Annotated in this window: 50 protein-coding genes, 2 tRNA genes and 1 other RNA gene (2 of these 53 cut by a window edge); 8 read left to right on the forward strand and 45 right to left on the reverse strand. The window is 38.3% G+C overall.

Annotated elements, in window-relative coordinates:
- From JW886_RS07730 to JW886_RS07740, 3 genes are all read left to right on the forward strand, one after another.
- Positions 1-1431, forward strand: partial view of a GIY-YIG nuclease family protein gene (locus tag JW886_RS07730; protein WP_205871777.1) — the 3' portion only. It extends 66 nt beyond the left edge of the window; only the last 1431 of its 1497 coding nucleotides appear in the window; its start codon lies off the left edge, out of view; it ends in the stop codon at positions 1429-1431.
- A gap of 107 nt (positions 1432-1538) precedes the next feature.
- Complete coding sequence (locus JW886_RS07735; RefSeq protein ID WP_205871778.1) at positions 1539-2120, forward strand: SUR7/PalI family protein; 582 nt, start codon at positions 1539-1541, stop codon at positions 2118-2120.
- A gap of 127 nt (positions 2121-2247) precedes the next feature.
- On the forward strand, positions 2248-3381 hold the full coding sequence (locus JW886_RS07740) for a tyrosine-type recombinase/integrase (RefSeq protein ID WP_205871779.1): 1134 nt from the start codon (positions 2248-2250) through the stop codon (positions 3379-3381).
- A 294-nt stretch (positions 3382-3675) separates the two neighbouring features.
- On the opposite strand, the gene purB is transcribed toward JW886_RS07740, so the two are convergent.
- The 9 genes from purB to ccpA form a co-directional block, all read right to left on the reverse strand.
- Complete coding sequence (gene purB, locus JW886_RS07745) at positions 3676-4971, reverse strand: adenylosuccinate lyase (RefSeq protein ID WP_205871780.1); 1296 nt, start codon at positions 4969-4971, stop codon at positions 3676-3678.
- Between the two features lie 151 nt (positions 4972-5122).
- Positions 5123-5815 carry a type I 3-dehydroquinate dehydratase gene (gene aroD / locus JW886_RS07750; protein WP_205871781.1) on the reverse strand — a complete coding sequence of 231 codons (693 nt, stop codon included), beginning with the start codon at positions 5813-5815 and terminating at the stop codon, positions 5123-5125.
- 116 nt (positions 5816-5931) lie between these two features.
- Positions 5932-6003, reverse strand: a tRNA-Gln gene (locus JW886_RS07755).
- Positions 6004-6117: 114 nt separating this feature from the next.
- Positions 6118-6321 (reverse strand): DUF2969 family protein, encoded by a 204-nt coding sequence (locus JW886_RS07760; protein WP_075525390.1) that lies wholly within the window; start codon positions 6319-6321, stop codon positions 6118-6120.
- A gap of 139 nt (positions 6322-6460) precedes the next feature.
- Positions 6461-6775 (reverse strand): thioredoxin, encoded by a 315-nt coding sequence (gene trxA, locus JW886_RS07765; RefSeq protein WP_075525389.1) that lies wholly within the window; start codon positions 6773-6775, stop codon positions 6461-6463.
- Positions 6776-7146: 371 nt separating this feature from the next.
- Positions 7147-9477 (reverse strand): endonuclease MutS2, encoded by a 2331-nt coding sequence (locus tag JW886_RS07770; protein WP_205871782.1) that lies wholly within the window; start codon positions 9475-9477, stop codon positions 7147-7149.
- Positions 9478-9514: 37 nt separating this feature from the next.
- Complete coding sequence (locus JW886_RS07775) at positions 9515-10075, reverse strand: CvpA family protein (RefSeq protein ID WP_205871783.1); 561 nt, start codon at positions 10073-10075, stop codon at positions 9515-9517.
- 210 nt (positions 10076-10285) lie between these two features.
- Positions 10286-11251, reverse strand: coding sequence for an NAD(P)/FAD-dependent oxidoreductase (locus tag JW886_RS07780; protein WP_075525386.1), 966 nt, complete (start codon positions 11249-11251; stop codon positions 10286-10288).
- Between the two features lie 141 nt (positions 11252-11392).
- Positions 11393-12391 carry a catabolite control protein A gene (gene ccpA, locus JW886_RS07785; protein ID WP_075525385.1) on the reverse strand — a complete coding sequence of 333 codons (999 nt, stop codon included), beginning with the start codon at positions 12389-12391 and terminating at the stop codon, positions 11393-11395.
- A 215-nt stretch (positions 12392-12606) separates the two neighbouring features.
- Between ccpA and JW886_RS07790 the strand changes: the two genes are divergently transcribed.
- Positions 12607-13695, forward strand: a complete 1089-nt coding sequence (locus JW886_RS07790; protein ID WP_205871784.1) for a M24 family metallopeptidase — start codon at positions 12607-12609, stop codon at positions 13693-13695.
- Positions 13696-13797: 102 nt separating this feature from the next.
- Here the strand turns inward: JW886_RS07790 and JW886_RS07795 are convergent, their stop codons facing one another.
- From JW886_RS07795 to JW886_RS07825, 7 genes are all read right to left on the reverse strand, one after another.
- Positions 13798-15636, reverse strand: coding sequence for a cell division site-positioning protein MapZ family protein (locus JW886_RS07795; protein WP_205871785.1), 1839 nt, complete (start codon positions 15634-15636; stop codon positions 13798-13800).
- A gap of 112 nt (positions 15637-15748) precedes the next feature.
- Positions 15749-16903, reverse strand: coding sequence for a THUMP domain-containing class I SAM-dependent RNA methyltransferase (locus tag JW886_RS07800; RefSeq protein ID WP_205871786.1), 1155 nt, complete (start codon positions 16901-16903; stop codon positions 15749-15751).
- A gap of 66 nt (positions 16904-16969) precedes the next feature.
- Positions 16970-17336: RNase P RNA component class B (gene rnpB / locus JW886_RS07805), an RNA gene on the reverse strand.
- A 79-nt stretch (positions 17337-17415) separates the two neighbouring features.
- Entirely contained in the window at positions 17416-17805 is a 390-nt protein-coding gene (gene gpsB / locus JW886_RS07810) for a cell division regulator GpsB (protein ID WP_075525381.1), read from the reverse strand.
- 53 nt (positions 17806-17858) lie between these two features.
- Complete coding sequence (holA, locus tag JW886_RS07815; protein ID WP_205871787.1) at positions 17859-18863, reverse strand: DNA polymerase III subunit delta; 1005 nt, start codon at positions 18861-18863, stop codon at positions 17859-17861.
- 6 nt (positions 18864-18869) lie between these two features.
- Complete coding sequence (locus tag JW886_RS07820; protein WP_205871788.1) at positions 18870-19445, reverse strand: hypothetical protein; 576 nt, start codon at positions 19443-19445, stop codon at positions 18870-18872.
- Positions 19442-21730: a DNA translocase FtsK gene (locus JW886_RS07825; RefSeq protein WP_205871789.1), complete on the reverse strand. Its 2289-nt coding sequence runs from the start codon at positions 21728-21730 to the stop codon at positions 19442-19444. Before JW886_RS07825 ends, JW886_RS07820 begins: the two co-directional genes overlap by 4 nt.
- A 166-nt stretch (positions 21731-21896) precedes the next feature.
- Between JW886_RS07825 and JW886_RS07830 the strand changes: the two genes are divergently transcribed.
- Entirely contained in the window at positions 21897-22682 is a 786-nt protein-coding gene (locus JW886_RS07830; protein ID WP_205871790.1) for a Cof-type HAD-IIB family hydrolase, read from the forward strand.
- 48 nt (positions 22683-22730) lie between these two features.
- On the opposite strand, the gene JW886_RS07835 is transcribed toward JW886_RS07830, so the two are convergent.
- The 3 genes from JW886_RS07835 to udk all read right to left on the reverse strand — a co-directional run bounded on the left by JW886_RS07835 (position 22731) and on the right by udk (position 25074).
- Positions 22731-23123 (reverse strand): hypothetical protein, encoded by a 393-nt coding sequence (locus JW886_RS07835; RefSeq protein WP_075525376.1) that lies wholly within the window; start codon positions 23121-23123, stop codon positions 22731-22733.
- A 130-nt stretch (positions 23124-23253) separates the two neighbouring features.
- On the reverse strand, positions 23254-24237 hold the full coding sequence (gene pta / locus JW886_RS07840; RefSeq protein ID WP_075525375.1) for a phosphate acetyltransferase: 984 nt from the start codon (positions 24235-24237) through the stop codon (positions 23254-23256).
- Between the two features lie 216 nt (positions 24238-24453).
- Positions 24454-25074, reverse strand: a complete 621-nt coding sequence (gene udk, locus JW886_RS07845) for a uridine kinase (RefSeq protein WP_075525374.1) — start codon at positions 25072-25074, stop codon at positions 24454-24456.
- A gap of 248 nt (positions 25075-25322) precedes the next feature.
- Between udk and JW886_RS07850 the strand changes: the two genes are divergently transcribed.
- Positions 25323-26303, forward strand: coding sequence for a Gfo/Idh/MocA family protein (locus JW886_RS07850; protein ID WP_205871791.1), 981 nt, complete (start codon positions 25323-25325; stop codon positions 26301-26303).
- 79 nt (positions 26304-26382) lie between these two features.
- Positions 26383-26455, forward strand: a tRNA-Arg gene (locus JW886_RS07855).
- Positions 26456-26498: 43 nt separating this feature from the next.
- Here JW886_RS07855 and JW886_RS07860 read toward each other — a convergent pair.
- The 10 genes from JW886_RS07860 to JW886_RS07905 form a co-directional block, all read right to left on the reverse strand.
- On the reverse strand, positions 26499-27599 hold the full coding sequence (locus tag JW886_RS07860) for a lactate oxidase (protein ID WP_205871792.1): 1101 nt from the start codon (positions 27597-27599) through the stop codon (positions 26499-26501).
- 23 nt (positions 27600-27622) lie between these two features.
- Positions 27623-29416: a pyruvate oxidase gene (spxB, locus tag JW886_RS07865; RefSeq protein ID WP_205871793.1), complete on the reverse strand. Its 1794-nt coding sequence runs from the start codon at positions 29414-29416 to the stop codon at positions 27623-27625.
- 186 nt (positions 29417-29602) lie between these two features.
- Positions 29603-30160 carry an Asp23/Gls24 family envelope stress response protein gene (locus JW886_RS07870; protein ID WP_205871794.1) on the reverse strand — a complete coding sequence of 186 codons (558 nt, stop codon included), beginning with the start codon at positions 30158-30160 and terminating at the stop codon, positions 29603-29605.
- Between the two features lie 21 nt (positions 30161-30181).
- Positions 30182-30370 (reverse strand): DUF2273 domain-containing protein, encoded by a 189-nt coding sequence (locus JW886_RS07875; protein WP_200407810.1) that lies wholly within the window; start codon positions 30368-30370, stop codon positions 30182-30184.
- Between the two features lie 12 nt (positions 30371-30382).
- The gene (gene amaP, locus JW886_RS07880) at positions 30383-30943 is read right to left on the reverse strand and encodes an alkaline shock response membrane anchor protein AmaP (protein ID WP_205871795.1); all 561 of its coding nucleotides are present in this window, start codon (positions 30941-30943) and stop codon (positions 30383-30385) included.
- A gap of 26 nt (positions 30944-30969) precedes the next feature.
- The gene (locus tag JW886_RS07885; RefSeq protein ID WP_200407808.1) at positions 30970-31212 is read right to left on the reverse strand and encodes a GlsB/YeaQ/YmgE family stress response membrane protein; all 243 of its coding nucleotides are present in this window, start codon (positions 31210-31212) and stop codon (positions 30970-30972) included.
- Positions 31213-31408: 196 nt separating this feature from the next.
- Positions 31409-31759 (reverse strand): potassium channel family protein, encoded by a 351-nt coding sequence (locus JW886_RS07890; RefSeq protein ID WP_205272136.1) that lies wholly within the window; start codon positions 31757-31759, stop codon positions 31409-31411.
- A gap of 240 nt (positions 31760-31999) precedes the next feature.
- Positions 32000-32266 carry a DUF1294 domain-containing protein gene (locus JW886_RS07895; RefSeq protein WP_205871796.1) on the reverse strand — a complete coding sequence of 89 codons (267 nt, stop codon included), beginning with the start codon at positions 32264-32266 and terminating at the stop codon, positions 32000-32002.
- Positions 32267-32457: 191 nt separating this feature from the next.
- Complete coding sequence (locus tag JW886_RS07900; RefSeq protein WP_205871797.1) at positions 32458-34338, reverse strand: acyltransferase family protein; 1881 nt, start codon at positions 34336-34338, stop codon at positions 32458-32460.
- A 340-nt stretch (positions 34339-34678) separates the two neighbouring features.
- On the reverse strand, positions 34679-35269 hold the full coding sequence (locus tag JW886_RS07905) for a transglycosylase (RefSeq protein WP_075526153.1): 591 nt from the start codon (positions 35267-35269) through the stop codon (positions 34679-34681).
- A gap of 764 nt (positions 35270-36033) precedes the next feature.
- Between JW886_RS07905 and menA the strand changes: the two genes are divergently transcribed.
- A complete protein-coding gene (gene menA, locus JW886_RS07910) occupies positions 36034-36993 on the forward strand; it encodes a 1,4-dihydroxy-2-naphthoate polyprenyltransferase (protein WP_205871798.1) in 960 nt (319 codons plus the stop codon).
- 22 nt (positions 36994-37015) lie between these two features.
- Here menA and JW886_RS07915 read toward each other — a convergent pair whose 3' ends face one another.
- The 16 genes from JW886_RS07915 to JW886_RS07990 all read right to left on the reverse strand — a co-directional run.
- Positions 37016-38554: a ClC family H(+)/Cl(-) exchange transporter gene (locus tag JW886_RS07915; protein ID WP_200407348.1), complete on the reverse strand. Its 1539-nt coding sequence runs from the start codon at positions 38552-38554 to the stop codon at positions 37016-37018.
- Positions 38554-39294 (reverse strand): demethylmenaquinone methyltransferase, encoded by a 741-nt coding sequence (locus JW886_RS07920; protein ID WP_205272133.1) that lies wholly within the window; start codon positions 39292-39294, stop codon positions 38554-38556. Before JW886_RS07920 ends, JW886_RS07915 begins: the two co-directional genes overlap by 1 nt.
- 239 nt (positions 39295-39533) lie before the next feature.
- Positions 39534-39794: a SemiSWEET family transporter gene (locus JW886_RS07925; RefSeq protein ID WP_200407350.1), complete on the reverse strand. Its 261-nt coding sequence runs from the start codon at positions 39792-39794 to the stop codon at positions 39534-39536.
- A gap of 262 nt (positions 39795-40056) precedes the next feature.
- Positions 40057-40779, reverse strand: coding sequence for an SDR family oxidoreductase (locus JW886_RS07930; RefSeq protein ID WP_205871799.1), 723 nt, complete (start codon positions 40777-40779; stop codon positions 40057-40059).
- A gap of 226 nt (positions 40780-41005) precedes the next feature.
- Positions 41006-41299, reverse strand: a complete 294-nt coding sequence (locus tag JW886_RS07935) for a bacteriocin immunity family protein (protein WP_205871800.1) — start codon at positions 41297-41299, stop codon at positions 41006-41008.
- A 161-nt stretch (positions 41300-41460) separates the two neighbouring features.
- Positions 41461-44166 (reverse strand): YhgE/Pip domain-containing protein, encoded by a 2706-nt coding sequence (locus JW886_RS07940; protein ID WP_205871801.1) that lies wholly within the window; start codon positions 44164-44166, stop codon positions 41461-41463.
- A gap of 276 nt (positions 44167-44442) precedes the next feature.
- Positions 44443-45876, reverse strand: a complete 1434-nt coding sequence (locus tag JW886_RS07945) for a 6-phospho-beta-glucosidase (protein WP_205871802.1) — start codon at positions 45874-45876, stop codon at positions 44443-44445.
- A 99-nt stretch (positions 45877-45975) separates the two neighbouring features.
- Entirely contained in the window at positions 45976-47907 is a 1932-nt protein-coding gene (locus JW886_RS07950) for a beta-glucoside-specific PTS transporter subunit IIABC (RefSeq protein WP_205871803.1), read from the reverse strand.
- Positions 47908-48045: 138 nt separating this feature from the next.
- Positions 48046-48312 carry a membrane protein insertion efficiency factor YidD gene (yidD, locus tag JW886_RS07955; protein ID WP_075526163.1) on the reverse strand — a complete coding sequence of 89 codons (267 nt, stop codon included), beginning with the start codon at positions 48310-48312 and terminating at the stop codon, positions 48046-48048.
- Between the two features lie 90 nt (positions 48313-48402).
- Complete coding sequence (locus tag JW886_RS07960; protein WP_205871804.1) at positions 48403-50145, reverse strand: 1-deoxy-D-xylulose-5-phosphate synthase; 1743 nt, start codon at positions 50143-50145, stop codon at positions 48403-48405.
- 88 nt (positions 50146-50233) lie between these two features.
- Positions 50234-51595 (reverse strand): sensor histidine kinase, encoded by a 1362-nt coding sequence (locus JW886_RS07965; protein ID WP_205871805.1) that lies wholly within the window; start codon positions 51593-51595, stop codon positions 50234-50236.
- An 83-nt stretch (positions 51596-51678) separates the two neighbouring features.
- The gene (locus JW886_RS07970) at positions 51679-52347 is read right to left on the reverse strand and encodes a response regulator transcription factor (RefSeq protein WP_231097899.1); all 669 of its coding nucleotides are present in this window, start codon (positions 52345-52347) and stop codon (positions 51679-51681) included.
- A 177-nt stretch (positions 52348-52524) separates the two neighbouring features.
- Positions 52525-53499 carry a LacI family DNA-binding transcriptional regulator gene (locus JW886_RS07975; RefSeq protein WP_075526167.1) on the reverse strand — a complete coding sequence of 325 codons (975 nt, stop codon included), beginning with the start codon at positions 53497-53499 and terminating at the stop codon, positions 52525-52527.
- Positions 53500-53644: 145 nt separating this feature from the next.
- Positions 53645-55906 carry a glycoside hydrolase family 65 protein gene (locus tag JW886_RS07980; RefSeq protein WP_205871806.1) on the reverse strand — a complete coding sequence of 754 codons (2262 nt, stop codon included), beginning with the start codon at positions 55904-55906 and terminating at the stop codon, positions 53645-53647.
- A gap of 15 nt (positions 55907-55921) precedes the next feature.
- The gene (locus JW886_RS07985; RefSeq protein WP_420844221.1) at positions 55922-57529 is read right to left on the reverse strand and encodes an alpha-glucosidase; all 1608 of its coding nucleotides are present in this window, start codon (positions 57527-57529) and stop codon (positions 55922-55924) included.
- Positions 57519-57671, reverse strand: the 3' end of a protein-coding gene (locus JW886_RS07990; RefSeq protein ID WP_205871807.1) for a sugar O-acetyltransferase. The gene runs 453 nt beyond the window's last position; the window shows 153 of its 606 coding nt (coding positions 454-606); its start codon lies beyond the right edge, outside the window; it ends in the stop codon at positions 57519-57521. The genes JW886_RS07985 and JW886_RS07990 overlap by 11 nt, the downstream gene beginning before the upstream one ends.

Consider the following 57671-nt stretch of genomic DNA (forward strand, 5'->3'; position numbering starts at 1 on the left):
GCCTTAGTTAAGCTGAAGTCCGAAATTCATTCTCTTGATTTAAAAATAGGGAAGAATAAAGAATTACTTGAGAACCAAGAATTACTAATTGACAAATTTTCTAAAGAATTTCAAGAAAAAAATAATGAAACTAGACTTAAAATTATTGAAGACGCGATGTCAGAAAGCGAAAAAATAAAAAAAGAATCTGATGAATATGCGGCAAATATTTCTAGTCAATTTCATGAAACTGTAAAAAATAATGAAGAACTTTCAATAAAAAATGAAGCCTTAAAAAAAGAAAATGCTAAGTTATTGCGCCAAGGTAGAAAATGGCGGGCTGATATTCAATTTATAAAAACGTTGAGTTCTTCTACAAAATTTACAATTGATGATGAGGAACTCTACAATAAAATAAAAGAAACTCTCTCTGAAGAACATTTATTAGACACAATTTCTAATCTTCATTTACATTCAGATGATTCTAAGGAGCTTAGAAAACTATCTACTGCAACTAAAAAAGAAATAACTACTATTCTCGCTAAATACGAGAAAAATTATACAACTAAAACAAATAGAACCATATATGCTCTGATGGTTATTGGCTTACAAGCAGAAATAAAGATTTTAATGTATAATTTAACATTTAATAAAATATCTGAATCAAAAGAAAAACTAGAAGAAATAATCCATAAATTTCTTATCATAGCAGGGGAAGGGAATCAAAGTATCCTTCCAACTATAACTAAGTTTTTATTAGAAATTCAACCTTTATATTCTGAACTTCTAGATATTGAATATAAATACTTCATCTATCGAGAACGTGAAAAAGAAGAACAACGTCTCTTGAAAGAACAAATGAAACAAGAAGCTGTGGAACGAAAAGCTATGGAGGCTGAACGTAAAAAGCTTGAAATCGAAGAAGGAAAATATAAAACAGAAATAGAAAAGAATTCATTGTTGTTAGAAAATGAGACTGACGATGAAAAAGTCAGACAACTTCAGCTTAGGATTCAGGAACTCCAAACACAACTATCATCAGTTGAAGATAAAAAAGAAGAAATTGCAAGTTTAGCCCTTGGTAAGGCAGGTTATGTTTATATCATCTCCAATATTGGATCATTCGGAAACGGTATATTTAAAATTGGTATGACAAGACGTCTTGAGCCACAACAGCGAATAGATGAGCTTGGAAGTGCATCTGTACCATTTAAATTTGATGTTCACGCCTTTATTTTTAGTGATGATGCCGTTGGCTTAGAATATAAATTGCATAAAATGTTAAATCAAAATAGAGTCAATAAAGTTAATCTTAGAAAAGAATTTTTCAAAGTTGATATAGAAAAAATTGAAAAAATTGTAGAAGATATTGATCCCACTGCTAGTTTTAATAAAACAATCCTAGCACAGGAATATCGACAGTCCATCGCAATTGCTGAAAATCAGCTTTAAATAACAAAAAATCCGCTCGAACTTTGAACAAATAAATTAAATTTTTAGTAACACACGAGCAAGCCTTGATCCTCGTTAAAAGCTAGGTGAGGAAATGTAATTTATTTATGGAAAACAAAAATGAGTCAAAAGTGTTAGCTATTGTAGCTTTGATCCTTGGGATACTTGCGCTAATATTATCCTGGGTACCGATTGTTAACAACTTCGCTGCCGTGTTAGCTGTTATTTCAGCTATTCTTGGCTTAATTGCAATTATTTTAAATAGAAAAAACAAAAAAACGTTGAGTGTTGTGTCTTTTGTTATCTCAATATTAGCGTTTATTATTGTGTTAGCAACACAATCTATGTACTCAAGTGCCATTGATAGTGTTGGTAAACAAGTAAGTAGTGATATTTCAAGCTCACAAAAGAAAGCTGATGAAAATTTCAAATGGTCAAAAGCGGACTATGATGCGTTAGTAGTCGGGGATACACTTACTGGTGCTGGCGGAACAGATTATAACGAACTTGAAACAAAATTCGGCAAACCTTCCAATTCCTCTGAATCATCTTCGGGTGATTACACAATAAAAAATGCTTCTTGGGATAATATGGGGTCTTCCAAGTTTAAATCTGTTTCATTGTCATTCACAAAACAGGCAGACGGATCTTGGCTACTTTCAAATAAATCTCAATCAGGTTTAGAATAAAATAAAAAACCCGCCCAAACTTTGGCGAGTACCGGGCGGATTTACTGAAAATGGTTTACAAAAAGAAATTCCAATCTTGGAAACTTTTTATTGTACCATTTTATCATGAAATGAGGTACAAAATCAAATGTGGATAGAAGATTTACCAAACGGCAAATATAAGTATTGTGAGCGTTATACAGACACTAAAGGCATGTTAAGGAAAGTTTCAGTAACACTAGATAAAAATAGCTCTAGGGCGCAAAATGAAGCTTCTAGGCTACTGTATAACAAAATAGATGCAAAGATTGAAAAAGAAAAGAAAAAAATTAATGATGAACAAACTAAATTAGCTTCCATCACATTTTGGGAGGTCCAGGACGAATATTTTTCGATTTATGAAGAAACTGTAAAAGCTAAAACAGCATCGCTAAGAGAAACAGCAAAGAAAAAAATTAGAAGTTTAATCAGCGAAAAAACTTTATTATCTGATGTTGACTCTGTTTTTATTTTAGAGATATTGGAAAAATTATACTATCAAGAAAATTATTCTTACTCTTATGTCAAGACAATCAAAGCATCATTTAATATGGTTTTAGATTATGCTATATCAAAAAAATATATAACAGTTAATCCTATTTCTAATGTGAGAATTAAAAAGAAAACTCAAACTTTAGAGCAACGAGAAAAGAAAAAAGAAAAATATCTTGAGCGTAGTGAATTAAAGCAAGTCATAAAAGATATGGCTGTAATAGATAAATCAACCTCACTACTTATCGAATTCATGTCATTGACGGGACTAAGGTTTGGTGAATGTGTAGCAATCCAAAAGAAAAATATCGAAAATAACATCTTACACGTAAACGGAACATGGGATAGCGTTTCTAATTCTAAAACAACAACTAAAAATATTTATTCAGACAGAAAAATAACCCTACCTAAAAGATGCGTCCAAATAATTGAAGAATATCCTCTGAAATATCCAAACGATAAAATAAGCAACGATAATTATATTTTTATTTATAAAAATCATAAACCATATAGCCTATCAGTTGTTAATAGTAGACTAAAAAAAATAAATTCATCTAAAAATTTAAGTACACATATTTTTAGGCATACTCATATTGCTTTATTAACTGAGCTGGGAATACCTCTAAAGTCTATTATGGAAAGAGTAGGGCATAATAACCCACAAACAACACTTTCCATATATTCTCATGTAACTGAAGAAATGAGCAAAAATATAATTGAAAAACTAAATGAAATAGACCTCTTAAATTAGAGGTCTATTTTAATTAAAAAGGGGCAGAAAAAGGGGCAAAAATTTGATAAAGTTTAATAATCTTCGATAACTTTAAAAAATAAAAGAATCCCCATCCCCCTTTATTTACCAAGTGTTTGATAACTTTTTATGATAAAAGTTAATCTAGTATAATCTATATAAAACTACCTTAGCGACAGAATTTTTATTTTTATCTCACCATTGATGTTCAGCGATATTATCTTTAGCCCCCGGATAAATTGGCAATTCATCATAGGGAACTTGCAAAGCCTTTTAAGGGGCTACAGCATCAGCTCAATCAAAGACACGATCAAAAATTTCATCGACTCTTGTTAAATGATAATTGTAATCAAAAGCTTTATCAATAGCTTCATCATCCAAATACTGACGAATTTGTTCATTTTCTTCAAGCAATGGTCTAAACATCACTTGTTCATCCCAAGATTTTGCAGTCAAAGGTTGAACTAAATCGTAAGCTGCTTCACGCGTCATTCCTTTTTCAATCAACATTAACATGACATGTTGGCTGTAAATCAAGCCAAAAGTCGCATCCATATTTCGTTTCATATTTTCTGGGAAAACAGTCAAGTTTTTAACGATATTCCCAAAGCGATTCAACATGTAATCCAATAATTCTGTTGTATCTGGTGCAATGATGCGTTCAGCAGAACTGTGTGAAATGTCACGTTCATGCCAAAGACTAACATCTTCAAGAGCTGTAATGGCATGTCCACGAATAACGCGGGCTAAACCGGTCATATTTTCAGAACCAATTGGGTTACGTTTGTGTGGCATTGCGGATGAGCCTTTTTGACCTTTAGCAAAGAATTCTTCAACTTCACGTTGTTCAGATTTTTGCAAGCCACGGATTTCTGTGGCCATGCGTTCAATTGAGGTCGCAATGAGTGCCAACGTTTGGAAGTATTCTGCATGTAAATCACGTGGTAAGACTTGCGTTGAAATCTCTTGTGGACGCGTCCCTAATTTTTCACAAACATAGGCTTCAACAAATGGAGGAATATTCGCAAATGTTCCAACAGCACCAGAAATTTTCCCAGCTTCAACAGCTTTCGCAGCATGTTCAAAACGTTCAATATTTCGTTTCATTTCGCTGTACCAAGTGGCTAATTTCAAGCCAAAAGTTGTTGGTTCAGCGTGAACGCCGTGAGTTCGACCCATCATGACGGTGTATTTATGCTCTAAAGCTTTATTTTTAACAATTTCTGCGAAGTTTTGTAGGTCCTTGCGCAAAATATCATTGGCTTGTTTATAAAGATAACCATAGGCTGTATCAACGACGTCTGTTGAGGTCAGACCATAATGCACCCATTTGCGTTCTTCACCTAAAGTTTCTGACACGGCACGTGTGAAGGCCACCACGTCGTGGCGTGTTTCTTTTTCAATTTCCAATATGCGCGCTACATCAAAGCTAGCATTTTGGCGAATCTTTTGAACATCTTCTGTTGGGATTTCCCCAAGCTCTGCCCAAGCTTCATCCGCAAGGATTTCAACTTCAAGCCATGCCTTATATTTATTTTCTTCTGACCAAATATTTGCCATTTCTGGGCGTGAATAACGACTGATAACCACTTTTTACTCCTTTTTTACTGACAGCTCTGTCAGTAATCTTTTTACTCTTTATTATAGCATTTTCACCCTAAAAGCATTCGGTATTTTCCCAATATCATGTAATAAGCAAAAAAAATATCCGCTATTATCGAACAATTAGGGGGGACATTGCTCACTCAGTTAAATCAGACTCTAGTAAATCTAGGATTTGGCGAGTGTGCTGGAGAGAAAGCTGTCCGGGCGCACTTTCCGCAGTCAAACTCGCAAAGGTCCAACATGATCCCGTCAAATAGCCCGAAATACGGGTAAGCCGCCCTAGCTCACCCATGGCCATAGTAATGAACTTTTCACCATATTCCAATGTCAAATCTCGGGTGATCTGCATTAAATCTAGCACATCACATTCGTGTCCTGGCATCACTGCAACTTTCACATAAGCTGTCTTTTCTTGATGCATTTTTAACAGACGCTTGGTTAAATCTGTCGGTACTTCCTCAAAATTATGGTAAGACAAGACGATTTTATCAGCGAAAGCCGCCAGTTGATGGAGGGCGCGCCCATGTGTAAAATACTCTATGTCAATGTAGGCAGGATTATAAGTTAAAATTTTTTGAAGTAAAGCTAAATATTTCTTCTCTGAAAGTTGAATATTCCCCCCCTCTCGCACTGTTCGTAAAGTAAATAAAACTTTAAAATCCTTAAATTTTTCAAAGAATTGCGGAGCAAGAATTAAAATATCTTCTTCTGATAAAAAATCAGCACGCCACTCAATCAAATCTACATCTTCATAATCATTGATATTAACCCGTTCAAGATCTGACGGCTCTGTCAGCATTACTGGAACAACAATTTTAGTTCTTCTCATAAATTTCTCCTTACTTTCCCATAACTTCTTTCTTTATTCTAGCATATTTTAGAAAAAGAAAAAAAGGGAAAACTGTTCCCTTTTCTCTTTTTATTTTCTCAATTTTCGAAGACTAACTGGGGTAGCTGGATTCGAACCAACGCATGAGGGAGTCAAAGTCCCTTGCCTTACCGCTTGGCTATACCCCACTGTTATTTTGTGACAACGAGAATATTTTATCAAACTTTAACATAAATTTCAAGTTTGAGCTCATAAAAAGTATTTATAATTTTTTTGAAACTTTCTCCTCACAAAATAAGAGATTAAACAGATAAATTATAAGCCTTAATGCCTTCTTCAAGTGCTTCTTCAAAAGTACGTACGACCGCTACTTCTTTACCTGATACCTTCACGACAAACGTTCCAAATTCTTCTTTAATTTCAGCAATGGTTTTTTTACCGCTTTTAATGACCGCACCGTCAGTAGTGTCAATAATCTCAAGTTCTGTATCTTTCTTCTTTGACATCGTCAACTCCTTTGTTTCGTTGTATTTTTGCTTTAACAATCATATCATTTTCCGCTCTTTTTGTCACGCCCACTTTAGAAGTCATAAACAGCTTGAACAGCAAATAAAAAAATACTGACAGAGCTGTCAGCATTTTTTATTATGATAATTCAGCAATAGCAGCTTTAAGTTGTGCTTTTGTTTGAACACCAACAATGCGTTTTACTTCTTCACCATCTTTTTTGAACATCAATGTTGGGATAGACATAATGCCAAATCCTTGAGCTGTTGCTGGGTTTTCATCAACATCCATTTTGCAAATCTTAAGTTCTGATTCGTCAAGTTCTTCGGAAAGTTGTTCCAAAATTGGCGCTTGCATGCGACATGGGCCACACCAAGTTGCCCAAAAGTCAATTAAAACAAGCCCTTCTTTTGTTTCTTCATCAAACGTTGCATCAGTAATATTATATTCCATATCTTTCTCCTTCGAAGTGGTCTTTTTACTTAGTAAGACTATTTTAGAGTAAATTCCAAGGAAATTCAAGGAAAGAGATTTTCAGCGCAAAAGCCCACCTACCAAAAGGTAGATGGACTGGATGACATCAACTCAGAGCGGTTGCTCAATACGACTTTTCAACGGAAAAACTTTAAATCCACCTCCCCGTCTTAAACAACCGGTCAATGATTAGCCATCATGAGGTTATTACGGCTACGTTTGCCCACGACGACTTGGAACAAGCGAAAGCGTATTGAGTTTCTCTGAGATGCAACCTCGTTTAACTATCTTTATTGTAGCAAATTATATAGAATTATACAAACAATTCGCTTTTTGGTTATTGCTCCTTCTTATTTAAGGATCGCAATAGTTGCCCCAGAACCCCCAGCATTGATAGGTGCATAGTCGTAAGACTTGATATGACGATGCTTTTGTAGTTTTTTCTGCACCATCTCGCGAATTACTCCGGTACCAATCCCATGAACAATCGTAATCTGGATAAGATTAGCTAAGAGGGCTTGATCGATATAGTTTTCTAACTCTAGCTCGGCTTCTTCATAACGCATCCCTCTTAGATCAAGTTGGGCCTTAACTTTACTCGTTACTTTTTTATTGACATTTTTTGTTTTTGTTTGTTTTTGCGCTTCAGTTTCTATTAGTTCAAACTGATCTTCTGACAGTCGCGTCGTAATAGCGCCCATCTGTACAGTCCAACGCCCATCTTTTTCAAGGCGAATTAATTTACCAGGTTGACCATAAGAGATGACATTGACCTGTGCCCCCTGCTTGAGTCCACGCTGTGCTTTTGCTTTTTTGAGGACTTTATTTTTACTGAAGTCAATGGTTGGTGCTAAGGCCTCAAGCTCAGCTCGAGCAGCAATGATTTCATGGGGCTTCAGTGCAGCCTTCTCATTAAGATTTTTCAAAATCTCTTGCGCTTCAAGACTTGCTTTCTTCACAACTTCTTGTGCTTCTTTATGCGCTTTTTCAAGTTCAGATTCTCTTTGACGATTGACTTGCTGATAAACTTTTGTTAAATCCTTGTGTAGGGTAAGATTCTCGCGCTCAATCTGTTTAATATGGCGCGTACGCTCGATTACCTCATGCGTTTTTTCCTCAAGTTTTTGAATCATCTCATTGACATCATGCTCGCTATCTGAGAGTTGATCACTTGCTTGATGAATAATATCCTCAGAGAGTCCCAAACGCCGAGATATTTCTAAGGCGTTAGAACGTCCAGGTACGCCCAATTGTAAATGATAAGTAGGCTGCATTTGATCAATATCAAATTCCATGCTGGCATTAATAACCTGATCAGTTTCTACCCCATAGGCCTTCAACTCAGGGTAATGGGTGCTCGCTATCGTTTTCACTTGACCAGCTCGCAATTTTTCAAGGATAGCTATTGCTAACGCTGCTCCCTCTTTAGGATCTGTCCCAGCACCCAACTCATCAAAGAGGACTAAACTCTTTTCATTCGCTTCACTCAAGATTCGGACGATATTGGTCATATGGCTTGAAAAAGTGGAAAGACTTTGCTCAATAGACTGTTCATCCCCAATATCAGCGAAGATTTCATCAAAAAGATGGATGCGACTCCCTTCACTTGCTAAGATAGGAAGTCCTGACTGAGCCAAGGCGGTCAATAATCCAACTGTTTTCAAGGTGATGGTTTTCCCACCCGTGTTAGGCCCCGTAATGACAATGGTATTTAATTGCGCATCAAATTTGATATCGTTAGCGACAACTACCTTTGGATCAATCAACGGATGGCGTGCCTCAAAAAGGATAATATCTTTTTGTGTCACCATTTCAGGCAAAGTCGCCTTATGGGCTACAAGATAAAGATATTTGGCCCGAATAAAATCAATATGCCCAATCAACCAAGCATTCTGACGAAGTTCTGGGGTAAACGGTTTAAGTTGAACCGAAAGTTCGCGATAAATTCGCGTCATTTCATTTTTTTCTTCCATCCGTTTCTGATTGAGTTTGTTGTTTAAACTCACTACTGCATTGGGCTCAATATAGAGCGTTTGACCTGAGGCAGACATATCATGCACCACGCCTGGAATCTTATTTTTATTCTCCGCCTTAACAGGTAAAACCTGTCGCTCATTACGGATGGTGATGACATTTTCCGATAAAGCAGGAAGATTCTTATTTAGCAGCTCTTGCATAATTTTGCGAATCTCTGCCTGGTGCGTTTTGATTGCACCGCGAATATGCATCAACTCTGGGCTAGCATTATCATATAAGCTCCCCGCGTTGTCAAAAATCTCGAGCATTTTCATCAGTGCTGACAGATCTGTCAGTTTGTCAAGGGTCACATCCAAAGCGGGAGTTTCAACGTTTTCAGCTTCCGCAAAAAAACGGGTGATATTCAAACCCACTTGAATTACTTTTTTTATCTCAACAAATTCTTTTCCATTAAGACTTGCTTCAAGTTCTAAGCGACGTAGAATCTCACTTAAATCAGTAGTTTTTGAGAGATTAAGCAGACCGTTTTCTTGAGTTAAGCTTTGAAAATCAGCGACTTCATCAAAAAGAAGTTGAATTTTAGAGGCATCGGTAAGAGGGACTAATTCTGCCAATTCTTTTTTCCCTTGGGCAGTGGTCAAGTTTTCCAAAAATTGGTCTTTGACCTTATCATATTCTAATATTTGGAGTATTTTTTTATTCATAATATTTTTTCAGCTTAAATAATTAAAGCTAACATTTCTATGCTAGCGGATTGATATGGACAATATTTTCGATAAATAAATTTTGTAAAAGATTCGAAGTTATCGGGGTATGTAAAACCATCAAGCGGGCAAGCCCACTCGCGTCGATATGACTTTGTACGGTTGCCAGTGGAACAAGACTCAGGGTAACAAGCAACATCTGTAAACCAAAATAAGTGGTAGCTATGCTTAAGACACCAGCAATAATTTTTCCTTGCTTTCCTAGTGGGCTTAGCGTAATTCTTATAAAAAGGCCTATCAAACGAACGACTACATAAGCTAGTGTAAAGATAATCAAGAAAGAGGCACCAGCATAGAAAGCTTCATCCAATTGGAATAAGAGGTTATCACTAAACAAAAGAAGGTGAGAGCCTTCAGTTGCACTTGAAAAAGGCACCCAAATACTAATCTGCTGTGCTAATTCTTGATAGTAACTTCCTGCGATGAGCGCTGCAATCACAGTCCCAACACAATAAATCAACTGGAGGAGCAAACCTCGAGAATAGCCCACCATAAAGGCCCAGACTAATGCAATAACAATAATTAAATTTAAAATCATCTGAATTTCCTAATATTTATATCTGTGCAATCTCACCTGAGATTAAAGATGAAGCGCGAGGTTATTCGCTTACTTCATTTATCGTCTTCTATTATAACATTATAACATAACTTATAAAAAGCCTCTGGGCTTGTTCGTTTTACTGACCCGTCCATCAGCAGACTTTTAAGGATAAAAAAACGTCTTCTTTAAGTCGACGTTTTATTTTTCTTAAAAAATCGAGGAAGAATGCCCTTTTCTTATGGCATGATCTAAAGTTAAAACTTGGGTCATCGCATTGATAGCTAACACCGCTTCCCCAAAACCAACTGACATCAGAGGGACTTTGCCTTCATAATCACTCGCATCACCCGCCACATAGAGCCCTTCGATGTTAGAGCGCATTTGGCGATTCGCCGTCACCCGACCATTACGGGTCACTTCTAGCCCCTCAATCAAATCCAGCTGATTCGTCAAAAAGCCATAATTGACAAGAATTTTATCCACTGACAGCTCGGTCAGTAAATCAGACTTAACTTTTTGAAGCTGGACACCTTTTTCTGTAAATTCTGAAAGGGTATAGGGAGTGTGGAGCTGAATAGAGGAATCTTCTAGACGCCTTACTGTATGCTCATGTGCCCGAAAAGAGGTCCGACGGTGAATTAAATGAACTTCTGAAGCTACTTTTTCAAGCATCAATGCCCAATCTAAGGCTGAATCTCCCCCGCCAAAAACAGCAACTTTTTCGCCTTTGAAAGCTTGTAAAGAAGTGATAAAGTAAGAAAGTTTACCAGAAACTTCCAGTGCTTCCTCACCCGTCACTCCCAACTTACGCGGTGTTAATAAGCCCGCACCAGTGGTTAGAAGGACCGCTTTTGCTTTTCTGACCGCCTGGTCAGTAGTAATCGTAAATCCAGTGCTCGTTTTTTCTAATTTTTGAACAGCTTCACCTAGAAAAAGACGGTGAGGAATTTGCGCCAGCTGCTCCAAAAGATTACGTGTCAAATCAGCTCCAGTAACTGCTGGTAAGCCCGCAATATCATAAATTAATTTTTCAGGATAAAGATTTTGCGGCTGGCCGCCCGCTACCTCTGCTGATTCGATGATTGCCACAGACAAGCCCCGCATTCCCGCGTAAAAAGCTGCATAAAGGCCAACAGGACCTGCACCAACAATGATTAAATCAATCTCTTGCATTTCAAACTCCTTGAGTAAATTCGGAGAGCACCCCAAACTAATTTTTATCGTCTTTCTATTATCACGACTTTTCCTCAAAATGTCAAATACTTTTGACTTTGGTTCATTATTAAAAAAACAACCCATTGCTGGGCTGTAATTTTATTTTGTAGAGTGGCGAGAAATGATCTCGTGATCCAAGACTAATTGATTCTCATCAACTTCTTCTTTAAGCATTAATTTGGTCAGCAAACGCATCGCAACAGCACCTAAGTCGTAAAGAGGTTGATTGACTGAAGTCATGCGTGGATAGGTATATTGTGTGATTGGAGAATTTGCCCCAGCGATAATTTCAAAGTCTTCTGGAACATTGATTCCTTTTTCCATCAAAGCTGACAACAGACCAACTGCTGTAGTATCTTGAGCGACAACTGCTGCCGTTACCCCTTTTTCAAGCAGACGTTCCGCCAAAGCTCTTCCTTGCTCATAGCTGTAGTTGCCTTCAAAAACAAGCCCTTCATCAAACTCAATCCCTGCTTCAATCAAAGCTTCTTGATAACCAACCATACGTTCAGTATTTTCAGCATCTTTCAGTGATCCCATGATATAAGCAATTTTTTTATTTCCACTATTGACCAATTTTGTTGTGGCTTGATAAGCTGATAAATGATAATCAATATTGACAGAAGCCAACTCTTTATCACCATCAATCGTTCCAACTAGGACAACAGGAGTACGTGCATTTTTAAGAGCCAAACGCACTTTTTCATCCAAGGTTGAACCCATATACACAATCCCATCAACCTGTTTTGATAAGAATGTTTCTAACACTTTTTCTTCTTTTTCAACATCATTATCACTGTTAGCTAATATCATGTTGTATTTGTACATGGAAGCGATATCATCTACCCCGCGTGCAATAGCTGCGAAGTAAGTTGAAGTAATGGTTGGCAAGATAACACCCACTGTTGTTGTGCGTTTGCTTGCCAGTCCGCGAGCGACTGCGTTGGGACGATAATCTAGTTCGGCGATTGCATCCAAAACCTTCTGCCGTGTCTTTTCTTTAACGTTTGCATTACCATTTACTACACGGCTGACTGTTGCCATTGAGACTCCGGCGACACGTGCCACGTCGTAAATTGTTGTTGTTGATTCTACCATATTTTTGGCTAACCTCTTTCTTATTTTTTGATTACAGTATTTATGAAAACCATTTTCATTTTTAAATTATATCATGAACTGTAAACCTTTTCAACCATAAAAGGTAGGATTTAACGTGATTTTTTGAGAAAAATAGCGTAAAATGGAAGTAAGATGCTTTTTAATTATGAAAATGATTGAAAAACTCATTTTTTACACTTTCAGGAGGACACTTTATGACTAAAATTGAACGCATAGCGACTTATCTCAACGAGAAACAAGTCGACATGACCTTCATCACTAACCCTACTACCTTAAACTACTTAACGGGGCTAGAGATTGATCCACACGAACGTATCGCAGGACTCATGATTTTCCCAAATCATGCCCCTATGCTTTTTACACCAGCTTTAGAAGTTGAAAAAGCTAAAACTCATACAACTGGTTTTGACATTTTTGGATACGAAGATGCTCAAAACCCTTGGGAAGTTGTTAAAAATCATGTAAAATCAGAAGTTAAATCAATTGCGGTTGAATTTTCAGATATTCCTTTAGCTAAAACTGAAGGGTTGAAAGCACAATTTGGTGATATTAATTTTGTGAATTTGACTCCTTTGATTGAACAAATGCGTTTGATTAAGTCAGCAGATGAAATTGAAAAAATGAAAGTTGCTGGTGATTTTGCTGACAAGTGTTTCGAAATTGGCTTTGCCACTGCTGCTGAACGTCATGGTGTGACTGAATCTGATATCGTTGCAAAAATTGAATATGAAATGAAACGGATGGGTGTGCCACAGATGTCATTTGACACGCTTGTTTTATCAGGAGCTCGCGCTGCTAATCCACATGGTGCACCTGAAAATGTTGAAATTCAAGAAAATAAACTTTTGCTCTTTGACTTGGGTGTGATGAGTGGCGGATATGCTTCTGATGCGACACGTACCATCGCAATTGGTCAACCTAATGACTTTGATGCTGAGATCCATAAAATCGTTAAGGAAGCTCAACAAGCAGCCATGGACTTCATTAAACCTGGTGTAACTGCACATGAAATTGATGCTGTTGCCCGTGATTTAATTACTAAAGCAGGATATGGTGAATATTTCAATCACCGCCTTGGACATGGTATCGGAATGGACGTTCACGAATATCCATCTATTGTTGCCGGAAATGACCTCGTAATTCAAGAAGGAATGTGCTTCTCTAACGAACCTGGAATTTATATTCCAGGTAAAGTAGGTGTGCGTATTGAAGACTGTCTTTACGTAACAGAAAATGGTTGTGAAAGTTTCACGCATACCAATCATGACCTCATGATTTTTTAAGCTTTTTCCTCTCCAAAGCTTACTTACACTTAAAATAAATACTGACCATCTGGTCAGTAAACAAAAAAAGCCTTATCCTGTATGGATAAGCTTTTTTTATCTTCAATAATCCAAATTATCAGAATGACCAGAGCCATTTCCAACAAAATAACCCGTTTTTGCATTAATCGAAACGAGATAAGTTCCATTTGGTGCGTAGAGGTTGTAGTAACCACTGACGATTCCAGCAGGAAAACCTTGTGTGCCATTTGTGGTATGAATAGCACTTGGTACTAGGATATAGTCATTCCCTGTGATATAGCCGCGATCACGCGCAATATTTAGTACCTTTTCTTTAATGCCTGCTCCCCAAGTGAAAGCAGGATCAGATGTATTCACGCCCGCTTGGGGTTGCACACGTGCCTTGGCCGTTTCAAGAGTTACCCCTGCCGAACTTACACCTTCTGAATTTGTTGTTGATGACTGACCACTGTTTTGATTGGCAGAACTTGTATCAGCTGCAGATGAAGAAGGAGTAGTCGTACTTCCTGTATCTGTGGCACTTTGAGCGGTTGATGAAGCGACAGCTTTATCTTGTGATGTGGAAGCTGCTGCGCTTGAAGCTTTTGCTGCGGCTTGAGAACTACTTGCTTTAGTTTTTTGTGCTTGAGCCAAATCAATCGCTTGTGCTAACAGTTTGTTGAGGGTAGCGTTAGCTGTCTTAGGAGTTTCAGGGATCTTAACATCCTTTACAATTTGGACTTGCTTATCCAATTTACCATCGGTGATGGCCGGTTTAGTGAATAGAGCATTTACTTTCTCAATAGCTGCGATTTGTGTTTTCAAGTCCTCAGTCTCAGAAACTGCGCTGGCCCAAGCCGTTGCTGTCTTGTGAGTATTTACTAATTTTTCAAGTTTTGGCAATGCGCTAAACTGGCTATTTTTCAAACCTTCGTGAGATTTATCTGTGAAAAAGGCCTCATATTGGCTTTTAAAATTATCCAAATCCGAGCGACTACTAGAACTTGTCTGCACTGTTTTTGGTTTTTGATGGGCATTATATTGCGCAAAACCAACAGCACCTGCTGCAATCAAGACCAGGGCGCATAGTCCAATAATAATAGGAACTTTCCGCTTATTACTTACGGGCGCGGCTTTTTCTTGGGACGTTTCACCTTCTGGTTCACTTTCTGCTTCATCAGAAGGTGTGACAGTTTGATAAGGCACTCCAGCTGGTTGGGATTCAGCTTGTGGGGGAACCAATGGAGCAACTGTTTTCCTAGTTTCTTGCTCACTGTCGTTAGCTGACATAATAACTGGCGAAACTGGGGAAGACTGATCCTCTACTGCTTTTTTGTCTTCCCTCGCTTCAGTTTCATCTGCAACAGCTGGCTTAGTCTCTTGAGGGGCTTTATCAGCAAGGCTTGAATCGCTGATGGCGCCATCAGCCATAATGACGGGATCTAAGACCACTTCTTGCTTTTCATCAGAGGAATCTAACTGATCTTCTGCAGAACTTTTTGAGTCTTCCCTATTTTCTTGTCTCTCTGGCTCAACTTTTGTTTCTTTAAGAGCTTCCTCTGCTTGTTCAGAAGTCGTCTCTGATAGCTCGACAGATTGCTTTTCTTCTTCTGACGACGAGGTCAGCGTACCCTTTAGCTCAGTGGTGTTATCAGTTCCTTCTGTGGAATGAACGTCTGGTGTTGAAATTTGCTCCCGCTCATTTTGAATAAAGTCATCCAAATTCTTATTTTTGGCTTCTTCTATTTCGCCGCGATGCTGGCGAATGTATTTATCCAAAACAGATTCATTATCTTGATTTTCTTGATCCACACGCTTTGATTGCTCGACAATCTCACCAACTGTAAAATCTTGCAAATCTTGCAGTTTCAGTGTTTTTTCACCAATTTGCTTTGTTCTATTTTTATTTTTGTTCTTGTTTTTATTTTTTTTGTTTGACATTTCTCCTCCGATCAGACCAACTTTTATTCTATAAGAGCTAAAGCATGGCCCAAATCCTTTGAAGTCTTCTTAAAATGAGCTTCTTGGCCACTGACAGACCTGTCAGTAAAATTTATTTAATCCGCTTGCCAAAGTACATATACAAGTCAGTACGCAAAGTCCCATTATAAAGCTTACGCTTCTTGGTTGCTTTTGCACCAAAATGTTTTTCAAAATCAACATCACTCGTCAAAATATACTTGCTCCAAGTTTCAAGAGGGGCAAAGGTTTTGCCCATCTCACCATAAAGCGTAGCGACCGCTTCTTCATCCTCGAGGCGCACACCATACGGTGGGTTCGAGACAAGCACACCGTCAAGTTTTTCAGTCTGAAAATCTTGCAGTCGCATTTGTTTATATTTTATCACATCTGAAAGGCCCGCCGCAAGCGCATTGCGTTTTGCAATTTCTACCATACGGCCGTCAATATCAAAACCTTGTATATCCAAGTCCAAATCTGTGCGCACTTGTTTTTGGGCCAACGCTTTTTCGTGCTTGAGAATTTCTGCATCAAACCAAGGCCAAGCCTCAAAAGCAAAGTCACGTTTCAGTCCTGGTGCCATATTTAATGCCAACATTGCTGCCTCAATCGTAAAGGTCCCAGAACCACACGTTGGATCGACAAAAGCACGGCGGGGATTAGCCAACCAATTGGTCAACATCACGATACTCGCTGCCATATTTTCTTTCAGTGGTGCTTCCCCTTTTTCCGAACGATAGCCACGTTTAAATAAAGAATCACCTGTTGTATCAATCATCACCGTTGCCACGTCTTTGTGCAGAGCAATTTCAATTGAAAATTTAGGGCCGTTTTCTGGAATAGGTACACCTTCAGGTCGATGGAAAGTCGTTTGCAACTTTTTAACAATCGCTTTTTTCGTGATTCCTTGCACTGAAGGTTCATTATGCAGCGTTGATTTGACCGATTTTGCCTTGCTGACTGGAAATTGGCAGCCAAAAGGAATCAATTCTTCCCACGGCAACGCATAAACCTGCTCAAACAATTCTTCAAAAGTACGTGCTTTAAACTCACCAACTACGATTTTCACCCGATCAGCAGTACGCAGCCAGAGGTTTGCTTTAGCAATAGTAGCTAAATCTCCCTCAAAAAATACCCGTGAGCGATCATCAATCGCCACATCAGTGATATCCAGATTGCGTAACTCACGTGCAACCAAGCTCTCAAGTCCAGCGGAAGCCGTAGCTAATAATTTAAATTTTTTTATCATTTCTTAGTATCCAAATTCTATTTAAAAAAAGCTGAGGCTAAAAGCCCCAGCCTGTGTCATACAGTTTTCTATAAGCCATGTTTTGTTCCGGTCTCTACGACCTTCGATAACCATCTGTCTGCTAAAATACAAGATTTTAGCCTCGACCACGCCTTCATTTCGGCTAGTCAAGTGCCCCGACCATAAGTTTGGGTTGCTCGCTTGAGGGGTTTACCACGTTCCATTCTTACGGTTTCCCGTAAGTCTCGTCTCTATGGCACTTTTACAGGCTTACTTACGCATATCAAAAGACTTAGCGCTTTGGCCAGCCGTTAGGCATGACGCTCCTACCCAGGTTTATTGTTTCACCTAGCACAAACACTACGGACATCTCAGTCCGTGCGAGCATGGACTTTCCTCACGACTCAAAAAAATCGCGCGATTATCCGAAAACTATTTTTATTATTCTTATTGAGGTCCTGACCTTATGCAGGACACTCAACTTATCCATTTGCAAGAGGATAAGTTACAAACTAATCATGCTCACTAGCAATGCCATTTGGCCCAAAGACAGCTTGTTCCAAACGATTAATCCGCTTCAACAAATCAAAGTTACTTGGATTACGTACTTCAACTTTTGGTTTATTAGAACGTGTTTGTTGTAATAACTGACTCGGATCAAAGCGTTGTGTATCATCAAGATTAGCTTGGTTGGGTTTAGAAACTTGCATTTCTAACTCAGCAATTTTTTTCTTTAAAAATTCATTTTCTTCTTGTAAACGTAAAACCTCTGTCTGATAAGCTTCATAGTCAGCAATCACGTCATCAAGGAGTTCGTCGACTTCTTCTTTATCGTAACCACGCATCTTTGTGGAGAAGTCTGCTTCATAAATATCTTTAGGCGTAAATTTAAATGTTGGCATTTTTACCTCTTCATCATCATTATAAAATGTCCGTTATTAATCATACCAAATTTTCAGATTTTTTTCAAGGTCAACCTGATTAAAGTAATATCAAAAAGATAAGCCTTATCTGCCAAACTGGTTTTAATCGCATAGTCCAATTCAATTAATTCAAGCAGGCCTTTTTTCAATTGAGACAGTGGCAACTTCCGGACTAACTGGTTAGCTAATTTTACTGGATAAGGGTGCATTTTCAAATAGGAAACCTGCTGATTTTCTTGCCAGCTTTTTTCTTGAAAGAGTTTGACCTGCAGATATAAACGGTAAGAATTTGTCAAAATCGCCAAAATTTTGATTAAATCCTCACCCTGTAAAGTCAAATCATGCACCAGTGCACGTGCCTCATTAATTTTCCCTTTGAAAATTAAGTCAGTTAAGGCAAAGATATTATCTTGTAGTGATTTGGGAACAACTTTTTCGACATCCTCCACCGTGACCTCGCGTCCAAGTGCATAAGTTTCGACCAAATCAATATTTTGCTTCATGACCGAAAAATTATCGTTTGACTTAGCTGCAATCAAACTTAATACCGCTTTTGATAAGCTACTTCCTTGACTGAAATAGTGAATTAATTCTTGACTTTTTAATTCACGCGCTTCAAGGAGAGTTGCCTTAGCTTTTAATTTTTTTACAACTTTCAGACGACTATCTAACTTCCCATACAGAATTACCACAAGTTGGGTTGTCTCTGCCGGATTGTCCAAAAAACTTTCAAAGCGCTTCATCTGCTTTTCATCGAGAACGCTCTTTTTAACCGTTGTTAAATTGACCAAATTGTCCAAGATTACCAACCGAGAATCTGAGAAAAAGGGTAACGATTCCAAATCTTCAAGTGCTAAATCACTGTTGTTAGGGGTTAAGTCATAATAAGCCTGACTCAAATCCGTTGGTTCAAAGTTCACCTCAGATAAGAGCTGCTTTTTCAATTCGCCCACTATTTCGGTTGGCTCGCCAAAGATAACTAAAATCTGCGGCAGGCCTTTTCTTTTGATTTCATTAAATTCATCAAATACTGTCATTTTTAACTACCTCGTTACCATTTTTAAAGCAAACCCCAAGAGAACTAGGAGCAGGATGAGCAAAGCAAAAACTAAACAACCAACTTGAAAGAGTTTAGCAAAACTTGATTTTGCATTTCTAACAATTTCATTATCAGATACAGCTATTCTCTCTTCCATTGATTTATATTTTTCATTAGAGTCAAAAGTGACATAGCCCCCACCGATAAAGCCATCGTCTTCCGTCATTTTATTTCCATACAAAGCATCATTCCATGTAATCGGTCGATAAGCTTCAACTCCTGGAATAAATTTTTGTGAAGAAGTGATATTTTTATCCGCCTTTAATGCTTCATAAAGTGTTCTGACTGGGGCCTTCATGCCACCTTTTAAAATCTCATCATCAGCAGGCCGATTCCAAAATTCTAAACGCATATAAAGCTGCCCTAAGATTTTTAAAACTGGTTCTTTGCGTTCATTTAAAATCAGGGCATCGGCTAGAACGGCTTTCTCCTGCTTGGACAATTTTTTATTTTGCTCATCTTCGCGTAAAATCTCATAAATTTGCAGAAAAAAGTGATGGTAATCTAGTTCTCCACTCATTCCTCTCCTCCAATGAACTCACCATCCGGACTAACAAGGACTTTACGAGGCGTCGTTCCTTTAGCAGGACCAACAATTCCTTGCGCTTCCAATTCATTCATCAAGTCAGAGGCACGATTGAATCCAACTTTTAAAGCCCGTTGCAATTGAGCCGTTGAAGCTTTTTGAGCCATAATAACCATATTTCGTGCTTCTTCAAATAAGGGGTCACCAGAGCCTGTATTTGAAGCGCCCGCACCAACTTGACTCTCATCTACCTCACCGGGGTCAAAGCTTTCGTCATACTGAGCTTCTGATTGGTCTTTAATAAAGGTCACAACAGATTCGACATCATCGTCAGATAAGAAAGCCCCTTGCAAACGAATCGGATGATTTTCATCAATTGGTTTAAAGAGCATATCCCCACGACCTAGTAATTTTTCAGCCCCATTAGTATCCAAAATTGTTCGTGAATCTGTTCCAGATGAAACAGCAAAGGCAATTCTTGAAGGAACATTTGCTTTAATTAGTCCAGAAATGACATCAACAGATGGTCGTTGCGTTGCAAGAATCATATGAATTCCTGCTGCTCGAGCCTTTTGTCCCAAACGAATAATGGCATCTTCCACTTCTTTACTGGCAACCATCATTAAATCGGCTAATTCATCAACAATGACTACAATCAAAGGAAGTTCAAGCATTTTTTCATCTGATTCTGCATTATATCTTTGGACTTTTTCATTATATCCCGCAATGTTACGAACGCCATAACGACTAAAGAGTTCATAGCGTTCTTCCATTTGGTCAACAACTTTTTGGAGGGCACGTGAAGCTTTACGTGGATTTGTTACGACTGGAATCAATAGATGAGGAATATCATTGTAAACAGAAAGTTCGACCATTTTAGGGTCAACCATCAGAAACTTCACTTGACTGGGCAAAGCCTTCATCAAAATTGAAGTAATAATCCCATTTACTGCTACTGATTTACCAGAACCAGTGGAACCTGCGATGAGTAGATGAGGCATTCTCGTTAAATCAAAAGTTCGAATACCACCGTCAAGCGATTTTCCAAGTGGAATTTCCAAAAGTTTAGCGGGATTCGTTTTTCCACCGTCCCACATTTCCCGAAAACCTACAGTCGCTACTTCAGCGTTCGGAATTTCCACCCCAATCAAAGATTTTCCAGGAATAGGGGCTTCGATTCGGATATCTTTGGCAGCCAATGCTAATGCCAAATCATCTGAGAGATTGACAACGCGTGACACTTTCGTTCCAGTGGCTAATTTGATTTCATATTTTGTAATTGATGGGCCGACAACGGCAGATTCCACATTGGCAGTGATTCCAAAAGAGCGGAAAGTTTCTTCTAAAATTCCAATGTTTTTACGAACATTTTCGCGTTCCCCAGCCTGATTTTTGACAGGTATCTCTGCAAGTAAACCAATTGTTGGAAGCTGATAGTTTCCTTCATAAGTCTGACTACTGTTAGTTTCAAAATGAACTTCATCATTTTCATCTTCTTTAGGATAATTTTGTTCAAAATCCATCATATTTTCTGTAACGGCAGTTGTTGAATCAGGAATGTTAATAGGAACCTCAGCGGGTGCGCTAGCAAATAAAGCATCTACTTGTTCTTCTCGAGGAGCTAGGAGTGCCTCCTCCTGCGCATTTTTTTCAGCCTCTAAGGCAGCGAGCGCTTTAGCCGCCTTTTTAGCTTCACGTTTTTCGTGGTGTTTTACTTTCCAATGAGCCAAACGCTCGTGAAGGCTTTGACGTACCTTCGGAAATAGTCCTGGCAAAAGGAGGTAAAGGGCAGCAAGCCAAAAAACAACCGCTAAAATGTAAACACCTGCCACAGAAAACAGAGCCTTCGCTGGTCCAAAAATGGCCGCTCCAATCACTCCTGAACCTACAAAATAAGTCACGCGACCAGCCGTTAAATCTGCTAAGATAAGGTGCAACGTCCGCCCAAAACTAAGCCCTAATTGAATTTGAAAGACGAGCATCAGCCCGATAAAAGCAATGCTAATAGCTGGGATAATGCGTTTATTATCTTTTAAAACGTTCTTCTTGAAAACCATGAGAAACATCATAAGGACCACTAACAATAAAAACAAAATCGCTAATGAGCCCACAAAGAGTCGGACAAGGTTATAAATTAGAACCCCTACAATCCCGAGACGAGCGAGGGCAAATAATATTAAGATAAGCGCAACAAAAAAAGCAATCATTTTTCGGGTAGCAGCTTTTTTTTGTAATTCTTTTTTTGTATTTCTTCGTGTATTTTTTTTCTTCGTAGCCATTTTTATATTTTACTTTCAGGTTCTTCTAATTTTAAAAAGGTCATCAGGTGCTGGTTCAAAATAGAATACTCTTTGCTTTGCTGACCAGCCTGTCAGAGAAGACTAGCTCTGGCATCTGTGGATAAATCTACTTACAATTATATCATAAATTTGATACAATAAAATTATGGAAAATATCAATGATTATAAGGCTTTAGCCTTCTTTGACCTCGATGGAACTTTGCTCAATGCCCAAAGTCAATTAGATCAAGAAGTAATTGACGGAGTACATCGGATTCGAGAAAACGGGATTTTACCTTTCATCGCAACTGGGCGAGGACATTTTGAGCTTGACGCAATCATGGAACAAACTGGCATTACCGGTGCGGTTGCCATGAATGGTCAGTATATTGTTTTAGATGGTAAAACCATTTACAAAGAGGAAATACCGACATCCAGTGTGAAAAAATTACTTCAAGCTTCAGAAACACAACGTGAGGCCCTCTCTTTTTATGACAGCCACGGTTACTGGGTCAACGCTCTGACTGATTTTGCAAAAAAAGCCTATGCTTACACGCATATGCCAATGCCTGAAGTCGATGCCACGCGCTATCTTTCTCAAGAAGTCAACATGCTCCTTGTCCTCACAAATCAACTCAGCCAGGTTGATTACTACAAAGAAGCCGTGCCCGAACTGAACTTTTTTATGAACTCACCAAGTTCAATCGATGTCACCAATCGTACAACAAATAAAGGAACTGGGCTGCTTCATGTTAAAGATGTCCTTGGTTTTGAAGGGGATACCTTTGCTTTTGGAGATGGACGTAATGATTTGGACCTTTTTAAAGCTGCGGATTATCGTACTGCAATGGGAAATTCTGTTTCAGAATTGAAAGAACTTGCTGATTTCATTTCTACAGAAAATACTAATCATGGCATTATCAATGCCTTTAAGCACTGGGATTTAATGTAAAATACTTTATTTTCATTTATAAAAAGCACCTGTTGAACGCGGTGCTTTTTATTTTTCTACTTTTATTTCTTGTTGCTTAAACACATAACTTAAAACCAAACAAATCGCAATGGGCAAGGTAATCAAAAGACCAGCTCCATTAAATAGCGACGCCAAGCCATAAAATATGCCAACAATCAGTAAATAAAGACGCCATCCCCTAGAATGATGGAAGCGAATAAAGGCTATCCAATTTAATATCACTAGTAAGATGAGAACACCCGCAGCGATGATCAGAGCTGAAACTAACATATTCATCTCTAAACCAGCATCTTGCACATCTTGAATTACCGCAGAAGAATTTCTCATGAGAAAAATAAACCAAAAACCTGCTAAGGCAATCAACACAAAAGCGGTGAAGATAAGATTAGCAATTAAGGCAAAAATTTTAGATTTTTTCATAGCTGCTCATTTCATATTTTGATTTTATCATTATAACATTTTTAAAAGAATTAAAAAATCCTCCAAGAATGAAGGATTTTATTAAAAACGGCGTGCATCATTTACTGACAGCACCGTCAGTAAGTCAGAATTAATCTTTTAAGGCTTGTGCCGCTGTAATGATGGCTAATTTATAGACATCTTCTTCATTACAGCCACGTGAAAGGTCGGATACCGGGGCGTTTAAGCCTTGTAAGATAGGACCGATAGCTTCAAAATTACCGAGACGCTGTGCGATCTTATAACCAATATTTCCAGATTGAATATCAGGGAAGATAAAGACATTGGCTTTCCCAGCTACAGAAGATTCAGGTGCTTTTTGACGAGCTACCGCAGGAACAAAAGCTGCGTCGAATTGGAGTTCGCCATCCAGTTCGATTTCAGGATGATTTTCTTTGACGAGCTTAGTTGCTTCTACCACTTTTTCAACATCTTCAGATTTACCAGAGCCCTTTGTTGAGAAAGAAAGCATCGCTACTTTAGGATCGATGTCAAAGAGGGCTGCTGTTTCAGCTGAAGCCACAGCAATATCTGCAAGCGTTGGCGCATCAGGTTTGATATTAATCGCACAATCGCCAAAAATATATTTTTCATTATCGTCACGCCCACGTACCATAATGAAAGCTCCAGAAACAGATTTAACACCTGGCTTTGTTTTAATAATTTGGAGTGCTGGGCGGACTGTATCCGCAGTGGAGTGAATTGCTCCAGACACCATACCATCTGCAATACCCATATAAACCAACATGGTACCAAAGTAATTAGGGTCTTTCAAAATTTCACGCGCTTGCGCTTCGGTCGCTTTTCCTTTACGACGTTCAATGAAAAGTTCTACCATTTGCTCAAAGCGATCACAATTCATTGGATCATAAATTTGAAAACCTTCAGGATTAATCCCCCGCGAAGTCAAAGTTGCTGTTACTTCCTTGATGTTTCCAATAAATACTGGTGTGACCAATTTGTCCGCATAAAGTCTGTTGGCCGCCCCCAAAATACGAGCATCTGTACCTTCTGGAAAGACGATTCTAAGTCCTTTTCCGCCGATTTTTTGTTTTAACGATTCAAAAAGTTCCATTTTGAAATTATCCCTCACTATGACCCTGTCATAGCACGCCGCTTTTTAAAGCGACTATCCTTTCTGCAAATGTTACGAAACAAGTATAACACACTTTCACAAAAAAAGTAAGCATTACCATTGTTGATTTATCAGGAAATAACTTCACTTCTCTTGAAGATTATTTCACAAAATAGATCTTAGCAAAGTTAAAAGAAAAACCTGTCTCAAACAGGCTTAATCATTCAAAATACTGGCAATCTTTGTTGTAATAATATCGACTCCTACCGTATTTGAAACTCCCTCAGGAATAATCACATCCGCATAACGCTTAGTAGGTTCAATAAACTGATGATACATTGGTTTGACAGCATCCAGATATTGAGTAATGACCGAATCCAAAGTACGTCCACGTTCTTCAATGTCCCGACGAATACGACGAATAATTCGCACATCATCATCTGTATCCACGAAAATCTTGATATCCATCAAATCACGTAAACGTTCATCTTCAAGGACTAAAATTCCTTCTACAATCAACACATCCACAGGTTCTTGACGATAAGTGTCCTCAGAACGCGTATGGCGAGCATAATCATAAATGGGAATATCAACAGCACGCCCTTCTTGGAGTTCCTTGAGTTGAGCAATCAGGTAATCTGTATCGAAAGCCAACGGATGGTCGTAATTTGTTTTCGTGCGTTCTTCAAAAGTGAGATGGGATTGGTCTTTATAGTAGCTATCATGTTCAATCATAGCGATTCTCTCATTAGAGAATGTCTCTAAAATCGCATGCGAAACACTTGTCTTACCACTAGCCGAACCACCAGTTACACCGATAATTAATGTTTTTTTCAAAATATGTGCCTTTCTGCAGAATAAATTCCACCGATTAATTGCACACTTGGGTCACAATTAATTCAAAAATTTTTCCTATATATTTTACCACATTTTATCAAATTTTGTCATTCACTTACCAAACCGTCAGTACACTGATAGTTCAGCAGAGGTACTTTAGTATAATTTTTGATATAATAGAGGTAGATTTTGACAGAAAATAGAAGTCCTTCTGATGAATTACTTCTGCCCCATAAAAGGAGATTAGGATGTTAAAACTTGGTGTTATCGGAACGAGTTGGATTGCTCGCTCTTTTATTGATGCAGCCCATCTGACTGAAAAATTTAAATTTTCAGCGGTCTATTCTCGCCGACTTGAATCCGCTGCGCGTTTTAGCGCTGATTTTGAAGAGATTGAGCAGTTTGATCAGTTAGAGCAATTTTTTGAGGCCCATTTAGATGTAATTTATATTGCAAGTCCCAATGCCTTACACTTTGAACAAGCAAAAGGCGCACTTCTTGCAGGGCATCATGTAATTGTTGAAAAACCAGCTTTTTCAAATCCTTCGGAACTTTTGGAAATTATGAAATTGGCTGAAGAAAAGGACTTACTTTTCTTTGAAGGCGCTCGTAACATTCACGAAACAGCTTTTACTACAATCAAAGACTTTCTTGCTGACAAGACTGTCAAGGGTGCGGACTTTACCTACTCCAAGTATTCTTCAAAAATGCCAGCACTTTTGCAAGGAGAACTCCCCAACAAGTTTAATGCGAAATTCTCAGGAGGGCTTCTTGCCGATCTTGGCGTTTATCTTTTATATGCAGCAATTTTTTGGTTTGGTAAACCTCAGAAAGCGACATATGACGCCGTTATTCTACCTTCCGGCGTTGACTTATCAGGTGTCGGTGTACTTGATTATAGTGAGTTCAAAGTCGCTATAAAATGTGCCGGAAATGTCAATAGCTACTTACCAAGCGAAATCTACACAGAAGATGGAACATTGATTTTAGATGGAGTGAATGCAATCACGTCAGCAACCTTTGTCAACTTAGCGGGCGAAAAAACAAGGCTAGATATTACAGCTCCTAAACATTCTCTTTATGATGAAGCAAACGAGTTTGCAAAACTCCTCGAATCTCATGATACGACAACCGCTAAACACCTTCAAAGCTATGCCAAAGCTGTTGCAGAAACTTCTTATGAAATGCGGCAGAGTGCTGGTATCGTCTTTACAGCAGATCATCAATAAACATTCTGTTTCACCCGTTACTGATTTAGAGGGCTTACCTTTACTCCTTTCTCTGACAGCTCTGTCAGTAACTTTTTACGGTCCCTTAGTTAAATTGGATATAACTACCGCCTCCTAAGCAGTGGTTGCCAGTTCGATCCTGGCAGGGGCCATATAAAAAAAGACACACTTGTTGTCTTTTTTATTTACTCAAATTTAATCCATTAAAGGAGTATGTTTAACTTCATCAATCGTTTTTGTACCTGCAAGTTGCATCGTAATGCTTAGCTCCTTATTAAGGTGTTCAAAAACCGCCTCAACTCCTTGTGCTCCACCAAGATTTAAACCATACAGAACTGGACGTCCAATAGCGACCACATCTGCTCCAAGTGCTAATGCCTTGAATACATGTGAACCACGTCTGATACCACTGTCAAAAACAATCGGAACCCGATGGTTTACTTGCTCGGCAATAAGAGGTAACACCTCTATTGATGCTGGTCCTCCGTCAAGCTGTCTTCCACCATGATTAGAAACCCAAATTCCATCAGCCCCTGCTTCAATGGCTTCAGCAGCATCGATAGGAGATTGGATACCTTTTACAATAACAGGGAGATGAGTGAACGCTTTAATTTTTTGGATATCTTCCATCACTAACCCTTGTTTAGCAGCTGCATAAATCTCACTTATCCCTCTACCTTTCCCGTCACTTTCAGAAAAAGCTGCAAGATTAGGCATTGGAAGCGGAAATTGAAAATGGTTCACAACATCTTCTTCACGGTACCCTCCCAACGTAGAATCAGCTGTTAAAATGATTGCTTTAACTCCTGCAGCCACCGCCTTCGCTAAGAGAAATTCATTAAAATGATCATCCTTACTCATATACAATTGGAAAAATTGTGGTGCTCCAGGGGCAGCCTGAGCAGCTTCTTCAACCGCAGTACTGCCGTAGGTACTAATAGAGAATATTGATCCTATCTTTGCTAGAGCCTTCGCCGTAGCAACTTCTCCCTCTTCATGAGCAAGTCCTTGAGCAGCCACAGGAGCTTGTATGATAGGTGTAGTCAGCGGTATTCCAAAAAGAGAAGTTGATAAATCTGCATGATCAATTCCTCTTAAGACACGTGGCATTATTTTCTTTTTATTGAATGCTAGGGTATTTTCTCGCATGGTCCACTCATCCTCAGCACCACCTCGAATATAACCAAAAGCCCCTCCATTTCCTGCAGCTTCCATACTTTTTTTCACTCTAGCTTCAAGTGATTGCAAGTTGATAATTTCAATTTTCTTATTTTCTTGACTTGTTTGATATTTCATTTTTTTCTCCCTAATCCTTAAATTCAAAAACCACCTTGTTCAATTGAATCATGTTTATTAAGCCCCTCTTCTTGTAAATATTTAGAGAAAGGTTCCAATAGCTGAGCGTGATAGCGTGCTTTAAACGCTTCAATTTCCTCATTAGAAAATTGTTCAGGTTCAAGTTTGAGTGCTTCTACAGGCAAAGGACTTTCATTAGTTATCTTGGCATCAATCAAGACCGTTTCCCCTGAGTCAGCAAGCTCTACCGCTTGTGCAAAAACTTGATGAAGTTCTTCTAACTTGGTGACGGTAAAACCATGCGCTCCCATCGCTTGAGCTACCTTAGCAAAATCAATCCCTGTAAAAGCTACACCTAAATATCCTCTATTCGTTGATTCTTGCTCATCCTTAATAAATCCATATTGCTGATTAGAGAAGACCACATTAATAATCCCTAATTTTTCTTGAACTTGTGTAGCCAGGTCTTGCATAACCATTGAAAAAGCACCATCTCCTGAAAGAGACCAAACTTGTTGTTCGGGAAAATCAAGTTTAGCAGCGATAGCTCCCGGTAACCCGATCCCCATAGTAGCAAACAGCCCTGAAGTTCGCCATTGTTGCCCTTCCTTGAGATGCAGATGACGTACCGAAGTCATCGTGACATCGCCTACATCTACTGAAAAGAGGGCTTGCGGTTTTGTCACTTCGTTAAGAGCATGGTAAACCTGATAAAGTGTCAGTGCACTATTATTGAGATCATTTTCTAAATGATCCGTATACGCTTTCCAATTGTTAATATTCTTCAGATTAGCACGATACCAGGAACTTTCTTGTTTTTGTGGCACTTCGTCCAACAAGCTAGCCACTACCTTTTGAGCATCTGCCAAAATAGTTAACTCAGTTTGTTGGCGTTTGCCCAAATGAGCGGGATTGATGTCCACTTGGATGACGTGTTTTACATTTTTGAACATATTGGTAACGTCAATAAAGGGTTGATTAGTTCCAAGCATTAAGATCGTATCAGCATTTGCCACCGCGTCATTAGCAGGTTTCCTTGCCACACGAACAGCAGAACCTAAAAAGCCTTCATATTTATGATCAATAACATCAATTGCCAAAGCAGAAACCATGATCGGAGCTTGGATCTTACGAGATAATTCAACAAGAGCTTTTCCTGCCCCACGTGCTCCAATCCCCGCAAAAATTAGCGGACGTTCCGCCTTGCTTAAAATTTCAACAGCTTTATTAATTTCCGCTGGTTCGGGTGCCGCAAACTTTAGGGGTCTGTAAACTTGACTAGCGTCAAACCACCCATCTGCTGGTATTTTTTCCCAACCAAGATTAACGGGGAGCTGAACCACTGCAACACCATGCTTACTATAAGCTTGTCGAATGGCCTCATCAATAATATGAGGAAGAGAAGCTGCTGTCATCACCACGCGGTGATATACCGCCACATCAGCATAAATTGGATCCTCATTCATCTCTTGAAAGGTATCCATATTCATACCCGTTGTCCCAAATTGACCGACAAGGGCTAACACTGGAACTCCATCCTCACGTGCATCATAGAGCCCATTTAACAAATGAGTCCCTCCAGGTCCTGCAGAACCAAAAGCTACACCAATCTCTCCAGTAAACTTGGCATGCATACTTGCTGCCATAGCACCAACTTCTTCATGCCGTACTTGAACATAACGAATTTTTTCCCTTTCCTTATCTAATGCGTCCATTAGAGAATTAATGGATCCACCAGGAATTCCATAAATATGGCTCACACCCCAATTTTCAAGAACTTTTACAGCTGCAACACCTGCTTCAATTTTATTTTCCATTGATAGCTCCCTTCTTGTGTTTACGTTTGTAAACTATAAATATAGTATACTCCTTCTTAAAGAAAAGTGCACATATTTTGTCATCTTCTTTTAGATTTCTTTAAACACAAAACAGTTAAATTTTTTAAATTAAAAAATTTATAACTAAAAAATCTCCCTTTTAAGGGAGGTTTTTTAATATCATTGTTAGTTGACCCGTCCTTTTTCAGGGGTCATATCATCAACTTTGTCTTTCACTTTATCTACTTGTTTAGAAGTGAATTTACCAGTGCTTTGTGCAGCACCTACCACACGGTCTTGCACTGTAACTTCATCCTCTTCTTGTTCAGCTTTAGTTTTGATATCCGTCACAGTCACATTGACTTCCACAACATCTAAATCTGTCATATTTGCCACTTCTTTAAGAATAACGGCTTTGATTTTTTCATAAATATCCGGTACGTTTTTGCCATACTCGGTGATGACTTTCAAGTCCACTGCGACTTGAGTTTTACCCACTTCCACATCAACGCCAGAAGTGACATTATCCGTATTGACTAACTTGCCCGTCAAATTAGAGAAGAACCCTCCTTCAACCGCAAGTAAGCCATCAACGTTTTCCAAAGCATACCCTACGATTTTTTGAACCACTTTATCTTCATAAGTCAGTTCGCCATTAATTTCATGAGCAGGTGTTGTCTTATCAGAAGGGTTAGTTTGTGTTTCAGCCATTGTGCCAAAAGGTTTCATATTTTCTTGTACCATATTATTTCTCCTCGTCTATCTTTATTTACGGTTTTTAAATTGTTCGATTAATCCTGTCCTTTGTAAATACAGAGCTACAAAGATGCCTATCACGATAAAAATAAGGAGCAGAATTGTTTTCCAAAATCCAAGGGTGAAGAAGGCAATAGCAACTACGCCACCAATTACCCCTCCGATGATTGGATAACGATATTTTTCCAGTTCTTCCATCGTTTCCTCCTTTTATACGACTCGCAAACTTTTTGAGCTCGTTTTTTTATGAATATTATTGACTGCCACATCAATTTTAACCTGTTGCTCTAAGCCAAAGAAGTTTTTAAGTGCTTCAACGATTTCCTGTTCCAAAAGTTGAGCTTTCTGGGCCACTTCGACCCGTGGGATAATCTCACCCTTCACCTCTACCTCTACTTTATGCTTGTGTAGGGTAACAATGATGTTGGGGGATTTGAGATAGTCGTTCTCAATAACTTTTTCTCTTACCAACCCTTCAATCGCAGAACGTTTCAAATTTAATGTTCCACCTTCATCAGAGAGGTTGATTTCGAGATAAGTTCTTGGATAGAACAAAATGATAAGTAAGCCTAAGATAAGAAGAAGACTTAAAGCCGTAAAGCCCCAAAAGAGATAGGTGGGCAGGTATTGCCCCACATAAGGGAGCTGGCTTGAATCATTGACCATCCACTGATAATCCATCGTTTGGTAATAATCCCAAGCTGCTGGAATCACTAAAGTCAGCAAAAGGAGATCAAGAATGAAGAGTATAATTTTCTTTCCAGTAGACATAAGGCCTCCTTTCTGGAGTGTTACTCTTAATGGTTCATTCTAGCTAAGATAAAGGATACCACGGCCACAACGATTACCGCTCCAATGATGGAAGGAATCAAGGCCATCCCCGCAAGGGAAGGTCCCCACGTCCCAAGGAGGGATTGTCCGACAAAGGATCCGACAAGTCCGGCTAGGATATTAGCGATCCAGCCCATCGATCCCCCTTTATTTGTGATTGCCCCGGCAATCAAACCAATAATAGCTCCTACTATTAACGACCAAATCATAAAATACCTCTTTCTAGTATGCACTGTCTTTTTAGGTAATTTATTGCATACATCTTTAATATTAATCTAACATAATAAGAAAACGTCTTCAAGAAATCTGACTCGCTTTTCTCTGTTTTAGCATAATTCCAAAGAGTTACTGGTAATTTTAAACTTCCAATTTAAAATGTAAATAATTGTAAAAAAAAAGAGTTAACTACTCTTTCGTATTTTTATGCTTACGGTTGTGTGCAGAATAGACAAATGATTTCGCTATAACGGAAATAAACATGGCCATAAAACCGAGGCCTACGGTAGCGTAACACATCGTAAAGATTTTACCGATTGCTGTGATAGGGTGTAAATCTCCATAACCAATCGTTGTTAAAGTAATAAAACTCAGATACAATGCATCTAGTGGACTCATCTTCTCTACACTGGTGTAAAAAAGTGTTCCTATCCCTAAAGTAGCAATAATTAGGGCAAAGAGAGCTCGCGTATCTTTAGACTTAAAAATAAACTTAAAAGATTGAAATAATTCTTTTATTGATAATAATAACGAAAACATCCTTTTTCCTTTATTGAAGTTAACTTTTATAGCAATTTTTTCTATAAGTCCATAAAATTTCCACTAAGGAGACTGAATTGGGACAAGAACTTCCAGCACGCGCTTATACCATAAATATGCTGCAAGGCTTATTAATAAAATAATTATTATAAAAACTACAAGATTCAACAAGAACGTAATGATCGGTTTGCGAGAAGAATGCATCTGATACCTCCTTTCTTTAATCATAATGTTGTATTTTTAGAGGTGAGCTAACCCTAGCATGATAATGAAATCAATGAGAAGACCAAACAGCCAAGTTATACGAAAATACCATTTCCTTGTCTTATGATGACAAAGCATACCAGCTAAAAAAGCCCCTACTCCTCCAGCGAGCAAAGCTGAGCTAATTAAAGTTTTTTCTGATATTCTCCACTGATGTAAGCGTGCCTTATGTTTATCAATAGCATAGATTTTAAATACTAAGACATTCCATAGTATTAGGAACAAAAATAAAATATCCTTCATTTGTCTCTTTCTAAAGTAGCGGTTCAACTTTCTAGATAATTAAAATACTTTTCATTATGATAATAGTGACGTTATCTTTATAATACTCTATCCATTTAACCATAAGCCATAAAGGTCTGCAAGCTTTACATTTATTTCTTTTTCTAATAATCAAAGGGTAACCTACTTTAGATTACCCTTTGATTCGCCCTTTACTGGTCCATCTCTTCTAATATATACTTACCTATATACTCCGCTCCATAATATGAAGGATGATTGGTATAATCATACATGACAATGGAATTTATGGTAGAAGGTGAACTTTCTTTCACTCCATTTGAGAGCAGCGAACGAATATCAAGCACCTTTATATTCGCATCCGGATGCTGATTCAATGCTTTTTCAAAGAGCTTATTCATTGCATCAGAATACTTATTTAAACTCCTATCCGCAACACTATGTGAATTGTTCGCTGTATTAGTCATATAGATTTGGATGCCTTGATCTTGGAAAAAATGTATAAGTTTTGAAAATTGTACGAAGTATCTTTCCTCAAATTCTTCTGACGGGATACGAATTTTCACCCCATTAACAACCATAGTGGCCTGGTCAGCAAAACCAAATATTAAGAGGGCTTTTTTAGGGTGGTATTTATCAATTGCATCTTGCCAATAATTGAGATAACCTTGGAATGACTTGAACGCAGGGAGACTTTGTCCATCTGCTGAAATAAGATATTCAGGATCCATAATACTGCCATTCCCTACGCCATAGACTAGAAGTTTATATTCATTACTATTGCTATCCTTCTGAGCTTGATTGATTCCAAAAGCGATACGACGAGACCATGAATCACCGACAATAAGCAAAGGAGTCTTACCTTTTTCAATAATGGGATTAGTCCCTACCCACTTTTCGGCTATTTCTGGTTGAGACGATACAATTCTCACTTTTGTTAAGGCGGGGGCAGATGTCCCCAAAATCATCAACAAAGGCAAAATTATAACAACTGAAAAAGCTATTTTTGATGTTTTAAACTTTATTAATTGTTCAAAAAGCTTGTTTGAAACAATAGCTACGGTGATAGAAAGTATCAATTGCAGTCCCATTAAAGCCAGGGTATTGCTAATTGTAATGCCTAAAATAGTTTGGATATTCGCCTGAGTGACAAAAACAATTACGGGAATGTGCCATAAGTACAGTGAATAGCTAATTTTCCCAAGATAGGTTAAAGGAGGTTGCTCTAATATCCATTTAAAAAGGTGATTTCTATTAGTGATCGAAAAATAAAACATCAAAAAACCAATTAAAAGAGTATAGGAGAGAAACATTCCCCTGAACAACTTCATGTCATTAAGTTTAAAGCAGAATGTTTCCAGAATCAGCACACACACTACCATATATGAAGGAATTAAAAGTTTTTTAGATGAGAGTTCTTTATATTTAGATGACAATGCTGCAAAGATTCCGCCTACCAAAAATGAAGATATTCTGGAAAAAGTTGAATAATAAAGAGAGTTAAAATCAAAGTGAAAAGAACAATAGAATGTTGCCAAAATCAAAAAAGTGGTCAAAATTATTGTTGATCGGATATACTTTTCCCGGAAATTATTTTTTAACCTTTGGATATTAAAAACAAGATAGACGTAAAAAGGATAGACTAAATAAAATTGCATCTCAATAGCAATAGACCACATATGTAGCAAAGGTGATTTGGTACCTGATTCCCAATATCCGCTGTTATGTGCGATCTCATACCAATTAACCGCACCAATACTAGTGTAGAATAATTCCTGATGCACTCTATTAATTATGGGTATTACGGGCAAGTTTGTGAACACAAAAATGACTACTCCCAACATTACAATCATCGGAGGGTAAATACGTGAAATCCGTCGCCTAAAAAAAGAGAGCAAGTTAATATTATGGCTTTCACCTTGCTCAATTATTAAAAAGTGCGTGATAATATATCCTGATAGAACAAAAAATAGTTCTACACCCACAAAACCTTGCTTGAAAATCCCGAAATGAAAAAGAAGGACCATCAATACTGCTATACCTCGAAAACCATCTAAATACTTTATTCGCTTCATTACTAAATCCTCTTATTACAGTTGTAAAGACGCTCAAGTTACTACTGTGTCTTTATTCTTATTCTATATTATAAGATATTAGAATAAGAATTTAGATTTATTTTTTATCATGAAAAAGTCTAAATTTTGAATTTCTACCCTTAGTTATACCACAGTTATACCACCGAACATCTTCTAATTTAACTCCATAAGATTATTTCTAGTAGCAGTTCTAAACAAAAAAACACCAACTCTTTTGGTGTTTTCATTATTGATTTTGCTGGAATAAACCAGCCCTAACATCTTATGAGCGGTTTTATATGACGCACTTATTTTATTTAGAAGAGGTGCTCGTCTGCGCTTAATTATATACGACCCAGCTTCCTGCTGGAAGTTTACTTGCCATAGCAATTTGTTCGGCAAGAGTCATCCCTGAGTATTCACCATGTCCGAGCAGTTGGAAAGCTCCATAGGCGCCTGAACTAGCATTCACACTATTGACAAGACCATTAGATTCATGGGTAATGATATACGCCCACTCGCTTGCAGAGTACCCTGCAGCATTCGCTGTATTGCTTGCCATATAATTTGCTAATGCTTGAACATCAACTTGCCCAGATGTTTGGCTCAAATTAAGCCCACCCGCTGTAGTTGCTACAGATGTAGATGCAGCTTTAGTAGGTTGTGTTTCAACAGTGGTAGTTTTAGAAACAGTCGTTTTAGTAACTTTTCCTGTCAAAATATTATTGACTTCCGTTTGAATAGCTTGGGCATCCAACCCCTTTGCTTTCAAGTTGGTAATACGTGTATCACCATCACCGTAACTTCCGTTAATAACTTCTAACGCAACATCATGTGTTGATGTAGCAGGTGTATCTGCATGAGCGATACCGCCAACAAACATAAACGATGCAACTAAACCAGTTGAAATAGCAACTTTACTGAATTTCATTTAGACCTTTCGATTTCGCCACTAGGATTACTCCATAAGACTATCACAGCCCAGTCTGTACTCCATCATCATGGTTACTTCCCATACACATCATAAAGTCTATTAACGCTTGTGTAGGATTACCGTAAGCAGTTTAACGTCATTGCACGCTATGGACGTTAGCTTCTTTAAAAAGAAAATTTCTTAGCCTAAACTCTTAACCTCATTAAGCTAAATTTTCTCAGAGAGCTTTAAAAATGTAGTTTTTAAAATTAATATTTCGTATGAGGGCTTATTATAGTATCATTACCTTAACTAAAACTTAATCAAATTATGTATACTAAGTGTGCAATTTTTGCTTTTATGAATAGATATTCTTTTTATAACTTAAGGTTAATCGGAGATATGAGATTTTATCCGTTTTTTTACAATGTTTCCCATAATAGTCCTCTTCTTGCAACATAAACTTCTCATTTATAGGTCTTTTTTTCATAAACTTCCAATATATATGCTTTTCATTAAATGATTGCAGAATTTTTTTCATGTATCCCCTCTCCTCACATGCTTAATAATTCTCGTTTTATTAACATTTGTTAATGCAAAATACCAGATATTGTGCTTTGTATTGATTGTTCACGCTTAATTAAGTATAATAAACTGTATGTGAGTAAGATAAAGATAACAATTATTTGTCTATTTTCTCATTAACTCTCTCAAAGGCATTTAATACATAGAAAGAAAAATTTTCTATAAACTGTGTTCTTATTCAACAAAAAAGGATAATTATGAATTTTAAAATTTTTTTGGAACTCGTGGAAATTAAGACTAAAATTGCCAGTATCTTCCCTTTTATAATCGGTTTACTTTTCAGTTTGTGCTATTTTAACGAATTTGATCCCCTCTTTACATTACTTTTTCTCCTAGCGATGCTTCTCTTTGATATGACCGTAACTGCTATTAATAACTATCAAGACTATGTCAAAGCCAAGGATGAGCATTATAAAAATGAACAAAATATTATTGGACAAGCCAATCTTTCACCCTCATATGTTCGTAACCTGATTATTGTGATGCTTTTAATCAGCTTAAGCTTAGGGCTTAGCATCGCTTATTTCACAGGATGGCTCTTCTTGTTTGTGGGTGCCGTTGTATTTTTTATTGGTGTTTTTTATACATATGGTCCTATTCCGCTGTCGCGCATGCCTTTAGGAGAAATATTTTCTGGGGGAACAATGGGCTTGGGGATCTTTACAATGGTCGTTTTGATCAATACTAATTCCTCGCCCATCTTTAGATTTTCTATCAATTTTTCTCAAAACCGTTTTGCTTTAACAGGATCTATTTTTGCAGTATTTGCACTCATTATCGCAAGCCTCCCCCTCATTTTTACTATTGCGAACATTATGCTAGCCAATAACTTAAGAGATCTGGACACCGACATCAAAAATCACCGTTATACGCTAGTTTACTATATTGGAAGAGTCACTGGAATGAAACTTTTCCGAGTGTTGATGTATGGTTCTTATGTTGCCATCTTACTGGGATTGGTACTTCGACTTTTCGACTGGCCCATCTTAACCACTTTCCTTACCTTTCCTCTCGTTCAAAAGAATTTGAAAGCTCATGCCAAGGAGGTTCCTGCCCCCCATAGTTTTGTATATTCCTTAAAAAATATGGTCCTTTTTAATAGCAGCTATGCCCTCGGTCTTCTTTTTTCTCTCATCTGGCAGAGTGTCATAAAATAAAAAAGTGGTTATAACCACTTTTTTATTTTTCAGTCAAAACTTTTCGAAGTTCTTCTCTTGCAAGAAGCTCATCCTCTCGTTTAATCAAAATAGTCAGATAATCTCCCGCTTGGAGCTCTGTCTTTCCTTGAGGAATGATATCGCGGCCTGAACGGTGAACTGAAACAAGTAAGCACCCTTCTGGAAGAGCAAGTTGGGCAACTGTCGAATGATCTGCGATAGAATCAAAAGGCACTATTGTTTCAAACATCATCTGTCCTTCTTCAACTTCCTGTTTTCCTTCACGGTCATCAAGCATTATTTCTAATAATGAATCATAGATAGGTGCAGCATGCAATAAGTCTGCAACGACATAGGCAACTAATGAAACCAGTGCAAGTGGCAACAAATGATCAAACGATCCCGTCATTTCAACTAAAAGTAAAATACCTGTCATCGGGGCACGTACAATCGCGGTAAAAGTGCCAGCCATCGCCAGAATCACAAAATTTGCAAAGAGATGATGGGGCAGTTGAAAACCATTAATCACGATTGTAGCAAAGACAGCCCCAAGACTCGCTCCTAAAACTAATAAAGGAAAGAAAATTCCACCTGGAACACCAGAAGCGTAAGAAATCATCGAAATCACATACTTGCTAACTAAAATAACGCATAAAAAACCAAGTCCCATTCCAAAACTAAAGCGTTCCATTAAATGGTGTCCACTCCCGACCACAAGCGGAAAAATTAGGGCAGTGACTGCAACAACAGCAAAACTGATAAAAACTCTTAAAAATGAAGAATTAATCTTTTTCATTAACCCTTGACTTTTTAATAAAGTCCAGTTATAAAATGCTCCGAAGAACCCTAACACAACTCCTAAAAGAAGTAATAACCAATAATCAGACAGTTCGATTGAGCCAACAATTTGAAAATGAAAGACTGGCTCAGCACCAAATATCAGTCTTGAAACCATATCCGCGACCATCGCTGAAGCCATACAGGTAACTAAAATAAGAGGAGAAAAGTACTTAAATACTTCCTCCAGTGTGAACATTACTCCAGAAAGGGGAGCATTAAAAGCCGCGGAAAGTCCAGCAGAAGCGCCTGAGGCAATAAGGATCCTTTTATGTCGCTCTGTTTCGGCTAAACGACTTGATACCATTTGCCCCATTGAAGCACCTAATTGGATAGAAGGGCCTTCTCTCCCTAAAGAGAGCCCGCCTAACATTGCCAGTGTTCCTGCAACGAACTTAGAAAAAGCTGTCGTGAACCAATTATTTTTAAAATAGCCCTGCAATTGACCCTTTACTTGGGGAATCCCTGAACCTGAACTCATGGGATAGCGCTTCATCAAAAAAGTAATCACTGCAGTGAGGAGAAGTAAACCCAGAATAAGCAAAGGAAGCGTAAGCAACTGATGGCTTGTAAAGTTATAAATTTTTAAACCAAGGTTTTCTGCCTTTTCTAGTGCAAGGCGATAAAGACTCGTCAAAAAACCCGCAGATAACCCCACGAGTACGCTTAAGAACAGGAGATAAAGGTTTTTATTCGTTGATTTTTCAATATCTTTGAGTTTCATTACTTATTTCCAATACGAATATTAGTTTTGGGTTTAGCTGATTTTGTAGCAAAATGAGTGGCTACTGCTCCCCCACCATGTCGTTTATACCGAACGCTGATAAAACCTGCTTCTTCAAACAGAGCCTTGAGCGTCTTAGCGTCAGGAAAATCTTGTGCAGATTTTTGTAACCATTGATATTCTTTTAAGGATTTTGCGAATAATTTTCCAAAAAGAGGCATGAGATGTTTGAAATAAAAATTGAAAGCTTGCTTATAGCCTGGTAAGTCAGGATGTGAGGTCTCAATACATACCGCCTTGCCTCCTGGTTTAAGCACTCGGTAAATTTCACGCAGGACAGTCAGATAATCAGGAGTGTTACGTAAACCATAGCCAATGGTGACAACATCAAAAGTGTTATTTTCAAAAGGAAGTGCCATTGCATTGCCTTGTAGCAAGGAGATGTTTTCTACCTTTTTTTGCTTGATTTTTTCTTGAGCTACCTCTAGCATGTTTTCAGAAAAATCTAAGCCGACTACATGCCCTTTTTCCCCCACTGCTGCTGCTAAATCAAATGTCCAATCGCCTGTCCCGCAGCATAAATCCAGTGCTGACAGACCGGTAAGTGGCCCCATTTGCTTCATCGTAGCCGCCCGCCAAAGATCATGTTGTTTAAAACTGATAATGGCATTCATTTTATCATAATCTGCAGAAATATTATTAAATATCTCATGCACCCGTTCTTCATTCACTTTTGTCATATATTTAGTATACCATACTCAATCAATAGGATACAATATCACTTCTCTAATAGGAATTTTGAAGTTTGTGGGGAAAATTCTGGGTAAGAGTCCGAATATTTACTTAACGCATCACTAAAATCATCACTCATTATTTTTGATATCTCCGTAGGATAGTTCTTAAAAAGTGAGTTTTTTAAATAAAAAATCTGTCCCTACGGACAGAAATAAAGACGACTTTAAAGAGTTAAGTTACTTTCTTACAAAGCTGTAAAAAAGGTGAACAAACCGAAGATAATCCCAGGAAAATTAGCTGTTGCTAAGGCCAAGTCTTTTGGTTTCTTCCAAACGCCATAAATCACCCACAGCGTACAATTGATTGCTGCTACCAAAGGTTGGATAGGATTTCCCTTCACCCCACTAAGGTTATTAGCAATTTGAGGAAGATATGACACATACATCATTACGGACATACCAGTAGCTATCCAGCTAAGATATTTAATAAATTTTTCTTGATCCATCTACTATTTTCCTCTCTATTTATTCAAAGAGTTCCGGAGCGTACACCACTAAACTAATAAATAATTCCAAGGGTGTTGCCCACGCTCTTTTCAACATTCAAAAAGTTTGTTATTACATTATAACACATCTCAACATTTGTACGTTTAAAATGAATAAATCTCTTTTACTAAGCTACCTTCTAGATAAATGTTTCTTATTATATTTATAATAGGATCGCTATCATCCCGCTCATTCATTTTTCAATAATACAAGCTCGTGAAATTATAGCTGTATTTTTCCTATTATTCTAAGGAGCTTACTCATTCCAGGAAGAATCAAAAGTTTATCTCTTTTAAGCCCAGTAATCATCGTCTGTACTACTTTCTCTATAGGCATTTGTGGGATTCTGTCGACTTGTGCATTATCTTCTTCTGATCCGCTAAACATTGGCTTATCGGTTCGTGGTGGGGCAAGCTCAAAAATTTTGACGTTTGTCTTTTTTAACTGTTTACGAAGGCTCTGCGTATACGAATGCAGACCTAATTTGGAAGCACTGTAAAGCGGTGCTTTATCAAACGGAAAATAAGCAATTCCACTGGTAACATTTAAAATAGCACTATTTTTTTGACGTAAAATATGAGGGAGAAAGGTCTGAGTCATAAGTATAGGACCAGCTAGATTGGTTGTTATCTCATCCGTCAAAATTTCCATTTTCGCTGATGTAAATTGAATAGATTTCATTAAGCCCGCATTATTAATTAAGATATTTAGTTTAGGAAAATCTTTTATCAAGCGATCATAAAGAGAATGAATGGAAGTGACATCAGTCACATCAAGGGGATAAACATTTAGAGAAGGATACATCTTTTTTACACTTTCCATCTTCTCTTTATTTCTTCCTGTTACAATGACAGTGTTGTCTAAATTCATGAGTTGTTTAGCCATTTCTAGCCCAATTCCAGAAGTCGCCCCTGTGATTAAAATCGTATTATTTTTGAGTTCCATATCTTTTCCTTTCAAGAAAATCCACAACCTTAGGTTATAAATTAAAGATATTATAACCTAAATTGACAATATTTTCAAGGAAATACTCATAAGGTTCAGATTTTTTGTTTTCTTAAGCTAATCGGTCATTCTAAACTTTTATCAAAAATTATTGTCTAATCCTATCCATTAAAGCCCAAGTGTAAGTTTCAAAAAAGTTACTGACAGCTCTGTCAGTAACTTTGACTCATTCTTCTTTAGTTTGATAATTAGAAAATCCGTGTGTAGTCCCAGCGGTCCCAGGACCCACACGCATTCTCTGGCGCGCCGCCTCAGCAAACTCTACCACAGGTTTTGACTGAGGAAGATACATAAGCTGTTTAAAAAGTCCACTGAGCACTGGATCAAAAGCTTTTCCTGCTTCAATTTTATCCCTCGCCCCTTTAAACAAAGCACGCTCTTTGACTGAAGTTTGCGGGTTTAGCAAAACGTTATAGAGCAACTCATACAACTGCTCTTGTTGCTTGTTTAAGTTTGTCATTTTTTAGAAGACGTTGGTCTCCATTCACTTCCCTTCTGTATATCTGCTTTCACTCAAGCCCTTCTACGGTTTAATTTTACTGCAAACGTTCTCAAAAGTAAAGCTGATGGGAGTAAAAAAGTTACTGGCAGCAATGTCAGTAACTTTTTTAGATTTTTCCATTAATGGAAGAGATGACTTTGACGAGAAAGTTCGGCAATTTTTTTCGTTCTTTCCTCAAAGTGAGGGAAGAGCAGAGCACCAATGACAAGGAAAACCACAGCTACAGCCACTAAAATGACGATAGCAAACCAGGCATTTGGCCAATAAATCCCCCCTGCCGACTCGCGCAACAAGTTAACCGCATGAGTAAATGGAAGATAAGGATTGATGGCCTGGAAGAATTTTCCTGAAACCTGAATAGGATAATTCCCACCCCCACCAGAGATAGAGAGTACGAGGATAATAATCGCAATCCCTTTCCCGATATTACCAAAAAGAGCGACAAGCACATAGACCATAATCATAAAGGTTATCGCAATCAATAAGGCAAAGAGGACACTGTAAAATGGAGCCCGCACATCAACACCCAAGGCGAAATAATTTCCTAAAGTAACAATGAGCGCTTGTCCCAAGCCCATAACGATGAAAGTTAGCATCCGTGCAAAGAATTGCTCCCGTTTGGAGTAGCGTTTTTTATCTTTATCACGCAGGTAAACCTCAGTCGTCGCCACACTTGAAAAGAGGACCGCACCGACCCAAAGACACAGTGCAGTATAAAATGGTGTGCTGGCTGAACCATTATTTGCAATAGGATAAATCATATTTTCTTGAACTTCCACAGGCTGTGTCAAAAACTCACTTTCCTTTGTTGCATCAAGTTTAAGGAGTTTGACAAGTTCGCCAAGATCGACTTCTTTTTCACCTTTTTTAATTGCGGTAGCGGCCTTTTGAATCCCTTTTTTGATATTTGGCCAATCATTTTGTATTAAATCATTGGCTTGGTTCAAGGCGGCTTCGACATCTGGCATTTTTTCATTCAGGGTAGTTAAAGTATTGGTTAGATCATTTCTGATACCTGCATAATCATTTTGGAAGAAATTAGCGGCAATTCCCAACTTGTTTTTAACCAGTGGAAACTCATTTTGATAAAGTGAGGCCCCTTCATTGATGGCACTGACAATCTTATCCATATTGCCATTTAACATCGTATTGGCATCATGGACCTCTTGCTTAATAGCCGGCATTTCTGCTTGGTATTTTTCCAAAATCGTGATTGCATTTGACACAGTTTTATTCGTTGCATTTAACAAAGACTCAAAATCAATCTGTTGGGCCTTGTTCAGTAGACCTTGAGCATCCGTAATCGTCGTCATTAATTTTGTAATAACTTGATTTAAGGTCTCTGTGATACTTTCTACATTAATTTGTCCGACGAGATTAGAAATATTGGTAGCCACTGTACTGATTTCACCAAGATATTCATCAACCGCAGAAACATTTCCATTTTGAACGAGCGTGTTAAGGTGTTCCATCCGTTGGCTCAAATCTCCCAACAAATTATCTGCACTTTGTAAATTTTTGATTGCAGCATCCAGTTCGGTACTTCCTGTACTTTCTTGCACTTGCTGAAGATAATCAACCAAACCTTTTATTGCTTGGCGTTGCTGCTCAATTTTTGCAATAGACTGGTTAATGAGATCACGAATATCTTGCTTTTCTTGATCCGACAATTGATTATCATCTATCGCTTGCTGAATGGTTGAGATAATTGATGAAGTATCAGTAGCAAACGTTTGAATGGATTGAAGCGTAATTTTTACACTATTGGTGACACTTGGTAAGGCTTCTTGGAGTTTTTTGGCTCCTTGAAGTGTTGTTGTTCCAAGATCATTTGCTTCGTCTCCCAACCTTTGAATATCTGGAAGGGATTGTTGAACTTGTTGGATAATCGTCAAGCCTTCTTTAGCTTCTTGAATCCCTTCGGTCATGGTTTGTTCAACAGAAGCAAAATCTTCATCAATCATGGCTAGTTGCTGCCCAGCATTTTGTATTTCTGGAATTTTTTCTTGTAAAGTTAGAATTACACCAAGTTGTTCATTAATCTCTGGCATCTTGCCATTCAGCGCAACAATTTTTGTACCCAAAGCATCCACATCAGGTAAATATTTTGTAAATTCATTCGCTTTAGCTAATTTTTCCTTTAACTCTGGCACCTTACCATGCAGCTCCACCACTTGTTTAGTGTAGTTATCGATTGTACCTAAATTATCATTTGTAGTCAAAATAGCACTTTTAACTTTTTGAATGCTGACCATATTTTTATCAAGGTCGTAACCGATGTTATTGAACACTTTTAGTAAGGTACTACTTGCTGTCTGTATAAACTCTTCAGAGATTTGGCTTTGTAAAGATGTGGCGCCCTTTTCGGTAATCTTTGGGGCAATGGCATTAATCTTTTCATTAATAGAGTAAACAATTTGAGGCTTTTTAATATCCCCAGTCGTAAAGCTAAGCAAATCTTTGGAAAAATCCTTGGGTAAGTATATCCCTGCATAATATTTCCCAGACTTCACTCCTTTATCAAGTTGTGCCTTAGAATCTACAAAGCGCCAACCTAACTGATGATTTTTTTTGAGGTTCTTGAGAACCTCATCACCAATATTAATGCTTTTGTCTTCAAATTTCTGTGTTTTATCTTCACTGTAGACAGCGATAGGTAATTGGGAAGTATTCGCATAAGGATCCCAGAGGGCCTTAATATTAAACCAAGCATATAATGAAGGAACAATCATCAAAGCCACCACTAAAAATATAGCGATGGGATTTTTGAATATTCTCTTCCAATCTATAACAAATAATTTCCAAGTATTTTTTAAATGTTTCACAGGTGCTCCTTTTCTGTCTTATTCCTCATCGTTGTATGAGGTGGATCAGTTTTCCATTGCTTAATTTTTAAAGCGTCTTTTTGACATTAATTTTTAAAATTACAATAAACGATTGTAGCATATTTTGGACACCTTGTCCATCATGACTTGACTACAAATTTCTTTAACCTGTCTAAAAATTATAGCATGTTTTACCCTTTCCCTCAGAAAAAGTACTCTTAAGATGACTTAATAAGTTTAAAAAAGCGGGGGTAATAAGTCCCTCGCTTTTTAAATTTATTCATTGGTCAAATCTTCGCCATTGGTGGCAATTACTTTTTTATACCATTCAAAAGATTTCTTAGGTGTTCGTTTTAAGGTGCCCTCTCCAGAATCATCGCGGTCGACATAAATAAAGCCATATCGCTTACTCATTTCACCCGTTCCTGCAGACACTAGGTCAATACATCCCCAAGAAGTATAGCCCATTAATTCCACACCGTCTAACTCAACTGCTTTTTTCATTTCCTTAATGTGAGCAGCCATGTAAGCAATCCGGTAATCATCTGTCACAAAACCATCACTATCTGGTTTATCGATTGCACCTAGACCATTTTCAACGATAAATAAAGGTTTTTGATAACGATCATAAATCGTATTCATCGTAATTCGAAGACCCAGAGGATCAATCTGCCATCCCCACTCACTCGCTTCAAGATACGGATTCGTAACCGATTCAAAGATATTGCCAGCTGATTTATCCGCATCTTGCTCTTTCACTTTAGCGACACGGCTCGCATAATAGCTAAAGGAAACAAAGTCAACTGTATTTTTTGCTAGTAGTTCTAAATCTCCCGGTTGAATAGGTAATTCAATCTCTTCACGTTCTAGTCGCTTCAGGAGGTAATTTGGGTATTTTCCTCGTGATTGCACATCGATGAAAAAGAGATTATCATGATTTTGTTGCTGAGCTTCAAAGACATTTTCAGGATGACAATCGTAAGGATAATAATCTCCTGCCGCTAGCATGCAACCAATTTTATTTTCTGAGTCAATCTCATGTCCAATCTTTGTCGCTAAGGCTGAAGCCAAGAGTTCATGATGTGCAGCCAAATATTTAGCTTGCTCCTTATTTTCTCCTTCTTCAAAGACTAGGCCAGCTCCCATAAAAGGTGCATGTAAAAGCATATTAATTTCATTAAAGGTCAACCAGTAATGGACTAAGCCCTTATAACGTGTAAACAAGGTACGCGCCAGATTTTCGTAAAAGTCAACCATCTTGCGGTTGCGCCAACCACCATACGCTTTAATGAGGTGTATTGGGCAATCAAAGTGTGTGATAGTAACCAGCGGCTCAATGCCTAATCGTTGGCACTCTTTAAAGATTTCTTCATAAAAAGCAAGTCCTTCTTCATTTGGCTCTTTCTCATCCCCTTGAGGAAAAATCCGCGTCCAAGCGATAGACATCCGATAAGTCTTAAAACCCATTTCTGCAAATAATGCTAGGTCTTCTTTCCAGTGATGGTACATATCAATAGCTTCCTTGGCGGGATAAAAATGCTGGTCATCAAAATTGAGATGTTTCATTTCACCCGTGATAATGGGAAAACGATCCTTTCCATGTGGAACAACATCCACATTGGCAAGTCCTCGTCCACCCAGATTATAGCCGCCTTCACACTGGTTGGCTGCGGTTGCACCGCCCCAAAGAAAATCTTTACTAAATGGCATACATAGCTCCTTTTTAATATAAATATAAAGTGGTTCTAACAAAAGAAGAAAGAGGTGATAGAACGCTTCTTTCTTCATTGTAACATTTTTTGGGTCCGCTTACAACGCTTTTTGTGAAGCGGTTTCAATTATTTTATCATCATGTGAGAGGTAGGTTTTAACCTCAGAATAATCTTGAGAATTAGTCAGAATCACGGGCGTTTCCGTCACATAACCGGCAGCTTCGATGGCTTCTCGATCGAATTTTATGAGTAAATCTCCTTTGTGAATCTGATCGCCTGATTGGACAAAAGTTTCATAATGTTTTCCTCCTAATTCTACAGTATTCATTCCAATGTGAATGAGCAACTCTGCACCGTTATTAGAACGGATCCCGATCGCATGTCCTGTCGGGAATATCGTCACTACTTCCCCATCAAAAGGGGCGAAGACTTCACCTTTTTGAGGAAGGACGATAACCCCTTGTCCCATTGCCCCACTAGAAAATAGTTCATCGGATCCCTCATGTAAAGCTTTAATTTCACCAGGAACAGGTGTATCAAAACTTTCGCCAGCCAATGCAGCTTGGAGTGGCGAGTGATTAAAGTGCCATGATTTTGGATTTTTTGTCTTCACTTTTTCATTTCCTTCAGCCGTTTCACTGTAGAATAACCAAGTTAGAGCAAAGGCGACAAGCATTGAGACAGCAATAGCCATGATGGCACTCCATACAAACGCTAGGTTTCCATCTGGTGAGATAAAATTCGGTAAACCAAAGATTCCTAACCCTCCGAGCGTATAAAAACCAGAATTTGCCATTCCTAAGATTGCGCCACCGGCCGCTCCTCCTATCATAGAGTATAAAAATGCGCTTTTTCTCTTGAGAGTTAGTCCGTAGATTGCGGGTTCAGTAACGCCAGCAAGCCCTGAGATCATCGCTGGAATACCTAGTGTTTTTAGTCCCTTATCATTTTTTCTAAATTTTAACCAGAGTGCAAAAACTACAGCTACTTGGGCAAAAGATGCACCAAATGTTCCTGCAAGCATTTGTGTAAAGCCTTCTGCTCCCACTTGCACTAACGCTACTGAAACCACTGCCCAATGTAAACCAAAAATTACTAAAACCTGCCAGAGCAAACCAAGGAGCGCCATAAAGATAATCGGATTAAAGGCGAGTAAGTTTTGGAACCCCGTACTAAGTAAATCTGTAGCAACATTAAGTGTTGGTCCAATTAGAAGGAGGGCAAGAGGTGCTGCGATGAGTAGTGTAAAGAAAGGTACAAAGAAAGTTTGCAACATTTCTGGAATGATTTTCTTTGCCCGTCTCTGAATGATACTCGCAAACCAAACCGTAAAGAGGATTGGTACCACTGTACCAGAGTAATTTTGGGCGATTATTGGCAAGCCCAAGAAGGTTGAGAAATAATTGCTCTCAATAATCGTCCCTGAAAAAAGACTTCCAATGGGTGTACTTCCTTCAAATGCTGAAAGCTGGATTGATGGATACATCATTATCATCCCTAAAACCAATCCGATGAATTCGTTAAGTTTGAATTTACGGGCGGCTGTAAGTCCAACAACAAGCGGAAGGAATGTAAAAATCGCATCTCCAACCGCATTGAGTAAAACCGAAGTCCCATCTGTAGCTGCTACAAGATTAAAGGCGATAAGCATCGCATTCAACCCTTTAATCATCCCACCAGCGGCAAGTACCCCAAGGAAGGGCTGGAAAGAACCTGAAATAATATCAATCAACCGATTAAAGGGTGACATTTTTTCAACTTCTTCCTCGTCAGAAGCATCTGTTCCTGTAAGTTTGATAACTTCTTCGTAAACCTGTGCCACATGATTACCAATAACCACTTGATATTGTCCGCCTGCTTGCATCACAGTAACAACGCCATCTAGATCCTCGAGATAAGGGGTATCCGCTTTGGCTACATCCTTAAGCTTAAATCGCAACCGAGTGATACAATGACCTACTGAGTTGACATTTGCTCTGCCTCCGACATTTTTCACAATGTCCCGTGCAAGTGTTTCGTATTTTCCCATTTTTCATACCTCCTTGGGATTCTTTGGGTCTATATAAAACGACCGCTCTATGTTTTCGCTTTCTTTTTACTCTTTCAGTATAACTCATTTTTTTCTCATTTCGTAATGATATTATTAGCAAAAAAAAAAAAACAAACCTCATTTTTGAGATTTGTTTTTTGTAGGTTCGCTCCAGTTTCGTCGGAGACTAAAATGATTTGGAACTAAATCATAACCCGGTGTACAAAAAGGATGGCAACGTAATATTCTTGCTGTTCCCATTGCTAAGCCTTTGGCAGGGCCATGTTTATCAATTGCCTCAATCATATAATTTGAACAGGTAGGGTAATAACGACAGGCTGGAGGTAATATTGGTGAAATCCAGCGCTGATAGCCCTGTACAGTTTTTACTAATATTTTTCTCATTTTTCACTTTCATCAGTTACTGACAGTTCTGTCAGTAACTTAATTTTTAAAAGCGATGCTTACGAATAACCGCTTGTTTTATCTCCGACTTTATTTTAGAAGTTTAAGGATATCGGCAGCCATCAGTTCTGGTGTCAAATGATAACGGTCATAAAGTTCACTGACCGGCACGGAATCATTGAACTCACGTTTCGCTCCATAGTTTAAAACCTTAACATCGTATTTGCCAAGGAAAGAAGCTACTTTTTGCCCAAAGCCTCCATCCAGAATCCCATCTTCAAGCGTCACGATCACCTCATGGTTTTCAGTCAATTTATCCAAAAAGTCTTCATCAAGATCATTGATAAACAAAGGGTTCACTAACGTTGGATGGATCCCTTTTTCAGCAAGCTCAGCAGCTACTTTTTCGCCATGTGAATAAAGTCCACCAAGTGCTAAGAGCGCCACTTTTTCACCTGCTTTTTCAAGTTGATAAGTACTTTCTGAGAAATCAGTCAATACAGTCGTTCTTGATTCAACCCCGTGCTCTGGAAGTTGAATGACAACAGGCTCTTCATGTTGGGCCAAAGCCCAATCCAAAATTGCCGTAAACTCTTCTTGAGAAGTTGGTGCTAAATATTTCAGATTAGGAATATTAGAAATCCAAGTCATCGCTGATGAGCCTTGGTGAGTTTCATCAGATCCGGAAATTACTCCACCTTTGACAATAATAATTGCTGGCTCTTTGTTGATGGCAATATCATGCCAGAGTTGGTCATAAGCGCGTTGCAAGAAAGTAGAATTATGGAAAATAATCGGACGAACACCCTCTGTAGCCATCGCTCCGCCAAAAGTAATTGTGAATTGTTCAGCGATCCCCGCATCAATATAACGTTCAGGGTATTTTGCTGCAAATTGTTTTAAGCCAAAAATACCTGGTATTGCCGCATTAATTGCAACAAGTGGGATGCCTTCTGAAAGTTTTTGATCCATATAATCTAACATGATGCTCGTGTAAGATTTACCAGCAGGAGTTGCTTTCAAAGCTCCTGTTTCGAGTTCAAAAGCACCGCGCCAGTGGAAAGCTTCTTTATTCTCAGTAGCAGGAAGATAACCGCGCCCTTTTTCCGTATGAATGTGTAGGACAATCGGATGGTCGATTCCTTTTACTTCTTCAAAGAGTGCAATCAATGCTTCAAGATCATTCCCTTCTTCAAGGTACTTGTAATCTAAACCAAATGACTTAAACAAGTTATTTTCAGCTTGTCCCTTTGTAGCACGTAATTCAGCTAGATTACGGTAAAGTCCACCATGATTTTCGGCAATAGACATTTGATTATCATTTACGATAATAATAAGATTTCCATCAAAGTCACCGGCATTATTGAGTGCTTCCATTGCAAGACCACCAGAGAGAGAGCCATCACCAATAATAGCAATACGGTCGCCCTTCCCATTTGTCAGATCACGCGCTTTTGCCAACCCCAATGCATTAGCAATAGATGTTGACGTATGGCCTACTGTAAAGAAATCATGTTCTGACTCATTTTGGTTTGTATAAGGCGTGATATCATGAAAATGTCCGTCTGTAAAACCTACTTTTCGACCTGTCAGAATCTTATGGGGATAAGTTTGATGTGAAACATCCCAGACAAATTTATCCACAGGTGAATCAAAAACTTTATGTAAAGCAATAGTCAGCTCAGTCACTCCAAGATTTGGACCGACGTGTCCTCCTACGTTTGATACTTTATGCAGGACAGTTTGACGTACTTCTTGCGCCAACTCTACCAACTCTTGACTGGTCAACTTTTTAACATCTTTAGGTGAATTAATACGATCTAAAATCGCCATTTTTTCCTCTTTCTAACAATGAAAATTAGCGTTACTGACAGGGCTGTCAGTAACAAACATCTCATTGTTTACATTTTCGTTTATTATTTTACAACTTTTGAAAGATTTTTGCAGGATTTGTAATTGGGTTATCCAATCGAATTCGAATGACGAATTTTGTACCTTGCGGCTTATTATCTTCCACTGTGATTTTACCATTATAGGCGTCCACGATCTGTTTTGCAAGTGACAATCCTAAACCAAGTCCACCTTTTTGACGCGTACGTGCTTTATCTACGCGGAAGAAACGGTCGAATATTTTCTTTTTATCCTCATCCGAGATGCCTTCTCCATTATCCGCTACTGTGAAAATTAAAATTCCGCCAGCCTTCTGGACATCTAGAGAGATTTCGCCGTTATCATGGGTATACTTCAAGGCATTATCAAATAAAATGGTTAAGAGCTGTTTAATCAGAGCTTGATCAAGATTAATTGTTCCATCTAACTTCAAATTACCCGTGAATGATTTGCCTGCATTTTCAGCAAGCATCTCATAACTACTAAAAATATTTTCAAAGTAACTTGCCGTGGTGGGCTCTGGACTAATCTTAATTCCCGATTCACGACGTGCTAAATTTAAAAGATTAGTGGTAAGTAAGCGCATGTTGCGTACTTCTGACAGACTTTCCGAGATGTTCTCTGACTCATCGATAATTGTTGAGGTCGGATTTTGAAAAAGCAACTCTAACCGATTTTGCAAAATTGCTAGAGGGGTCCGCAATTCGTGAGAAGCATTTTCCACAAATTCTTTTTGCTTTTCATAAGCTGAAAGGATAGGTTTTAAGGTCCAATTGGCCAGATACAAACTAATTACTACGGACAAGAGCCAAAAAGCAATCATCGTCGTGATAATGACAAACATCGCCCGACTCATTGCATCCTGAATCTGGTCAACATTTGAAAAGATTTGCACATACACGGGTGTGATACTTCCGTCGACATTGTTGATAATAAAGCGGGAAGTTAAATAACGATAGTGCCAATCATCCCCATAGGGATTATTCACCGATACCGATGAAATCGAATTAAGTTGACTCTCTTTGAACTTCATTGACTTTTGTAAATGGGTCAAGACGAAATCTGAGCTCTGAGCCGTGCTACTTGACGGCATGAAGCTCTCACCATCCGAATTATAAAAGATAACACTGTTATTTGGCCCATAATCTCCTCTACTTTGAGGACTATTGGTACCTAACTGATTATTTGCGGCATCTTGTAAGAAAGCTTGATTCTGGGACAGGTCTCGTAAATTTTGGTCAGTCGCACGATACATTCCCAACTGCATAACTTGTATAATAATCACTGCTAAAGCGACAAAAATTACTGTAAAAGCTAGAAAAAAATGAAGGAAATTCTTCCCATCATTCTTTACAATTGCCGAAGATTTTATTTTTTTAATTACTTTCTTCAAATTTTCTCGTTTCTAGATTCACTCCTTACTGACAGCTCGGTAAGTGCCCTTTCTATCAGTAAAAGCAAATCTTTGCTAAATCATTATCTCAAAATATAGCCTACATTTCGCAGGGTGGAGAGATTGTTTACAAACTCTGTATCTTTCAATTTTTTTCGAATCTTACTCATATAAACTTCAACAACAGTTACCGTTGTATCACTATCGTAGCCCCAAATCCGGTCAAAAATTTGTTCTTTTGGGAGAATAACATTTTGATTTTGCATCAAGTAAACAACCAAATCAAATTCTTTCCCAATCAAATCTACTGCTTTATCCCCTACCATAGTGGACTTATTAGAGAGATTCAAACGCACTTCACCGTAGCTTAAACCATGAGAATCTTCCAACTTACCGGTCCGTTTCAAAAGTGCTTGAATGCGCGCTTTTAATTCATCCAGATAAAAAGGCTTCGTGAGGTAATCATCAGCACCAATATCAAATCCATGCATTTTATCATCCAAAGATTCCTTTGCTGTCATAATTAACACCGGAGTTTCAACATTTTGCTCGCGCAACTCTTTGAGTACTTCAAAACCATTTTTTTCTGGGAGCATCAAATCAAGCAAAATCAAATCATAAATCCCTAATTCTGCTTCGTAGAGGCCTTCCACCCCATCATAAACCTGTTTAACCTCCGCAAAAGATTTTAAAAAGTCATATACCGACTTTGAAAGTGACAAATCATCCTCTACCAATAATATTTTAATCATCGAATCCATTCCTCTTCACATTTCCGAGCTCGAAAAAATTTTCTCTCATCTGTCCCTTTAGGCTCAATAAAGTCGACTAGAATGCGCTCTTCCCTTTCTTTTTATTTTACACTATTATGTTATTTTTGTCTTGTATTGGACTTAAACTTGACTTAAATGAAACTAAAAAGCTAGATCTCAAATTCTAGCTTTAGTTGTTTCTCGCTCAATAAGTTGAAAGGGAATAATTGTTTTTTCAGGTAATTTTTCCTCTTCATCTCGTAAATCAAGAAATTTTTTTACTGCTGTTGCTCCCAATTGTTCAATATTGATATCAAAAGTAGTCAAATAAGGATGAATAATCGTTGTAAAAATAGAATTATTATAAGTGATGATACTGATGTCCTCTGGGACACGGAGACCTTGGCTGGTTAACTGCTTTACTACTTTCAAGGCCAGCACGTCATCAATCACAACCAGAGCCGTTTCATTAGTAACAGAAAAATCACGATCCATCACTAACAACTTCTCGTTTATTCCGTAACGTTGGGCCTCATCTTTAAAGCCATGATAACGTTCTTCAAAAACCTCCCCTTGCGTGGTATCAGTGACAAAGGAAATATTTTCATGATGCAAGTCTACTAAGTGATGGACTGCCTCTCTTCCTAGGAGCATGTTATCATTATCCACATGCGTAATTTCGTTTTTATGGTCTGAAGGTGTCCCCACAAGGACGAACGGGATTTTATTATTTAGTAAATATTCCCTAATCGGATCACTTTTTCCGGCATAAAGCACAATAAAGCCATCCACTCTTTTTTCGGAGTACTGCAATTCGACCTGTTTTTTGAGTTGTGCCACAGTATGACCTGTCGCAATCGCAACTGAAATATCATAATCACGTGCTGTTTCATTGATAGAAGATAGAATCTTCATATAAAAAGGTTGACTTTCCTTATCATTCACTGCAGGGAAAACAACACCAATCGTATTGGTTTTTCCAGAAGCCAGTACCTGAGCAGCGGCGTTACGCCGATAGCCTAACTCATGCATGGCTTTGCGCACCTTAGCTTTGGTTTTATCACTAATTTCAGAGCTATCTTTAATCGCACGGCTGACTGTTGAAGCGTTAACTCCAGCCTTCTTAGCGACATCTTTTATAGTAACTGCCATTTTTTCTTCCTGAGATTCGCTCAGACTGGAAATTTCCAGCACTCCTTTCTTACAGTGTTCTCGGATTATTATTTTCCCAAATTTTTACTTATTTTTCAATAGTTTTCAGGAGTTGACAAGAAAATGTCTTTTTTTCGACACCTTTTTATTTCGTTTCTGTCACATAATTTGTAATTAACTCAATAGTTTTCCCATACACGTCTAATTTCAGGGCTTTCCCCTTAAGCAATTCAATCTCCACTTTCTCCCCAACTGAAATTTTAAGAAGGCGTCCTCGGTAGTTAATGTGAAAGGTGTAGCCAGTCCAAACTTCCGGCAAGAAGGGCGCAAAACTCAATTTACCGTTCCAAGTTTTCATTTGAGCAAAGCCATGCACAATCGCTAACCATGAACCCGTCATCGAAGTGATATGTAAGCCATCTTCTGTATCATTATTATAGTCATCCAGATCCAATCGGGCCGTGCGTTCATACATTTCAACTGCTTTATCAGCAAACCCTAGCTCTGCTGCTAAAATGGCATGAATGGATGGTGAGAGCGAACTCTCATGCACTGTCAAAGGTTCATAAAACTCAAAGTTTTTTCTCTTTTGTTCCATCGTATAATGGTCACCAAACAAGTAAATTCCTTGCAAAACATCTGCCTGCTTGATATAAGGGCTACGTAAAACGCGATCCCAAGACCAATTTTGGTTGAGCGGAAGATTTTTAGGGTCTAAGTCAGCCACCGGTGTTAAATCTTTATCAAGATATCCATCATGTTGAACAAATATACCAAGCGTCTCATCCTCCGGAAGATACATCTTTTGAATAATTTCTTCCCATGTTTGCTTTTCTTTTTGACTCACCTTCAAATCTTCTCGCGGATACTTTTGAAGACTTTCAAGGGTATATTTTAAAACCCAAGTCGCTAACGTATTAGTGTACCAGTTATTATTGATATTATTTTCATATTCGTTTGGTCCTGTCACACCGTGAATCATATACTTGTCATTTCGTTTACTATAGTGGACACGATCAGCCCAAAAACGGGCGATTTCGACCAATACTTCCAAACCTTCATTTGCCAGATAGGTTTCATCTCCAGTATAATTGGTATAGTTGTAAATGGCATAGGCCATTGCGCCATTTCTGTGAATTTCTTCAAAGGTAATTTCCCACTCGTTGTGGCATTCGATACCGGTAAAAGTAACCATTGGATAAAGAGCTCCTGCCAAACCTTGTTGTCTTGCGTTATGTTGTGCTTGAGGCAACTGTTGATGTCGATATTTGAGGAGATTTTTGGTGACAGCTGTATCAGCTAGTGCTAAATAAAGTGGGACAGCATAGGCTTCTGTATCCCAGTAAGTAGCCCCACCATATTTTTCACCCGTAAAACCTTTAGGGCCGATATTGAGTCGATCATCTTCGCCATAGTAAGTGCTAAAAAGTTGGAAAAGATTAAAGCGAATCCCTTGTTGGGCCTCATCCGATCCATCAATTTGTACATCCGCAAGTTCCCAACGCTTTGCCCAAGCTTGCGCCTGTGCTGTAAAAAGTTGTTCATAAGTTTGAGCATTAACTTCTTGGCTTAATTCCTCTGACACTTTGGTCAGCTCAGGAAGCGTTTGGTAATCTCGGCTGGTCAGAACAAGAACGCGTTTTTCAAAGTTGAGAGGTCTTGTTGGTTTCAATTCTCCTTCAAAGTAGTCTATTACCTGATCTTCCAAGCTTTCTTGATTTGTACAATGGAAATCTCCTTTGAAAGTTTGCTTTGTTAAAACAGTAAATTGCTCCACTCCAAAAAGATTAGGAACGGTTTCACTGATTAAAAACGATCCATCACTTGTATTTTCAGTTTTTAAGGTTTTCCAAAATTTTTCATCATAATTTGCATCTTCATTGTGTACATCGGCATCAATAACTGATTCCAGGCGAATATCATGATTTTCCCCGTCTGTTGCTTCAAATGAAAATCTGAAAACTGCAAGTTCTGGTGTGGCGATTGAAAAGAAGCGCTCTACAACTACCTGAACTCCCCCTACCACATAACGATAGGTTAGAACCCCCTGTTTCATATCTAGAGCCATCTCAAAATCTGCTAGATCAGCAATCGCCAAGTCAATCTCACTCTGATCAATCAACAAGCTGACCTTTGCAAAATTCACTGCATTGATAGCTTTACCAAAGTATTCGGGGTAGCCATTTTTCCACCAACCAACGCGGGTTTTATCGGGGAACCACACCCCTGCAATATAAGTTCCTTGGTGATGATCAGCACTAAACGTTTCACTAAAATTACCGCGCATCCCCATATAACCATTTCCAATAGAGGTAAGCGATTCTTGGAGACGCCGATTTTCTACTTCTACCTTATTTGCAGTGATTTTCCAAGGATCAATGCCCATGATTCTTTTAATTTGTTTCATTTTTTATTTCTTCCTTTACTTCTTATAAACCTGATATTCAAAAGGGGCTAAGGACATGCTTCGTTCAAAAGGACGTGGCTGACTGCTTAAGACGCTGTGGTAATTACTGACAGATCCGTCAGTAAACGCTTCTACTTTTGAAAAATCTAAATGCGCTTTTTTCGTCCCTAGATTAACGATGACTAAAAATTCATCACGCGTATAAACTAACACCTGCGGATGCCGCTCAAAGTAAAAATAGATTGAGCCACTAGCAATGGCTTGATTATCGTGGCGCAATTGAATTAGTTTTTGATAGAGTTCAAAAAGTTCCGTTTGTTTTTCAGCATTAACTTGAGGGTAATTAGGATGAATGTCCATCCAGGGACGCCCTGTCGTAAAACCTGCATTCGCCTTGTCAGACCATTGCATTGGGGTTCTGGCATGCTCTCGGCTATCTTGTGTCACTTTTTGCAAAGCCTCTTGAGCTGACAAGTCCGTCAGTAAATTCTCGTATTGCGCAATGACTTCTTCTGAGCGCAACTGATCAGAGGAAGTAAACGGGAAGTTACGCATTCCTAGCTCTTGCCCTTGATAGATAAAGGGCGTGCCCCGTAAAAGCATATAACTCACCGCAAGGGCTTTAGCGGAGGCTAATGATCCGTTGCCAAAGACATCAATGCTACGCGGTTGATCGTGATTCTCTAGATAAAGGGCGTTCCAGCCCCGGGCTAGTAAATCATTTTGCCAACGCATGATCACTTTTTTGTAACCATAAATCGATCCTCGACCATTTGCTTTTCTCACATTGTGTTCCAGCTCAAAAATCATATTGACATAGCCCTTTTCGTCAGTCCAATCAGGCGCTTGCATTGATCGTACACCAGAGGCTTCACCAACTGTTAATGCGCCATATGAATCAAAAATTGCTTTTAGTTCCGTCATATAGTCTTCAATACCTGAGACATTCATAAAAGGAACCCATGGTCCATCACCTCGCCAAGACTTAATCTTGTATGACCAGGGCATTTTTTGAAGGTGGGAAATAGCATCCAGACGAAAACCATCCACACCTAATTCCAGCCACCAGCGAACCATTTTATAAATTTCTTGTCGTACTTTGGGATTTTTCCAGTTCAAATCAGGCTGCTCTTTTGCAAAAGCATGAAAATACGCTTGTTCTGTTTCCTTATCATAAGTCCAAGCTGATCCTCCAAAAAAGGATCGCCATTCGTTAGGAAGTTGCTGAGCTGTAGCATCTTCCCATAAGTAAAAATCTCGATAGGGGTTATCTTTTGACTTTTTACTTTCTAAAAACCAAGGGTGTTGATCCGAAGTATGATTAACTACCAAATCCATGATAACCTTCAGTCCATATTCGTGGGATTTATGAAGTAAAGTCTTAAAATCCTCTAAACTTCCAAAACGCTCATCAATCGCATAATAATCTGAAATATCATAGCCACCATCTACCTGCGGACTTTTATAAATTGGATTAATCCATATAAAATCAACACCTAACTGCTGGATATAAGGTAGCTTTTCAATAATGCCTTGAAGGTCACCAATGCCATCTCCATTCGTATCTTTAAAAGACTTAGGATAAATTTGATAGCCTACCATTTTACGAAAATCATTTTCCATAATATTTTTCTTCTTTTTCTTCCCAAAAAACTCGATCTTCATCATCTATCTTGCGCAGGACCCGTGCAGGGTTACCTACTGCAATAACATTTGGCGGTAAGCTTTTAGTCACAACACTTCCTGAGCCTACAATGGTGTTCTC

The organism is Lactococcus taiwanensis (assembly GCF_017068355.1).
Lineage (GTDB): Bacteria > Bacillota > Bacilli > Lactobacillales > Streptococcaceae > Lactococcus > Lactococcus taiwanensis.

Excerpts from the sequence above, each read along its gene's own strand:
- JW886_RS07735 (WP_205871778.1), top strand. The coding sequence starts at position 1,539 with ATGGAAAACAAAAATGAGTCAAAAGTGTTAGCTATTGTAGCTTTGATC.
- JW886_RS07740 (WP_205871779.1), top strand. The coding sequence starts at position 2,248 with ATGTGGATAGAAGATTTACCAAACGGCAAATATAAGTATTGTGAGCGT.
- aroD (WP_205871781.1), bottom strand. The coding sequence starts at position 5,815 with ATGAGAAGAACTAAAATTGTTGTTCCAGTAATGCTGACAGAGCCGTCA.
- JW886_RS07760 (WP_075525390.1), bottom strand. The coding sequence starts at position 6,321 with ATGTCAAAGAAGAAAGATACAGAACTTGAGATTATTGACACTACTGAC.
- trxA (WP_075525389.1), bottom strand. The coding sequence starts at position 6,775 with ATGGAATATAATATTACTGATGCAACGTTTGATGAAGAAACAAAAGAA.
- JW886_RS07770 (WP_205871782.1), bottom strand. The coding sequence starts at position 9,477 with ATGAATAAAAAAATACTCCAAATATTAGAATATGATAAGGTCAAAGAC.
- JW886_RS07775 (WP_205871783.1), bottom strand. The coding sequence starts at position 10,075 with ATGATTTTAAATTTAATTATTGTTATTGCATTAGTCTGGGCCTTTATG.
- JW886_RS07780 (WP_075525386.1), bottom strand. The coding sequence starts at position 11,251 with ATGCAAGAGATTGATTTAATCATTGTTGGTGCAGGTCCTGTTGGCCTT.
- ccpA (WP_075525385.1), bottom strand. The coding sequence starts at position 12,391 with ATGGTAGAATCAACAACAACAATTTACGACGTGGCACGTGTCGCCGGA.
- JW886_RS07790 (WP_205871784.1), top strand. The coding sequence starts at position 12,607 with ATGACTAAAATTGAACGCATAGCGACTTATCTCAACGAGAAACAAGTC.
- JW886_RS07795 (WP_205871785.1), bottom strand. The coding sequence starts at position 15,636 with ATGTCAAACAAAAAAAATAAAAACAAGAACAAAAATAAAAATAGAACA.
- JW886_RS07800 (WP_205871786.1), bottom strand. The coding sequence starts at position 16,903 with ATGATAAAAAAATTTAAATTATTAGCTACGGCTTCCGCTGGACTTGAG.
- gpsB (WP_075525381.1), bottom strand. The coding sequence starts at position 17,805 with ATGCCAACATTTAAATTTACGCCTAAAGATATTTATGAAGCAGACTTC.
- holA (WP_205871787.1), bottom strand. The coding sequence starts at position 18,863 with ATGACAGTATTTGATGAATTTAATGAAATCAAAAGAAAAGGCCTGCCG.
- JW886_RS07820 (WP_205871788.1), bottom strand. The coding sequence starts at position 19,445 with ATGAGTGGAGAACTAGATTACCATCACTTTTTTCTGCAAATTTATGAG.
- JW886_RS07825 (WP_205871789.1), bottom strand. The coding sequence starts at position 21,730 with ATGGCTACGAAGAAAAAAAATACACGAAGAAATACAAAAAAAGAATTA.
- JW886_RS07830 (WP_205871790.1), top strand. The coding sequence starts at position 21,897 with ATGGAAAATATCAATGATTATAAGGCTTTAGCCTTCTTTGACCTCGAT.
- JW886_RS07835 (WP_075525376.1), bottom strand. The coding sequence starts at position 23,123 with ATGAAAAAATCTAAAATTTTTGCCTTAATTGCTAATCTTATCTTCACC.
- pta (WP_075525375.1), bottom strand. The coding sequence starts at position 24,237 with ATGGAACTTTTTGAATCGTTAAAACAAAAAATCGGCGGAAAAGGACTT.
- JW886_RS07850 (WP_205871791.1), top strand. The coding sequence starts at position 25,323 with ATGTTAAAACTTGGTGTTATCGGAACGAGTTGGATTGCTCGCTCTTTT.
- JW886_RS07860 (WP_205871792.1), bottom strand. The coding sequence starts at position 27,599 with ATGAAATATCAAACAAGTCAAGAAAATAAGAAAATTGAAATTATCAAC.
- spxB (WP_205871793.1), bottom strand. The coding sequence starts at position 29,416 with ATGGAAAATAAAATTGAAGCAGGTGTTGCAGCTGTAAAAGTTCTTGAA.
- JW886_RS07870 (WP_205871794.1), bottom strand. The coding sequence starts at position 30,160 with ATGGTACAAGAAAATATGAAACCTTTTGGCACAATGGCTGAAACACAA.
- JW886_RS07875 (WP_200407810.1), bottom strand. The coding sequence starts at position 30,370 with ATGGAAGAACTGGAAAAATATCGTTATCCAATCATCGGAGGGGTAATT.
- amaP (WP_205871795.1), bottom strand. The coding sequence starts at position 30,943 with ATGTCTACTGGAAAGAAAATTATACTCTTCATTCTTGATCTCCTTTTG.
- JW886_RS07885 (WP_200407808.1), bottom strand. The coding sequence starts at position 31,212 with ATGATTTGGTCGTTAATAGTAGGAGCTATTATTGGTTTGATTGCCGGG.
- JW886_RS07890 (WP_205272136.1), bottom strand. The coding sequence starts at position 31,759 with ATGTTTTCGTTATTATTATCAATAAAAGAATTATTTCAATCTTTTAAG.
- JW886_RS07895 (WP_205871796.1), bottom strand. The coding sequence starts at position 32,266 with ATGAAGGATATTTTATTTTTGTTCCTAATACTATGGAATGTCTTAGTA.
- JW886_RS07900 (WP_205871797.1), bottom strand. The coding sequence starts at position 34,338 with ATGAAGCGAATAAAGTATTTAGATGGTTTTCGAGGTATAGCAGTATTG.
- JW886_RS07905 (WP_075526153.1), bottom strand. The coding sequence starts at position 35,269 with ATGAAATTCAGTAAAGTTGCTATTTCAACTGGTTTAGTTGCATCGTTT.
- menA (WP_205871798.1), top strand. The coding sequence starts at position 36,034 with ATGAATTTTAAAATTTTTTTGGAACTCGTGGAAATTAAGACTAAAATT.
- JW886_RS07915 (WP_200407348.1), bottom strand. The coding sequence starts at position 38,554 with ATGAAACTCAAAGATATTGAAAAATCAACGAATAAAAACCTTTATCTC.
- JW886_RS07920 (WP_205272133.1), bottom strand. The coding sequence starts at position 39,294 with ATGACAAAAGTGAATGAAGAACGGGTGCATGAGATATTTAATAATATT.
- JW886_RS07925 (WP_200407350.1), bottom strand. The coding sequence starts at position 39,794 with ATGGATCAAGAAAAATTTATTAAATATCTTAGCTGGATAGCTACTGGT.
- JW886_RS07930 (WP_205871799.1), bottom strand. The coding sequence starts at position 40,779 with ATGGAACTCAAAAATAATACGATTTTAATCACAGGGGCGACTTCTGGA.
- JW886_RS07935 (WP_205871800.1), bottom strand. The coding sequence starts at position 41,299 with ATGACAAACTTAAACAAGCAACAAGAGCAGTTGTATGAGTTGCTCTAT.
- JW886_RS07945 (WP_205871802.1), bottom strand. The coding sequence starts at position 45,876 with ATGCCATTTAGTAAAGATTTTCTTTGGGGCGGTGCAACCGCAGCCAAC.
- JW886_RS07950 (WP_205871803.1), bottom strand. The coding sequence starts at position 47,907 with ATGGGAAAATACGAAACACTTGCACGGGACATTGTGAAAAATGTCGGA.
- yidD (WP_075526163.1), bottom strand. The coding sequence starts at position 48,312 with ATGAGAAAAATATTAGTAAAAACTGTACAGGGCTATCAGCGCTGGATT.
- JW886_RS07960 (WP_205871804.1), bottom strand. The coding sequence starts at position 50,145 with ATGGCGATTTTAGATCGTATTAATTCACCTAAAGATGTTAAAAAGTTG.
- JW886_RS07970 (WP_231097899.1), bottom strand. The coding sequence starts at position 52,347 with ATGATTAAAATATTATTGGTAGAGGATGATTTGTCACTTTCAAAGTCG.
- JW886_RS07975 (WP_075526167.1), bottom strand. The coding sequence starts at position 53,499 with ATGGCAGTTACTATAAAAGATGTCGCTAAGAAGGCTGGAGTTAACGCT.
- JW886_RS07980 (WP_205871806.1), bottom strand. The coding sequence starts at position 55,906 with ATGAAACAAATTAAAAGAATCATGGGCATTGATCCTTGGAAAATCACT.
- JW886_RS07985 (WP_420844221.1), bottom strand. The coding sequence starts at position 57,529 with ATGGAAAATGATTTTCGTAAAATGGTAGGCTATCAAATTTATCCTAAG.